The following is a 53,430-nucleotide window of genomic DNA, read 5'->3' as shown; positions in this document are numbered from 1 at the left end:
GGGAAGAAGTGATTAACACAAAGAGTGTAATCGGCCTTCTCCAAATCGCCGGCGAGTCACAAAGATAAATGTCACTTCGTCGGATTCCCGGCCGGCGATTGCGAACAATCACGCACCGGCTGTTGCATCGCGCAACCCCGCCTGCTTAACTCTGGCTCAAGCGTGACCAATGAGTCACGCACAACGTCCAAGAACGCTTCATCGCGGCAGCTGTTCCTCACGCCGCCCCTTCCCTGCCTGGTCAAGAGCCCTCATTCCGCACTGGAAACGGTGTCGGAACGCTGTCTGTTGGCGTTGTATCCAATTGAAAATTAAGAAAATATTAACTTTCGCCGTTTGACACGAAGCTGTCACGTCAAGGCGCTTTCCTCTGCCTGGGTACTTTCTTCGCATCCGATCGTGGATGCGTTCCTATGACCTGCGTCTGGAGGAAAACGACATGAGGCCGGAAACCGCCGTCGTCGAGATTCAGCAACATCGGGTACACACGGAGTTCCACGCCAACAAGGAAGCGCGCCAGACCATCATCCTGGTCAACGGCTCGCTGGCGACCACTGCCTCCTTCGCGCAAACGGTGAAATACCTGCAACCGCACTTCAACGTGGTCTGCTACGACCAGCCGTACTCCGGCCGTTCCAAGCCCCACAACGACTGCCGCGAACCGATCACCAAGGAATACGAGGCAGCCCTGCTGCTGGGGTTGATCGAGCACTACCACGCCGACATCGTGATGTCCTTCTCCTGGGGCGGCGTCGCCACCCTGCTGGCCCTGGCCCAGCGCCCGGCTCGCATCAAGAAGGCGGTCATCAACTCGTTCTCGCCGCTGCTCAACGCGTCGATGCTCGACTACCTGCACCGCGGTCTGGACTACCTCTCCGCGTGCGACCGCCCCAACGTCGGCAACCTGGTCAACGAAACCATCGGCCGCTACCTGCCGCATCTGTTCAAGCGCTACAACTTCCGCCACGTCAGCAGCCTCGACGAGCACGAATACCGGCAGATGCACTTCCACATCTGCCAGGTGCTCCAGCTCAGCGCGGAAAGCTACATGGAGAATTTCTCATCCATCGACATCCCGCTGCTGTTCCTCAACGGCGAACTGGACATCTACACCAGCCCGGCCGACGCGCGCCTGTTCCAGCAACTGATCCGCGATTGCGAATTCCGCACCATCCGCAACGTCGGTCACTTCATCGACGTGGAACACAAGCAGGGCTGGCAGGAAACCCGGGACCATCTCCTCGCCTTCCTCCAACCCCAGCGCAAGCCCATGCTCGCCCCGGCCTACCTGCCCACCTCCCAGGGCGTACCGATTGCCGCCATGGTGGGCTGATGCAGCCAGCGCACGACACCGGGGGCCGGACACCACCCACCGCCCCCGGTTTTTTATTGCACCGGGCACGGCACGAAAGCAGCGTCTCCGGCACAGCTCGCTACCCAAGGCTTCACTAAGCCCCCGCCTTCTGGTAAAAAGGCACCCCCAAGCGGGCGTCGTATAATGGCATTACCTGAGCTTCCCAAGCTCATGACGAGGGTTCGATTCCCTTCGCCCGCTCCAATACTCCCTTTCTCCGCTTGATCTCCAGGCAGTGAAAGCCAGAAAAACCGGCCTCTAGAGCCGGTTTTTTTGTGCCTATAAAACTCCAACACGCACCACCACACCCCTTGTATGCCTGTATGCCCGGTTGTATGCTCAATGAAAGCGCGAACTTTGGCATACACAAATGAAGCGATCAGACATCAAGCGGCGCCCCCTGGCAGACACGGTGTTGGCCACCCTGGAGCCAGAGGCTACGACCTATCGTGAAGCTGATGGAGCAGGCCTGTACTTCCGCGTGAAGCCCAATGGCACCAAGTCGTGGGAACTGCGGTACAAGAAGCAGGACGGCAAATGGTCGTGGCATGGCCTGGGCGGATATCCCGAGCTGACCGGCGCAAAGGCACGCGAGAAGGCCGCTGACACCCGCAAACTGATGTCGTCTGGAGTCGATCCGGTTGAGCACAAGGCGGCTACTCGCCTGGCAGACTCTATAGCTGCTGCCAATACCTTCCGAGCTGCTGCTGAGCAGTGGTATCAGCGTAAGGTGACTGACGGCTTGGCCGAGAGCACCCTGCGCCTCATGCGCGGATACCTGGACAATGACGTGCTCCCGGCTCTGGGTGATAAGCCCATCACCGAGGTGACGCGCAAGGACTGTGCAGACCTGCAGGCCAGCATCGAAGCACGCAACGCGCCGAACACCCGCGACAAGGTGCGTGTGGCCCTGCGCCAGATCTTCAGCCAAGCAATCGCCCGCGGCCTGTGCGAGAACAACCCGGCAAGCGAGCTGCTGGCCATCTCCAGCAAGACGCCGAAGGCTAAGCAATACCCTCACCTCCTGGAGCCTGAGCTGCCCGCATTCCTCAACAGCCTCAAGGCCACCACCAGCCGTCTACCGGCCAGAACCGCGACCTGGATGTGCCTTCGCACCGCCAGTCGGCCGGGCATGGTTCGTTGGGCTGAGTGGTCGGAGATCGACTTTGACGCCGGCTTGTGGACGATCTCTGCAGCCAAGATGAAGTCCCGCCGTGACCATGTGGTGCCCCTCTCCCGCCAGATGCTGGATGACCTGCGAGAGCTTCATCGCATGACTGGGCGTGGCCGCTATCTTTTCCCTGGCATCGGCCCCAAGAAGCCAGTGATCAGCGAGAACACGATTAACCTCACCTTGAACAAGATCGGCTACCACCGAAAGCTTGTAGGTCATGGCAGCCGCCATACTGCGAGTACCCTGCTGCGCGAGCACGGCTGGAACAAGGAGCACGTGGAGGCTCAACTAGCTCACAAGGAAGCTGGCGTATCTGGCATCTACAACCAGGCCCAATACCTTCCCCAACGCCGCGCGATGATGCAATGGTACGCAGACTATCTGGACCAACTGGCCCAGGGCATGACGCCTGCTCAGCGAGCTGAGTTTGACCGGCAGGTGAACGTCACTGAGTCGAATGTCGTTGAGCTGGTGCGGCAAGCATGATCGAGCCCGAATTCCTGACAGCCACTGAACTGGCGGAGCGCTGGAAACCGCAGACTCCTCGGCAGATCATCGAGCACGGCGCCGGTTTTAAGCTGCCCCTCTACTTTTTCTTCAGTGGGCTAGCCATCGACTCAGGTGACGATTGGCATAGGGATAGGGGATCCCACGGCAACTTGCAGCAGCAGTCCACGTTGCGAGATGTGATCGCCAACGCTGAGAGGCAGATCCGGCGAAACGCTTCAGGCGTCGCTGATAAATTTGATGCTCTCACTTCAGATGAGGTGATTGCGCTGCGAAATCGCATCAACGGCTGGCGAGCGGAACTCCAGGAACTGGACCAAAAACTACAGGTCCGGGAGTTCGAACGTAGGGGCTTCGAATACAGGGGTATCCTGCGACTGCTCCCCGACACGATGATCAAGCTGATGGCTTCAGCAGAGGTGTCACATCCGCATTTTGCTTATCACCCTCTGTATCCCCTTTCACAGGTGCAGAGTAAGGATGGATTGGTTCTGGAAGGCAGGCTAATGGCCCTTGAGCCTGCCCCTGGAATGCCTTGGAAAGCGAAACTAACCAGAGATGACGTACTGGTGCGGTTCAGTGATGTAAAAGCAGCAGAGAGCCCCGCAGATGCTGCAAATACGCCAAGACCAATGCAGCGCCAGGAAGCTCAAGGGATAGCCATAATCGAAGCGCTGAAGGGCTTGGGATATGACCCTAAATCACTCCCCCCATTCCAACCTGGCAAGCGCGGGGCGAAGGCTCACGTATGGGATCTGTTGATAAAGAAAAAGGACATATTCCGCTCTAAAGGGGTATTCGATAAGGCATGGGATCGCCTCAAGGCTGGTGAAGAGCTGGCTTACCAACCCTCCTCCCCGTAGTTGGGGTATACCGGGCAGGTTGCGGGGGAGGACACCTCCCTTTCGATGATGGCACCACACCCAAGAGGAGGTGCCACAATATGCCCAACTTTGCCCCACCCAGCCGTCAACTGGTTCGCCAAAAAGCGCTGCTCGAAATGCTTGATCTACCCAAGACCAGCTTCGAGCGTCTGCGCAAAACCGACCCCAACTTTCCCAAACCGATCAAATCCGGCAAGGCGCGCCAAGCATCAGCGTTCTATGTCTTCGAAGAAATCCAAGCGTGGATCAACTCGAAGATCAAAGAGAGGGACGCTGCGTGAAAAGTGTCCTTCCCCTCCTTGCATCTGCTGATACTCGGATGTATCGTCAACGTGTCGCGGTAAATCCCGTGACCGACCTTGGCCGGTCGACTAGCAAAAGGCGCACAGGCGCCCACCATACGATTGCAGGCGCTTTTTTTGTGCCCGCAATTCGCAGTTATGGCGGTTGTGCGTGGGACACCTTCGGGTGTGCCGGGTTCTCCTTTTGCCCCGGTCGGCCAACCCGCGTACAGCTGCCACCTTACTCGCTTGGCCGCGAACAGTGGCAGCTCCCCAGCAAAAGGAGCTCCACCATGCGTACCCGCAGTCCGTCCAATCATGCTGCAGCCTGGAAGGCACGAGCCTTCGCAGCGCTCCACAGCAACTCCTCCCTTTCCGTTCGTGTTGCCCGCTACAACGCCGCTATGGCCCGCGCCCGCGCTCTCGAAGCGCAAGGCGGTGCCCAATGAACGTGTCCCGCGAGTTCCTTCAGATCAATCAGGAAGCCGGTCAGGCTATCTGGGGCATCGCCTCAATCCTTGAGAAAGATGCGATGGCGGTGGACGCCGGAGCTGGTCGCATCATTGACCAGACTGAATATGGCTGCCTCCTTTCTGCCCTCAAACTTCTGGGGTCGCGCCTGGCGGAGGACAGTGACAGAGCACTCTCCAAAGAGCAGCGCCTGACATTGGTCATTGATACTCGGGAGGTGGTCCATGTCTAAGCGTCGCTCCGCCACCCGCCAGCAAAAGCTCAACATCGATCACCTGGCCGACCTGCTTAAGGCCCGCGTGCGTGTCATCGATGGTGAATCCTGGGTTCCCGTGCGTGACCTGAAGGAGGTTATCAATCAAATCGTCGGGGGTGCGAAATGAGAGCCTTCCGCGAAAAACGTGGCTGTGCCGTCGACTACTTCTACGTCATGGACGAACTACGTCCCGTATTCCCGATGGGCCTCTGCGGGCCTTTCGCGAAACTGCGTGAAGCAAAGAAGGCAGCTGCAAAACTGAGAGCGAAGAAGCCCTGGTGCAACCTGACAGTTCGCGAAGGGACGTTCTTCGGGTCAGTCAATGCAGGCTCGCTCATCCGCGCGCGCCAACAAGCCAGAGCTGATCTGAAAGCCATGCTCTCCACCGGCTCCCATTCGGGCAAGTCCCCAGGCAAGGAGTAACAACCATGACCACAAAAAACGGCGCCATTGCGCCGGACGGGATCGGCTTGCCTGAAAAAAGCCTGACGGTCAGCGAAGTGTTGGATTTCTGCCTTGAGCAGATCCGCAGAACAACCAACGTGAACGACTGGGAGATGGAGTGCTACATGGCCCTTGGCCGGATGGATGCAATGGTCCTGGTGGGCGTGGTTCCTTACGAACTTGGCAAGGACATCGCCGCGCTGATTTTTGACAAGGCCTCTGATCACCTCCTGTACATCAAGGAGGCTGAGCATGGTCGCAATTGAATCCGCCTTCCTCGAAGCCATGCGTTCCGGACTCGGCCAAGTCGAGATCAATCCTGTCGCCGACGGTGTTCTCCGTCGCTTCCATGTCCCTGGTGATCGATCCGGCTCCGTGAATGGCTGGTATGTCCTCCATGCTGACGGCATCGCTTCCGGCGCCTTCGGAACGTGGAAGGCTGGGGACCATCACACCTGGTGTAGCCGAAAGCCTGCTGATCCGCTGGAGGCGCAACTGATCGCGCAGAGAATCGAGCTTTCCAGGGCTCAGCGCGAGGCTGATACGGCCCGTCGCCAACAGGCCGCGGCAGAGTACGCCAAACGCATGTGGCGTGATGCCAGCCGAGCAGATCCATCCCACCCCTACCTGACCTTAAAGGCGGTTCGGCCGCACTCCCTACGCCAGTCCGGCGACACGCTGTTGGTGCCTCTGTACCTCAACGGCGAACTGGTGAATCTGCAACGAATCGGCCCTGACGGGTCCAAGCGGTTCCTCTCTGGCGGCCAGGTGAAAGGTTGTTATTCGCCCCTTGGAAACATCTCTCCAGGTCGCCGGCTGTACATCGCTGAAGGCTGGGCTACTGCTGCAACCCTCCATGAGCATGCCTGTGGAGCAGTGGCTGCAGCGATGAACGCCAATAACCTGCGACCCGTGGCGATCTCCCTTCGCGCGAAATACGGCGACCTGGTGGAGATGGTTGTTGCCGGCGATGACGACCGACAGACAGCCGGAAATCCTGGAAGAACAGCTGCTATCGAAGCCGCCAAGGCAACGAAGTCTCTCGTCACGTTCCCTGACTGGCCAGAGGGCTCCCCAATCCACCTGACCGACTTCAACGACCTCGCCAACTGGAGGGCTTCACATGAGTGCTGATCCCGTTTCGATCATGAAGCCACCAGCCTCTCCGCTGTGGCGGGCAAATCTCACGCCGGCATCTGCAATCACTCCGGTAGCCATCCGTTGGCTCTGGCCTGGCTGGATCGCCAAGGGGAAGTTGACCGTTCTGGCCGGCGCTGGTGGGAGTGGTAAAACCACGCTGGCTATCGGCTTGATCGGCACTCTTACCAGCGGAGGTCGCTGGCCGGACGGTGAGATCTGTACCACTCCGGCAAACGCCCTGATCTGGTCATCTGAGGACGATCCTTCCGACACTCTGGTCCCCCGACTAATGGCTGCGGGCGCAAACCTGGATCGAGTCCACATCATCCAGGGGCGTATCAACGAACTGGGAGATCTAGAGCCATTCGACCCAGCTATGGACTTTGACCTGCTCCGTGACGCCGTGGATGCGATCGGTGGAGCATCAATGCTGCTGCTAGACCCCGTAGTCAACGTCGTGAAGGGCGACATGCATAAGGCCAATGACGTGCGCAGGGCTTTGCAGACGGTTGTCGATTTTGCCGAGTCTCAGGGAGCTGCTGTGGTTGGCATCAGCCACTTCAGCAAGGGAAGCGGCGGATCTTCTCCAGCTGATCGCGTGATTGGTAGCCAGGCCTTCGGGGCGCTCGCCAGAACGGTCCTGGTAGCCGCCAAGCAGGAGGATTCGGATGTCCGAGTACTGGCCCGCGCCAAGTCGAACATCAGCGACGACCAAGGTGGCGTCAGCTACACGATTGACCCCTGCACTGTAGGCGATGGGATCGAAACCACACGAGTGGTGTGGGGTGATCGGATTGAGGGCAGCGCTCGGGACATCCTTGCTGAAGTCGAGGGCAGCGGAGAAGACGACCACAAGTCCGAATTCGAAGAAGCCTGCGACTTTCTTCGTGACCTCCTCTCGCATGGCCCGGTACCGGCCAAACAGGTCAAATCAGAGGCAAGCGAGGCAGGAGTTTCCTGGGCAACTGTTCGCAGGGCGAAGAAGGAAATCGGCGTCGCAGCGATCAAGGAAGGCGGGCGCCTTGGCGATGAAAAGCAGCAGTGGCTCTGGTCTTTAAATGCAGAAGGTGCTCATAAAAAACAGAAGGTGCTCACTGAAAAGGATGAGCACCTTCTGGAAAACGTGAGCACCTTCTGCAAGAAGACCACTCCGGACTTCGATGATAAGGACATGGAGGGCTTCTAAAAATGGCCGCGATTGACTACCTCGTCCAGAAGGGGTTCGCGGCCAAGATCCAGGGGAAACGCATCGTCGTTTCCCCTGCTAGCCGGCTAACCGATGACGTCCGAGCCTATATCAAAGCCCATCGCCTCGAACTGATCGCCGAGCTTGCCGCAAACGACGGAATCGAGCGCCGCTGTCACTGGCAGATCATCAGGGCTGGAAAGCCTCTGTGCGTAATGATCGGAGAACCGATGACTCGGGAGGAAGCCTTGTCTGCAGCGCGCTACAGGTGGCCTGACGTCGACCTAGCCCCTGACTAAATACTGTACAAATATACATATATTGATTAAAATTTAAACATATTCATCTGCGACGTTATTACGTTGCGAGGGGTGAGAAATGAGGAAGCCACGTTGCAGAAATAACAGGCCTACAAGTAGCGATTTACGAGATGCATGGCGGCGCCTAAGGCAAGCATCCGAGGAGGGGAACGTGCAAGCAACCGCCCTGCTCGTCGCACTAGCGGAGAACAAACCCTTAATTCATCTCGATGACTTCAGCGCCTTGGAGGTAAGCCAATGAGCACTGGACAGAACATGAGCACCGGCCAGGCAATCCTTAGCATTGCTGGCGCGGTTGCTGGCGCCGTGGTTACAGGCGGAAGCCCTTACGGCGCGTACATTGGCGCCCAGATCAGCGCAGAGATTTCTGGCTTCAATGATCCGGTTCCATACGAGCAGAAACACAGCTCGGTCGCCAAGCGTCTTGGTAAGGAGGTCGGCAAGGTATGAGCATCCTTAACGCATTCGTAGAGCCGGATCTCGGCTTGGTCGGCGTCGACACCGAGGCCGTGCTGCCTGACGGAACGATTGCCGAGGCCAGCAAGATGATGGTTCTCAACCACATTAACGCGGTGATCGCCTTCCGCGGCACTGACTACGTCCTGGCTTCAGCAAGTCCTTCCTTGGTGACGTTCACCGGCTCATTGGAACAGCTGGTAGAGGGACTACCAAGCCTCCTCAGAGCATCTGTCGACTACTGTCGGGAGCATTATCAGGCCCAAGAGGAAAGTTTGGGCTTGGATCTCGCCGTGGTCGGTTACTCAGAGGATGAAGGACAGATCGTTGGTTACCTTTTCCGCAGGGAAATCGGCAGCGAAGACATTCACATCGGTCAAATCCACACCCGTTACCGCTCGCCACATCAGCCTTCGTGGGAGCCATTCCTGGAGGGGATTCCTGCAGATCGTCCCGGCATGATTGCTCTTGCCCAGCACCAGAGTCGTCTCTCACGCGAGTACAAGCCTAACCTTGCTGCTGGCGGCCGGTTCTTCATCGCAGAAGTGCGCCGGGACAGCATCAAGATTTCTAAGGCATTCCAGTTCCCACCGCGCAATCCCAATAGCGAGGTGGCTTCCTGATGGATATCAACTCCCTCGCGCTTTCCGTTGATTCGTCCGAGGTTCGGACTGCGGCTGATGACCTCGACAAGCTCACGGATGCTGGCTCTCGTACCGAGGCTGCAGCTAGCAAGGCAGGGTCTGCGTGGACCACGGCCTCGACCAAGATGGGACAGGCAAGCGACCCCGCTGCGCGTCTCGCAAAATCGTTCACCCAGGGCAGCCAGGCTATCCGCGACCAGCAGAAGGAACTCGCTGCGCTTCTTGGCAAGATCGACCCGGTTGTTGCTGCCTATGGGCGTCTTGATGACATGGAGAAGGAACTTGCCAGGCACAAGAACATCCTGGATCCGGGTGACTTCGCGGTCTACTCCCAAAAGATTCAAGGGATGCGCGACGCACTGAGTACTGCTGACGACCAGCTTGTCCGTACCGGGAACACCGCCAAGCAAACTGCAGCTGCCTTGCGCCTCCTTCCTGCCCAGTTCACCGACATCGCTGTCAGCCTCGCATCCGGTCAATCGCCCTTCACCGTGTTGCTCCAGCAGGGCGGCCAAATAAAAGACTCGTTTGGTGGGATCGGCCCAGCCTTTTCGGCTGTCGGTCGGTACGCCTTGGCACTTGTGAACCCACTCACAGTCGCTGGTGCAGCAGCTGCCGGGCTCGCATATGCGTTCTACGACTCCGAGAAGTCCGCATCAGCTTTCAACAAGGCGCTGTACGCAGGGACCGGAACCCTTGGCGTATCTGCCTCAGAAATGCAGAAGCTGGCTACTCAAGCCGGCTATCTGACAGGCAATCTGGGAAGTGCGGAAGACGCTGTGATCGCCCTCGGCTCTGCAGGGAACATTAGCCGAACGCAATTGGAAAACCTTGGAGAGGCTGCTGCCGCAATTTCGCAGTACACCGGCAAGGGCGCTGCTGAGGTGGCAAAGGATCTTGCCAGCATCGGCGACAACGCCACGGACGCCGCCGCAAAGCTCAGCGATAAATACGGCCTGATCAGTGCTGCGCAGTTTGATGTGATCCGAGCCCTTGATGATCAGGGCGAGCACCAAGAAGCGCTGGACCGTCTGAGCGAATCGCTCAACCAGAACGCCCAGGAAAGGTTCAAGCAATACCGGGCGTCTCTGACCGATCTAGAACGCGGGTGGGACGATGTGGGCAATGCGATCAGCACCGCCTACAGCAAAGTTAAGCGAGAGCTTTTCCCTGGCCTTGATGACCAGATCGCGCAGCTGGAGCGCATCCAACAGACACGAAAAGAAGGCGGATTCTTGGGTGGACTCTCCAGCTTGTTTGGTTTCGGAGACAACACAGACGAGGCAATCGCATCCCAGTTGCAGGGCTTCTACAAGCTTCGGGATGCTCGAAACGAAAACGCGTCTGCTCAGGGTGAACTGACCGAGGCTGAACAGAAGTACATCAGCATTTCCAAAAGCCTGGATGACCAACTCGCCAACGCATCTCCTGCCAGCAGGCGTACCGAGGCAATCAAGAAGCTCAAGGATCAGTTCCTGGATCTTATGGAGGCTGCCGCTCGTACGGGTAGATCCAGCCCTCTGCTCGCCGGCGTTGAATACGACGGAAAGAACTTCTCTGGCGGCGCTTACGACACCTTGCTTGCAGGTATAGAGACGCGGATCAAAGACCCTCGGACGCCACGCGCAAAGGCTTATCAGGACGATGCTGCGACGAAGATGTTGCAATCCCTGCGGGATCAGCAGGCTACCCTTCAAGGGCAGCTTGATACCACTGAAAAACTGACCTCATCGCAAAAGCAGCAGCTCCAGTTCGAACAGCTGATTACCGATCTAAAGGAGAAGAAGGTACTCACAGCTGACCAGAAGTCTCTGCTGGCAAGCCAAGAGGCCATCAAGGCACAGCTCGCTAAGAACGTGGCCCTGGACTCAGAAATCCAGAAGCGGCAAGACCTGCAGAAGCTATCCGCATTCCAAGCAACCATCGATGCGAAGGTAGCCGCGCAGCAAAACGCGTTCGACCTGCAGCTAGCTGGAATTGGCCAGGGCTCCCGCACTCGCCAGAGGATGCAGGAGCAACTGCGCCTGCAGCAGGACTTTACCCGGGAGCAGGCAAGGCTCCAAGAACAGTTCAACCGTGGCGACATCAGCAAGAGCCTGTACGAGCAAGAGAGCAAGGCTCAACAAGACGCCTACGAAAAGCAGCTTGCGCAGCAGCAGGCACAGTTCGACAAGCTGGATGCCGCTCGTGAGGACTGGGTTAACGGTGCCAGCGATGCTTGGGCCGACTATCTGGACTCAGCCAAGGACGCAGCCGGCCAGACCTACGAACTTTTCACCGATGCCTTCCGCGGCACGGAAGATGCCCTTGTCGAGTTCGTGCGCACCGGGAAGCTGAGCTTCAGTGACCTGGCGGACTCGATCATCTCCAACCTCATTCGCATCCAGGTGCGTCAAGCCATCGCCTATGCAGCGGGTGGAAGTGACGGAACAGGCGGATTGATGGGGTGGCTGGGCCTGGCATCGTCCACCAGCTCCCTGTTCTCCAAGGGATATGCATCGGCGAGCCTGGACACGCTGATTAGCTCCAGCGGGCTCTTTGCCAAAGGCGGCGCATTCATGGACGGAATGCAGATGTTCGCGAATGGCGGTGCCTTTACCAACAGCATCGTCAGCAGCCCAACTGCTTTTGGCATGGGTAACGGTCGGATGGGCTTGATGGGCGAGGCCGGGCCCGAGGCAATCATGCCGCTCGTGCGCACCCCTGATGGCGCACTGGGCGTCCGCTCCGCTGGTGGTCAGACAGACGCTTCCGGGAAATACGTCGTCAATCACACCAGCAATTTCTACCTCTCGGGTGACACCCCGGTGTCGCGCAAATCTACGGCGACCATCGGCCGCGAAGTTACATCAGCGCTTACCCGCGCGACACGGTACAGCTGATGGCCAACCACAACAGCCGCACCGTCGGCAGGCAGTTCCTTGGTGGCCTGCAGGGGTCGTTCAGCGCTCAGATCGGCGCCTGGGCTGCCAAGAGCAAGGAAGACATGGAAGAGCTCTTCCAGGAGGTAGTTGTGCGCCTCGCTGACGAGCTCATCCAACGCTCCCCGGTAGGGAATCCAGATATCTGGGCAGTCAATTCGACAGCTACCCAGTACAACAAGGCCGTCATCGAGCACAACCAGGCACTTCGCAGTAACCCGGCAAATCTGACCAAGAACCGCCGGCTGAAGCCTGGCCTGAAGGTCAATGACTCGATGGATGTCTATCGGCCGGCTGGGTATGTCGGTGGGCACTTCCGCAGGAATTGGCAGTTCGGGATCGATTCCCCACCAACAGGTGAAATCGAAGGAGTTGATCCGAGCGGAATGGACACCCTTTCCGCGGTAAGGCTCGGGGCCAAAGGCCTGGAGATTGGGCAGACAGCCTACCTCGTCAACAACACCCCGTACTCAATCCCCTTGGAGTACGGACATTCGAAGCAGGCGCCCCACGGAATCGTGCGCATCACTGTGCTTTTGTTCGACCGCATCGTCCTTGAAGAAGCAGCACAAATTGCAAACCGGTAAGCCCGGATCAGGAGTAACGAATGAACTTTGACCAATCTGTAAAAACCGAGCACGGCGTCCGCCACGACATCGGAGAGCATCAAGTGTTTCTTCCCGAGGTTTCCGAGGCCGACCTTGGTGGCGACTTGGTATCTCGCTTCGCCGTGAGCAAGACCTTCATCAACGAATTGAAAGCCTTCACCGACTCGGTGATGAAAGACCCTCTGCTCTCTGAAGCTGGGAAAGAAGCGAAGTTGAAAGACTTCAGGCTGCGCGCTCTCGATACGCTGGCAATCCAGCTGGAGGGCGTAGAGAAATTCTCCGAAGGCATTCAGCGAGCCGAGGAAGAGCTTTACCGCGTGCCGGAACTACACCCGCAGAACGCAGCCGAGGCAATCATTGATCGGGAGATTCGCGACTACTTCCGTGGGCTCAGCGCGAATGAAAAAACCAAGATTCTGAACGAGATGAAGGCCAGCCCGAAATATGAGCGCATGGAGATTGCTCTCCTACGAGCGCCCTATATCGGCGTGGATTGGCAGACCAAGGACGTGCGCGAAAGCTGGAATGAGCGTCGCCGGCAAGCTGACCCCGCCGCGGCTCACGCGATCCAGGTCTTTAAGGACCAACTGGAGTGGGGCCAGAAAGCAATGAGCTTCATCGCCGGTATTGGCGTGAAATCCTGCGGCCTCAAAGACGAAACGATCAAGGTTCTGGTTAGAGCAGGACGGGATAAGGCAGCCAAGGCGTTCGGCTTCACCCAAGAGCAAATCGAGCACACGCGCCGGATCATCAAGATCGAAGACCAGCGCGGCCGATAGGAGTCCTTATGGCTTCAAAAGCTGTACGCAATCGTCCTACAGGAACTCGGAAAAAGCCCCCTCGTGGGGCTGCCGAGAAACTCCTGCAAATGGCCTCAGAGGGTTGGAACAAGAAGGGCTTGGCCTACGGGCTCGGTACCACCGTAGAAACCCTGAATTGCTGGCTAGATCTTTACCCGGAATTGCAGCAAGCCGTCGATCACGGGCGCGAACGTGAGCACAAAGCACTGTTCTCAAGCCTTTATGACTCGGCCACCAAGGGGGGCAACGTCACGGCCGCAATTTTCCTGCTGAAGGCGCGTCATGGCTATCGCGAGGGTGATCAGTCCGAAATCGCCAACCGAGTCAGCGTGACATTCGAGATGCCAGGGGCGATGTCCCTGGAGGACTTCACGAAGGACGTAACCCCTCGGCGGAAGGAGCTTCAGCATGAGCGCGATTGAGTTCAACACCTTCCAGCAACGCATGATGCTTGTTCCCGAAGAGCTCGATGTTTTCTGCGGTGGTGGACGGGGTGGCGGCAAATCCTATGGCCTAGCGCTGCTCTGCCTCCGTCACACGGAGCAATACAAGGAGAAGGCGCGCATCCTGTACCTGCGCCGTACCTACAAGGGCCTGGCTGACTTCGAACTGATCTGCAGAGAGCTGTTCGGTATGGTCTACGGCACCGCAGCACGCTACAACGCTGCCGAGCACATCTGGAGGATGCCCAACGGCGGATACATCGAGCTTGGCCAATTGGAGACGATGGCCGACTACACGAAGTATCAGGGTCGTTCCTTCACGCTGCTGATCATCGATGAGGCGGGCCAGTATCCGAGTCCTGATCTGCTCGATCTGATGCGCTCGAACCTTCGTGGTCCGAAGGATATGCCGATCCGCATGGTGATCGCTGCAAACCCTGGTGGGCCCGGTCACTACTGGCTAGCCAAGCGTTACGTCTTCAAGTCGGCGCCTTGGGTTCCATTCCTTGAGGAGAAGAGCAAGCGGCAGTGGATCTATGCCCCGTCGACCTTCGACAGCAACACCTTTATCGATACGGAGCAATACCGAGAGCAACTGGAATCGGCCTGCCCTGATGACCCTGAGCTGCTGCGGGCCTGGATGACTGGTGACTGGGCAGTAAACCGCGGTGCCTACTTCGCCTCTGTGCTGGACGAAGGGCGCAATGCTGTAGCCGTGTGGGATCACATTCCAAGCGGTTGGCAGACCTATCTCGCTCACGACTTCGGAAGCAGCGCCCCGAGCGCCACCTACGTGATCGCCAAATCACCTGGCGGAATTGGTCCGGATGGCGTGTTCTACCCGAGGGATAGCCTGGTGGCGGTCGATGAGCTTGCCACCTGCAAGAAGGACAATCCCAACGCCGGCCTTGGATGGACTGTCCCGGTGCTGGCAGAAGAGATCCTTGCCATGTGCAAGCATTGGAAGATGCGCCCGCAGGGCGTCGCAGATGATGCGATCTTTGCAAAAACCGGTCACGGTTCAGGCTCGATTGCTGATGAGTTCACGCGTTGTGGTGTTTACTTCGCCCCGGCCAAGAAGGCTGACCGAATCACCGGATGGAACATCATGCGCCGGCTGCTCGCTGATGCAGGTAAGCCAGATGTGCCAGGCCTGTACATCAGCCGCGGTTGCACCTACTTGTGGGAGACCCTCCCTACTCTCGCACGGGATCAGAAGCGGGTTGAGGATGTTGATAGCTCCGGGCCTGACCACGGCGCCGATGCGGTGCGCTATGGGTGCTTGAGACAAGTGCGGTCAGCCACGGTTACTACTCTTAGGATCTAACCCCATGCATGGGGTGCATGTACGCTAGCTAAGCCCTGCAGTCGGCCAATTTGGCCCACTGGAACCTAAATCCAGCGCCTGTAGTGGCAGATTGATGATGACTTTCTGTCGGATAGACGGGCGGATACGACGCTTAATGCGCCAGAATAAGTCGTGTATGCCGCCTTAGCGATGAATTGTGTAAGGTCTGGTTTACAGCTGGACAGAAAGCCAGTTGATGGCAATAGCACCATGTATTAGGTTGTTAACAAGCCTTAATCGGAAACACAACAGATGGACAAGCACAAGCGCCATGGTGCGAGCCAGCACGAGAAGGGCGAAGCCAGCTTCAACCTCGCCAGGTTGCGCAAATCTATCAATGGCGGTCACCGGGTCGTTCCTACAGGCCTGGCCACGGAAGAGCTGATCGAATGGATCTCTGGACCGACTGCCAAAGATGGCTCTGACCGTTGAATTAAGCGACTTCTTTAGCGCCAACTTCTCGCAATTCCCGCACGACGACAAAGTCAAAATCGCCCTGTTCATTAAGCATTGCCAGGCTAATGGCCTAAATGGCCTACCTGGCAAGCTTAAGCCGTCTACTGACGTCCCTGGGACCGATCCTGACTACTACACGAAGGTGCAGTACGCCCGAGATAACTACCTGTGGCACTACCACATCGGCATCCCGGACTACGAAAAGCTTAACCCCTTCTCGAAGGTGTTAACTTCACGTTACGTCCTTCATTTCCAGCGCTTCCCGGGCAACAAGGTCATCAGAATCGTCGACCTCGATGATCACCGCCCGATGACTCTCCCCAAGCGCGAGTACATGATCAAGACCTGATCCCCGGAATTCCTGGCATGTAAAAGCCAGCAAGGCCCGCGTCCGATCGCACTGTTGCAGTCCCGGAGAGGGGTCTAACCTGATCTCTGGTCACTTGAGTATCCAAGTGTTTGATTCTTTGGGGCGCCATGACTTTTTCCTTGTGGACATCGAATCGACCACTCGCCTGGCCGCTAGCGCTGACTCCCACAATTGCAGAACCCACTCCTCATAGGCGTCTACGTTGTAGTACCAGCTACGATTGAACCTCACCATCAAGTGCTCTGGTATGACCTTCTTGCACCTGCGAGAAGCCAAGGCCTTCTTGGTGATCCCAAGATATTCTGCCATTTGCCACTCAGGCAGCATTGGGGGCTGATGTGGCCTGTCCTCCAGAATCTCTGCGATCTCGCCGACCGTTTTCGTCAAGGCGCTCAACTGCTCGTGGAGCTTCCTTACCTGGATTGCCAAGGGTTCTCGCGCAGACATGATGAGTCCTCAATGAAGATTCCGTGCAGGTTTAGCACGCAAACTCGTTCAGCTCGACCGGTAAAAAGGGCTGATCGAATATCGATCAATCGAGGCGTCTAAGTGGCCCAGCAGCGCGCATCGTGTATGCCTACGTGTATGCCTATTCGCAAAACAAGCTGGAAAGCCTATACAGCTTGAACTGTTCGATTCCCTTCGCCCGCTCCAGAATCCCTTGCAAAAGCCCCCGGCAGCGTTCGTTGCCGGGGGCTTTTGCTTTTCAGTGCGCCACCCACATCAGGGCATGGAAAATCAAGCTATCTCCTTTTTCTACGGCAGCTGTGCTCCCACCCACAACAACTTGGCAGCCACACACAATCGGTATTCCTTTGCAGGGCTCCTCCACACAGCCAGAATCGATCGCGACCCAACAGGCGAATTGCTGGTCACCCATCCGCTTGCTCTGAGCCAACCACACATCCACCGCGGTCGATCACAATTGCCAACGGAGTGGTCTCATGAAGACTTTGATCTGTGCAGTTGCCTTGCTTGCCAGTACTGCCGCGCATGCTGATAAAACCCTGCGCTTCTACAACTGGAAGGACTACATCGATCCCGCTGTAATCGAGGAGTTTCAGAAGGAGTCCGGCATCACTGTAGAGACGCACTCCTTCACGACGACGGATGAACTGGTGCAGACAATGGCGAGCGGTGCGGCCTATGACGTCGTCGTACCGTCGCACTTCATGCTGCGCCAATTGCTGGCTGAGAATCGCCTGGCCCGGATCGATAACAAGCGCCTGAGCTACTACCCAAGCCTCGATCCATGGGTGACTTCCGCTCTCGCGGGCATCTCTGATGCCAACAGCTATACGGTTCCCTACTTGTGGGGATCAATTGGTTTGCTGATCAACCCCAAACTGGCCGAGGTGAACTATGGAGGCCCCGCGCCAGATAGCTGGAGCCTGCTGTTCGACGAACAGCAGGCCGCCAAGCTGGCGAAGTGTGGGCTGGGGATGCTCGATGCGGCCGAAGAGACTTCATCACTGCTACTCAACTACCGGGGCCACAGCCTGGCGACCAGCACGGCGCGTCAGATCGAGCGCAACCTGCGCTCGCTTCAACCTGTAGCGAAGCAGCTTCGATCGTTCGACAACTGGCGATTCATCGACGAGATGGTCGCCAACCGCCTTTGCGTCTCCATGAGCTGGAGTGGCCACGCGATCCTCGCCAAGGAGAAGAATCCGGAGCTTCGGTACGTTATTCCGGTCGAAGGCGCTGCGATCTATATCGACACCCTCGCGATCCCCGCCAACGCGCCGCACCCGGAGCTGGCGTATCAGTTCATTGATTTCCTGCTGCAGCCAGATAACGCGATTCGGAACGCCCGGGCAACGCGTTTCTACGCCCCCCTCCCCAGTTCCTCTCCGCAGATGCAGGCACTCTCGAAATCGTCCCCCGATCAGCTGCTGAGCACCGAGCAACGCCGCCGGAGCTATCTCCTGGAAAACCTGGAACCCAATCAGCGGGCATCGCTCAATCAAGCTTGGCAGCAGTTCAGGGCCAGCCGGAATTGAAGCAAAAAAGCCACGCGATGACTGGCTTTCTCGAATAACGGCCCAGTCGCGTAACCGTTCTCCCGCCCTTTGAACGATAAGTCGCGAAACTGTGCCAGGAGTTGTCCACCAAGGCGACTGGGCCCCTTTCTGGAAGTGGCTCGGCATGTCCTCCGGCCAGCGCCAAAGTCAGCGTCAGAATAGAAAAATAAGCCCGCCCCCTCGCAACGACGGTCTCCGTGGGCCGGGAGGCAGCCAACCGGCCCCACCGACGCCCTTACAACTGAACAATTGTTCAGCTATAAGATGACCGACCGTTCGGTTGAGTACGACCAAGTGCGCCACGCCCGTCATCACGCTCGACCTGATCAGACGCTCTGGATTAATCGAGTCGGAGAGCCCATGCGCCATCCCCTTTTCCAAACCCGCATCACCGAGCTGCTCGGCATTCGCCATCCCATCCTTTGCGGGGGCATGGGCCCCAGCGTTTCGGATGCGCGCTATGTGGCGGCCGTCGTCAACGCTGGCGGCATGGGGTTCATCGTTGCGGCCGGCTTTCCCGATCCGGAAGAGTTTCGCGCGCAATTGCGCCAATGCCGTGAGCTCACGTCCGGCAAGCGTTTTGGCGTGAATCTCTATCTTTCGGGCCAGGCCAAGGCGGTGGCTCTATTGCAGGAACAGGTGAGGATTCTCGCCGAAGAAGAAGTGCTCTGTGTCGAGACCTCTGGGGGGAGCCCCGAAGCAGTGCTTTCGTCGCTGCGGGAGGCAGGTATCAAAGTCCTGCACAAGGTTCCCGCTGTCCGTTACGCTCGATCCGCCGCGCGGCTTGGCGTGGATGCGGTGATAGTCGTGGGTAATGACTGCGGGGGCCATCCGGGCACCTATGGCATCAGCAGCATGGTTCAGGCAGCCCTTGCCCCAAGAGAGATTTCCGCTCCACTGGTCATCGGCGGCGGAATAGGAACCGGCAGCCAGTTGGCCGCGACACTCATGATGGGGGCGGATGCCATCCTGATGGGCTCGCGAATGCTGGTGTCCGAGGAGTTATGGATTCACCGCGACTACAAGGAACAACTGGTTCAGAGCGATGGAACGCAAAGCGTCGTCGTGAAGACCGGCCTGCGCCAGCATCACCGGGTTTTGAACAATGACAGCGCCAAGGCCGTTGCGGCATTGGACGCGGCGGGAGCGAGCGAATTCGAACGCTATCGCCCCCACGTAATGGGAGCGCTGACCACCCAGGCCTACCGGACGGGCGATAGCCGTCTTGGCATGCTCGACTACGGCCCATCGGTCGTGTTCGCCAACGCCGTGCAAACCGTGGAAGCCATCTTTGATGAGGTTCTGGACGATGCACAACGGGCCATGCGGCGCTTCGAAGGCCTCCGCTGCAACGCCCAGCTGTGAAGTGCCCGGTGTCCCTCGTTCAAGCGCGCAGATGGCAACTCAGGTCGCCCGTCATATCCAGCAGCGTGTAGTCCCTGAACGAGAAGCGCCATACGCCGTCGACACGCTCGAAGGCATCATGATACCGCCCACAGGCAATCGGCTGGAGCGGCAGGCTGTCGGTGCCCTGCAGGACAGTGAAGTACGATCTCGCCGTGGCGCGCCCCGAGGTCTCATCGACCTCGATGATCGGGTTGGTGACCAGGTGCTTCGTGCGCGGCGTTCCGCAGGGATGGATCTCTACCTGCTGGCGGAAGATGCGCAGGAGTTCGTCAGCCCCGACCCGCTCATCGCCGCTTTGCAGCTTGATTCGCGCATGCCGGAACAGCTCGGCCACGCCTTCCAGGTTTCCACCGTCCAGCAGCTCGGCGTATCGATACAGCAAGTTGGCGATCCGGGTTTCGCTGTTGCTCATGCAGGCACCCTCCTACAGGGGTTGGTGAGGCCACTGTAGGGGCATGACTGCTCCGCGGCTTCGTCCCGGTGGACTAAGGTCGCTCCGTTCCAGCAGCTCGCAGAAGAGCCAGCACGAGCGATGCGCGGTTGATCATTCCAGCCCGCGAAGTTGTCGCTTTTCATCAAGAGCCGCCTCCTACCCTCCCCTAGATTAGGCCCCGAGCAAGCCCCCGAACCGAACCCGGGGGCGGAGTCTGGAGGAGACCAGCCATGCAATCCGTCGAGCAGATCAAACGCAGCACCTCCATTGCAGAATGGGCCCAGCAGCGCCCGGAAGAGGCCTTCACCCTGCCCTCGCGCTACTTCTTCGACGAGCAGATCTTCGCCGCCGAACGCGACCGCATCTTCATGAGCGCCTGGCACCTCGCCGGGCACCGCAACGAGTTCGCCGAACCCGGGCAGTTCGTGGTTTGCGACATTTTCGACCAGAGCGTGGTGGTGGCCTGCGGCAACGACGGCCAGATCAACGCCTTCCACAATGTCTGCCAGCATCGCGGCAATCGCCTGCTCGACGTCCGCCGTGGCAACAACACGCGGGTCCTGCGCTGCGCCTACCACTCCTGGTGCTACGAGATGGACGGCAGCCTGCGCAGCGCGCCCCGCAGCGAGCGGCTGATCGCCTTCGACAAGCAGGACTTCAACATCCCAAAAATCCGCGTCGAGGAGCTCGGCGGCTTCGTCTACTTCAACTTCGACGCCGAGGCCCCGGCACTGGCCGAACTTTTCCCCGAGGCCGACGAGGAAATGCGCGCGGTCTTCCCCGACCTGGGCAAGATGCGCCTGATCGAGGAGCAGGACGTGATCGTTCCGGCCAACTGGAAAGTGATCATGGACAACTCCATCGAGGGCTATCACTTCAAGCTTTCCGGCCCCTGCCACATCGACCTGGCCAAGCTGATCGACTTCAAGGGCTACCGCCTGACCAAGCGCGACAACTGGTGGACCTACATCGCCCCGGCCAACCTGCAGGCCGAGGACGCCTACGGGGTGAAGCTCAGCGGCCCGCGCAACCCCGACGAGCGCTTCTTCAACATCGGCCTGTGGCCGAACAACACCTTCTACACCTTCCCGTTCTCCGAGTTCCTCGGCACCTTCATCATGATTCCGCTGGATGCCGAACGCTCGCTGCTGCGCTTCGGCTACTACAGCCCGCACGAAGAAGTCCCGGAGGTCTCGCACGCCTGCATGAAGTGGATGAACGAAGAACTCGGCCCGGAAGACATCGAGCTCAACATCAGCGTGCAGAAGGGCCTGCGCTCCCTCGGCTACGACCAGGGCCGCTACATGATCGACGCCGAACGCAGCAACGAGAGCGAACACCTGGTGCACCACTTCCACAAGCTGGTGTTCGACGGCATCAGCGGCCGCTGATCGCGCGCCAACCTGCCATGGGAGAGTCCTATGCTCGCGCATGAATACGACTACCTGATCATCGGCGCAGGCTCGGCCGGCTGTGTGCTGGCCAAGCGCCTGGGCGAGAACCCGGCGCTGCGCATCCTGGTGCTGGAGTCCGGCCCGGTGGACCGCAGCTGGACCATCGACATGCCCTCCGCCGTGGGCATCGTGGTGGGCGGCACGCGCTTCAACTGGAGCTACACCAGCGAGCCGGAACCGGGCCTGGACCACCGTCGCATCGGCACCCCGCGCGGGCGCACGCTGGGCGGTTCCTCTTCGATCAACGGCATGGTCTACATCCGTGGCCATGCCCGCGACTACGACGGCTGGGCCGAGCGCGGCTGCGAGGGCTGGAGTTATCGCGAAGTGCTGCCGTATTTCATCCGCGCGCAGAACCATCGCGACGGCGCCGACGCCTACCGGGGCGACGCCGGGCTGCTCCATGTCACCCCCGGCGATACCTCGCCGCCGCTGTGCCGGGCCCTCATCCAGGCCGGCCAGCAGGCCGGCTACGGCTACAGCCCCGACCTCAACGGTTATCGCCAGGAGGGCTTCGGCCCGGTGGACCGCACCACCCGCGACGGCAAGCGCTGGAGTACCGCACGCGGCTACCTGGCCGAGGCCCTGAAAGGCGGCAACGTCACCGTGGCGACCTCGGCATTGAGCCGGCGCATCCTCTTCGACGGCGACCAGGCCTATGGCGTCGAGTTCGAAATGGACGGCGAACTGCATCAGGTGCGCGCACGCAATGAAGTGCTGCTCAGCGCCGGTGCGATCAACTCGCCACAGTTGTTGATGCTCTCCGGCGTCGGGCCGGCCAAGGAACTGGAGCGCCTGGGCATCCCCGTGGTGCGTGACCTGCCGGGCGTCGGCCAACGCCTCAACGACCACCCGGACACCGTGGTGCAGTACCGCTGCAAGCGCCCGGTCTCCATCTACCCCTGGACCCGCGCCCCCGGCAAGTGGCTCATCGGCGCCCGCTGGTTCGCCAGTCACGATGGGCTCGCGGCAAGCAATCACTTCGAGGCCGGCGCGTTCATCCGTTCACGGGCCGGGGTCGAGTTTCCCGACCTGCAGCTGACCTTCATGCCACTGGCGGTGCAGCCGGGCAGCGTCGACCTGGTGCCGGAACACGCCTTCCAGGTACATATCGACCTGATGCGCCCGACCAGCCTGGGCAGCGTCAGCCTGGCCAGCGCCGATCCGCGCCAGGCGCCGCGCATCGCCTTCAACTACCTGACCACCGAGCGCGACCGCGCCGACATGCGCGCCGGCGCCCGCCTGGTGCGCGAAATCCTCGCCCAGCCGGCCATGGCCGCCTATGCCGGTGACGAGCTGGTGCCCGGCGCCGACCAGCAAAGCGACGCCCAGCTCGACGCCTGGGCCCGGCGCGTCACCGAGACGGGCTACCACGCCAGCGGCACCTGCAAGATGGGGCCCGCCTGCGACCCCGAGGCGGTGGTCGACCCGCAGCTGCGCGTGCACGGTCTGCGCGGGTTGCGCGTGGTCGATGCGTCGATCATGCCGGAGATCGTCAGCGGCAACACCAACGCGCCCACCGTGATGATCGCCGAGAAGGCCAGCGACCTGATCCGGGGTCACGGCCCACTGCCAGCCAGCGATGCGCCGGTATGGATTCACCCGCGCTGGCGCGAATGCCAGCGTTGAAGCGCACTTGCCAAAGCCGGCCCGCTCCGCTTGCATGGGCGCTGCGGGCCTTTCCATTCGAGCGAGGCGGCGGCCAATGCAGCCGGCGCCCATTTCCGTGCCAGGTGCCACCATGAAACGAACCGAACCCCTCAGCCTGGATTGGCAGGACCCCAGCCAACCGCCGCTGCGCATCGGCATCCTGCTGCTGCCGTCGTTCTCCAACTTCGGCCTGGCCGCGCTGATCGAGCCGCTGTCGATTGCCAACTGGCTGGCCCAGCGCAGCCTGTTCCAGTGGACCCTGCTGTCGGTGGACGGCCAGCCGGTACCCGCCAGCAACGGCCTGCTCGCCAGCCCCCAGGCAAGCATCGGCGAACCCGGTGAATTCGACGCCTGCGTGGTGATCGCCAGCTTCGACGTGCACCGCCACGCGCGTAACCCCGCGCTCAAGGCCTGGATCAAGCGCCAGGCGGCCTTCGGCGCGGTACTGGTCGGCATCGAGACCGGCACCGAACTGCTGGCCGCCGCCGGTGTGCTCGACGGTCACCCCGCCGCGGTGCACTGGGACAACCTGCAAGGCTTCCAGGAGAGCTACCCGAAGGTGCAGGCCTGCGCCCAGCTCTACTGCCTGGCCCGCACCCGCCTGACCTGCGCGGGCGCCACCGCAGTGCTGGACATGCTCCTCAGCTGGCTGGACAGCCTGGCCGGCGGCAACCTGGCGCGCGAAGTGGCCATGCACATGCTCATCGAGCAGGTGCGCGAGCCGCAGGTGCAGCAGGCCGAAGGCTACCGCCGCAGCCTGCACGCCCAGGCCGGCAAGATGAGCCGCGCCATCGAGTTGATGGAGCAGCATCTGGAGGAACCCTTGAGCTGCGAGGTCATCGCCGAGCGGGTCTCGCTGTCACGCCGGCAGCTGGAGCGACAGTTCATGCAGCACACCGGCCTGACCCCGCTCCAGTACTACCTCAGCCTGCGCCTGGCGCGCGCCCACAACCTGCTGCAACAGACCCGCATGAGCGTGGCCCAGGTCGCTGCCAGCGCGGGCTTCGGCTCGCTCGAACACTTTTCCCGCGCCTACCGGGCCAAGTTCGGCTGCCCGCCGAGCAACGACCGCTCGCAGAGCCTGAACGCGCCGGTCATGCGCCAGCCATTGGCCCACGACCCTTCGCTGCTGCCGCACTAGCGGCGCCTGCAACGCGTCAGCGGGTCGCGGGCACCCCGTCAGGCGCGGTAGTCGGGCTCTTCCTCATCGAGGATCGCCTGCAACGCGGCGAAATGGCGGACAGCGAAGTCCGGGTAGTCCAACCACTGGCGGCAGGTCTTGCGCGCCACCTCGTCGCTGGCGATGCGCAGCGGACGGCCGCTGGAAAGCGCGGTGAGATAGATCTCGCAGGCCCGCTCGAAGTAGTAGAGGTCATCGAATGCCTGCGCCACGCTGGGCGCCGCCACCAGCACGCCGTGGTTGCCCATCAGCAGGATCGGCTTGTCGCCGAGCTGGCGGCTGACCCGCTCGGCCTCGTCCCCCAGGCCCATGCCGTCGAAGCCCTCGTCGATCGCCACGCGCTCGAAGAAGCGCATGGAGTTCTGCTCGATCGGCGGCAGGCGCGAATCGGCCAGGCAGGCCAGCGCGGTGGCGTACTTCGAGTGCACATGGAGGATGCAGCGCGCATGCCGGTGGCGACGGTGCAAGGCGCCATGCAGGGCCCAGGCTGTGATGTCGGGGGCGTCCGGGCGGTTCAGCACGGAAGGGTCGTCGGCGTCGAGCAGCAGCAGGTCGCTGGCGCGCACCCGCGAGAAGTGCCGGCCATAGGGGTTGATCAGGAAGCGCCGGCCATCCTCGGACACCGCCAGGCTGAAGTGGTTGGCGATCGCCTCGTGCATCCCCAGTCGGGCAGTCCAGCGGAAGGCGCAGGCAAGCTCGGCGCGGGCCTGGGCATGAGCATCAAGAACGGCAACGGATTCAGTGGGCATGGCAGCTCCTCGGAGGCGCGGGTGCGTCGGGGTCGTCTCCGAGTCTAGGGAAGGCATCACCGGCGACTTGATGCGATGCGACCTTACTTGCCGCAAATGGACGAGGCGCCGCCAATTTCCCAGCCCTAGAGTTGCCGCGAAGTCCAGATCGCGCGGACGCCAACCACCAGCCCCTGAATTCACACCACAGTGCTCGGAGCCCGAGTCATGCCTGAATACCACTTGATCGACCGTCTCGAAATCGAAGGCCTCTACGTCCGCTATTGCGACCTCGTCGACAGCAAGCGCTTCGATGAATTGGGCGACGTCTTCATGGACGAAGCCACCGGCGACTACACCCAGGCCCTGGGCCCCGGCGTGGTCAGTCCGAATCTCGCGAGCCTGATCGCGTCCATGCATCTGAACCTCGGGGAAGGCTCCAACTGTGGCGCCACGCACCACAACGTCGGCAACTTCACCATCGATATCGACGGCAACTCCGCCACCAGCAAAGTCCATTACTACGCCGTCCATCGCGGCATCAATGACTGTGCCGGGGCGCTCTATTCGATGTGGGGGCAGTACGAGGACAGGCTGGAAAAGACTGCGGCCGGCTGGCGGGTAAAGGCCAGGGTCTACAAGTGCTTCCTCTCCGAAGGGCCGGCTGCGGTGGTGAGTGCTTCGGCGCGTTGAAATCCCTTGCGCCCGAATTCATCTGCGATAGATGAATTCGGGCGCAACTGGAGAAGGCCAGCAGCAGTTGTCCCTTTGCCGAAGAGCCACCCTCCTCCGATCACACCCCATATTCATCATGCCGCCGCCACCAGAGGCCCTGCTCGTTACGCCCAAGCGGCGCCCGGTCCAGCCAGGTGTACATGCTCCACAGGGCATCCAGTCCACGCGCATAGGTGGAGTAGCTGTGGTAGATGGCGCCGTCCTCGCGGATGAAGGTGCTCAGGCCGGGGCGGTCGCGGGCGAAGGTGGGCACGTCGGTGCCGCAGCGGGCGGCGAAGCGGGTCATGGTTTCGGGGATACGGGAGATGTCGAGAGCCGGCTCGCTTCGCCCGTAGTTGTAGTCGATCGCGCCGACGCGCTGCTGTTCCTGGGTGAAGGCGACGTTGAAGTCGAAGTTGAAGTCGCTGTCCTTCGATGAGGCCCAGGGGAAGCGCCAGCCCATGCGCCGCTGGTAGGCCTGCAGTTTTTCCAGTGGCGCGCGGGAAACGGCGCAGAGCGTCACGTCATGGTTGGCCAGGTGGACGACGATGCCGTCGAAGCCGTCGGCGATAGCCGAGCAGGACGGGCAGCCGGCGCTGTAGTCCGGGCCGAACATGAAGTGGTAGACCAAGAGTTGCGAGCGCCCCTGGAACAGTTCGGCAAGGGTGGCAGGGCCATCCGCCGTGTCGAAGCGGTAGGCCTTGTCGACCTTGACCCAGGGCAGCGCCTGGCGTCGGCGGGCGAGTTCGTCGCTCTGGCGGGTCAGGGCCTTTTCGGCGTCGAGCAGCTCCAGGCGGGCCGCCAGCCATTGTTCGCGGGTGGCGAGGGGGTGCGTTGCCATGGGGAAATCCTCCGGTCGCCGGTGGCGACAAATCGGTCGATGGGCGAGGGATAGGCTAGGCTCGGGGCCTGGCATGGCGGGAGTGACAAATGTGGCGGGAATGACACGCGTGGCAAGACTGCGATGGACTCCCTGGTAGCGGCTGCCGCGCGGTCGCTGGCGGCGGGCGACCCGCTGGCGGCGCTGAACCGCATCGCCCTGCGCGAGGATCCGCCGGCGCTGGCGTTGCGCGGCATCGCCATGGCGCAGTTGGGCGACCTGGGCCGTGCCCGCTTGCTGCTGCGCCGGGCGGCTCGCGCCTTCGGGCCACGGGAGGCGATGTCGCGCGCCCGCTGTATCGTCGCCGAGGCGGAAGTGGCGCTCGCCAGCCGAGATCTCGGTTGGCCGCCTAAAGCGCTGGCCGCCGCTCGGGCGACGCTGGAGACGCACGGCGACCGGCTGAATGCCGCCCATGCCAGCTACCTGGAAATCCGCCGCCTGCTACTGATCGGCCGGGTCGACGACGCCGAGCGGCAGTTGGCGGAGCTCGACCCCGCCCCCCTGCCCCCGGCCCTGGGCACGACCCACGCGCTGATCAGCGCCGGCATCGCCTTGCGCCGGGTGCAGAGTGCGGCGGCGCGGGAGGCCCTTTCCCAGGCGCTGTACCAAGCCCAGCGCGCCGGCATTCCCGCGCTGCTGGCGGAGGTCGAGCGGGCCATGGCGCTGCTCGATGCGCCCGCCGCCCGGTTGATCGATGGCAGCCACACGCGACCGCTGCGGCTCGATGAAGTGGAGCAACTGCGGGCCTCCGATGCGCTGCTGGTGGATGCCTGCCGCTATGCGGTGTGCCGGGGCGGGATGGCGATCTCGCTGGCGCGCCGTCCGGTGCTGTTCTGCCTGGCCCAGGCGCTGGCCGAAAGCTGGCCCGCCGATGTGCCGCGCAACACGCTGATCGCCCGTGCCTTCCGCACCCACACGCCGGACGAAACCCACCGCGCCCGCCTGCGGGTGGAGATCGGCCGCCTGCGCAAGGCGCTCGCTGCGCTGGCCGAGGTGAAGGCAACGCCACGTGGCTTCACTCTCGCGCCGCTGGCCACGCGGGAGGTCTGCGTGCTGGCCCGGCCGCTGGAGGAGCGCCACGCGGGAGTGCTGGCGTGCCTGGCGGATGGCGAGGCGTGGTCGAGTTCGGCGCTGGCCCTGGCGCTGGGCGCCAGCCAGCGCACCGTGCAGCGCGCGCTCGACGCCCTGGCGGAGGCCGGCAAGGTGCAGTCCTTCGGCCAGGGACGCGCGCGGCGCTGGACCGCCCCCACGGTGCCGGGTTTCGCGACGACCTTGTTACTCCCCACGCCCTGGTCGGGGAACTAGGCTGGAGTCTCAATCACTTCAGACGAGGACTGCCCCATGAAACGCTCAACTGCCGAGATCCTCGGCGAATTCGGTCCCTTCCCCGGGGTCGACGCGGTCCACGGCGTCACCTTCGACGGCGAGCGCGTGTGGTTCGCCGTCGGTGAGAAGCTGATCGCCCTCGACCCGGACAACGGTAAAACCGTCCGTACGCTGAACGTCCCCGGCGATGCCGGGACGGCCTTCGATGGCCAGCACCTGTATCAGATCGCCGATGCGCGCATCCAGAAGATCGATCTGGCGACCGGCGAGGTGCTGGCCAGCATCCCCGCCCCCGGCAATGGCGCCGATTCGGGCCTGGCCTGGGCCGAAGGCACACTCTGGGTCGGGCAGTACCGCGAGCGGAAGATCCACCAGATCGACCCGGACAGCGGGAAAGTGCTGCGCACGCTGGAGTCCAACCGCTTCGTCACCGGGGTTTCCTGGGTCGACGGCGAACTCTGGCACGGCACCTGGGAGAACGAGCGCAGCGACATCCGGCGCATCGACCCCGGCACCGGCGAAGTGCTGGAGAGCGTGGAGATGCCGGATGGCATCGGCGTCTCCGGGCTGGAATCCGACGGCGGCGAGCGCTTCTTCTGCGGCGGTGGCAGCAGCGGCAAGCTGCGCGCCGTGCGGAGACCCGCCCGGCGCACGGCTTGAGCGACGGTCAGCGCAGCCGCAGCAGCCGATCCAGCGACCAGCCGCCCGCTCCGCGGGCGATCAGCAGCAGCAACAGGCCGGCCCATGACAGGTGAGTGGGCCAGGCGTCCGGATAGACGAAGACTTCGATCACCGTGGTCATCCCCAATAGCGCCAGCGCCGACAGGCGGGTGAACAGGCCGAGCACCAGCAGGATCGGGAACAGGTGTTCGGCGTAGGTCGCCAGGTGCGCCGCGAGGTAGGGCGAGATCAGCGGCAACGCGTACTCGGTCTGGAACAGGTCGTAGGTGCTCGGGGTGATGGTCAGCAGGCCCTCGACCTTGGTCCGCCCGGACATGAAGAACACCGAAGCGATCCCCAGCCGCGCCACCAGGCACAGGAAGGATTCGCCAAGGCAGCGCTGCAGGCAGTCGGCCAACTGGTTCCACAGCCGGCGGGGCGACGCGGGAGAGGGATGGGCGATGTCCATGGCGGGCTCCTTCAATCGAGGCAAAGGGGACGGAAGACATTGGCGCGCAGCAGGCGGCCGAGCAGGTCGGTGAAGTCGAGATCGGGCTGAGCCTCCAGCGCCAGCGTCGAGACCTGGTCGAGGACATGGCCGGCGGCGCAGGCATCGAGGAAGGCACAGCCGCCTTTCTCCAGCGGCAGCCCGACAACGCCCTCGGAGCCGGCCACCAGCAGTGCACCCTCGCCGATCCACGGCAGTTCCTCCGGCCAGTCCAGGCCTTCGCGGCTGCAGTGCCAGAGGCTGTACACCGGCTGTGTCTCGAACCAGCGCCAGCGCACCGCGCGGCGTGGTTGCAGGCAGAGCCCGCCGAGATCGCTGGCGGTCATGCCCAGCAGCGACGTCAGCTCCAGGCTCGGCTCGGTGGGCGCGCAGAAAACCTCCAGCCAGTCGCGATCCAGCCGCGCCACATCGGCCAGGTACGGCAACTCGCGAGCGCTTTCCAGATCCGCGAGAAAGGCCGGGAACGCCGCCCCGTAGCGCGCCATCCGCGCATCGGTCGGTGGCGAGCGCCAGGCGTATTCGGCGGCAGCGGCGCGCATCCACGGCGTGCCGACCAGCCGCTCGACGCTGGGGTAGTTGTCGCAGAGGGCGTCCACGCAACCCTTGAGTACGGTGTTGCGGTAGACGGCGAAGGCCGCCTGTGAGGTCAGCGCATCCAGTTCGGGGGCCGGGCGCTGGTAGAGGGCGTCGATGAAGGCGTCCTGGAACTGGCCGAGGGTGCGTTTCATGGGCAGCCTCCTGCGAGATTCAGCGTGGCCTGGGCGATCTCGCGCTCGGCCAGCAGTTCGCCGAACGCGGGGATATGGTCATCCCGCTCGATCAGCGTCGGCCGTGGCCCGATGCGCTGGACCAGGCGTTGGTAGAGCGCCCAGACCGGCTCGGCGATGGCAGCGTCGTGGGAGTCGATCAACAACGTGCCGCCTTCGTCGTGGCTGTACCCGGCAAGATGAATCTCGGCGATGGCCTCGGCGGGCACCCGGTACAGGTAGGCGGCGGCACTGTAGTCGAGGTTGTGGGCGCTGACATGGACGTTGTTGACGTCCAGCAGCAGCGCGCAACCCGTGCGCCGCACCAGTTCGGCGAGGAAGTCGATCTCGTCCCAGTCGTGGCCGTCCAAGCGCAGGTAATGGCTCGGGTTCTCGATGGCGATGCGTCGACCGAGGGCGTCCTGGGTGCGCTGGATATTGTCGGCGATGCGCGCCAGCGCCTCGTCAGTACGTGGGAAGGGCAACAGGTCAGGGTGATACTTGCCGCGCCAGGCGGACCAGGCCAGGTGCTCGGAGACCAGCGCCGGCTCGACGCGGTCCACCAGCACGCGCAGGCGTTGCAGGTGCTCCGTATCCGGCGGGGCGTCCGCCGCCAGGGACAGCGAGACGCCGTGCAGCGAGAGCGGGTGGCGCTCGGCCATCCGCTCAAGCCAGGTGCGGCGAGGGCCGCCGACCATGTAGTTCTCCGGATGGACCTCGAACCACAGGCCGTCGGCGTCGCACGTCCAGGCTTCGCCGTAATGCTCGGCCTTCAGCCCCAGACCGGCGCCCATTCGGTTGCACACGGACATGGTCGGCGCCTCCCTGTCAGGACTTCATCGGGGTCAGCGAGCCCATGCCGTGGGGCGTCTTGATGGTGGTGCAGGTGCCGGCCGGGACGTTCTTCCAGTGCATGCCGTCGTAGTCCTTCTTGGCGCTGCCCGCGCAGGTGGTGCCGGCGCCGGCCTTGCAGTCGTTCTTGCCGGCCATGGCCACGCCGTAGCACTTCTCCATGGCCGCGCCGCTGCCGGCCGGGGTCTTCGTGTCGTCCGCGAGGGCAACGCCAGCCAGGGAGGCGAGAGCAAGGGCGGCGGTGGCGAGGGTGAGGCTTTTCATGATGTCGTCTCCACGAGGGTTGGAAGGGCTCGGCGAACTGCCGGGCTCGTGGAGTAATTCGTGTGCTGCGCGGCGGTGGTTACAGGCACCTGGAAATTTTTTTTGAAATTTTTTCATCACCCCCGCTAACGTTATGAAGTGCTGATGTTTTTCATGCCCAGGGACTGCCCGCCACTGACAGCGGAGCGATCCGGAAAAGAAAATTTGCTCACGGATGTAACCCAGGCGGCCGATGCAACGAACTACCCGAGAGGACGCATTGAGCGCGCGTGAAGCGCAGTTGCAGGCCCTGCTGCTGCGCGGCATGGCGGGTGACGCGGCGGCCTATCGTGAATTTCTCGCGCACCTGGCGATCCATGTGCGCGGCTTTTTGCGACGGCGCCTGGAGCGACGCCCCAGCGAGATCGAGGACCTGCTGCAGGAAGTCCTGCTGGCGGTCCACAACGCCCGCCACACCTACCGCGCCGACCAGCCGCTGACCGCCTGGGTGCAGGCCATCGCCCGCTACAAGCTGGCCGACCACTTCCGCACCTTCGCCCGGCGCGATGCGCTGCATGACCCGCTGGACGACGACGGTGACCTGTTCGCCGAGGGCGACGAGGAGCCCGCGCAGGCCAGCCGCGACCTGGGCAAGCTGCTCCAGCACCTGCCCGAGCGCCAGCGTTTGCCGATCGTCCATGTGAAGCTGGAGGGACTGTCGGTGGAAGAGACCGCGCGTCTCACCGGGCTGTCCAGTTCGGCGGTCAAGGTCGGTATCCACCGGGGCCTGAAGGCGCTGGCCGGCATGATTCGAGGTAAGCGTAACGATGAACACCAATGAACTGATCGACCTGCTCGCCAGCGGCGAAGGCCCCGTGGAGCGCCACGCCCTGGCGCGCCGCCTGGGCCTTGCGCTGCTCGGCGGCGGCCTCGGCGCGCTGCTGCTGATGGCGGCGCTGTACGGGGTTCGCGCCGACCTCGCCGAGGTGGCACGCACCCCGCTGTTCTGGGCGAAGGTCGCGCTGCCCGGCAGCCTCGCCCTGCTCGCCCTCTGGCTCAACCAGCGCCTGGCCCGGCCGGGCGTGCGCGGCGGCGCCGCCTGGACGCTGCTCGTCCTGCCCCTGCTGCTGGTCTGGCTGGGCGCGGCCGTCACCCTCGTCGGCGCGCCGCCGGAAGCCCGCGCCGACCTGATCCTCGGCCGCACCTGGCGCACCTGCCCGCTGAACATCACCCTGCTTTCGCTGCCGACGTTCGCCACCGTGTTCTGGGCCCTGCGCGGCCTCGCCCCTACCCGCCTGCGCCAGGCCGGCGCCGCCGGCGGCCTGCTGGCTGGGGCTACCGCCACCCTCGCCTACTGCCTGCACTGCCCGGAAATGGGCGTGCCGTTCTGGGGCGTCTGGTACCTGCTGGGGATGCTCGTGCCCACTGTGGCGGGGGCGTTGCTGGGGCCGAGGTTGTTGCGGTGGTGAGGACGTCCGCTGCGTCCTTTTGATCCTTCAGAATGAAGTGAGGCCTCGTCAGACCGAGCCTACAACAGCACCAGCCCGTGACACCTCGCGTTGTCATCTTTCAGATGCGTAGTCCGTTGCCCCGCTGTATTCTCATGGATACAGTCGCGGCATGACTTACCAGATCAAGCAAACCGACATCTTCGGTCGCTGGCTCGCGGGACTGCGCGACATCCAGGGCAAGGTGACGATCCTGCGACGCCTGGAGCGGATCAAGAGCGGCAATCTCGGCGACGCCAGGTCCGTCGGCATTGGCGTCTCGGAACTGCGCCTGGATACCGGCCCCGGCTATCGCGTGTATTTCACGCGCCGCGGCAATGTGGTGGTCGTGCTGCTGTGCGGTGGCGACAAGTCATCTCAGCAGCGCGATATCAAGCTGGCGCAGCAGCTGGCGGGAGAGATTGAATGACCCTCGAACTACGCGAATTCGACGCCAGCGCTTACCTCGACAATGAGGAAGTGATCGCTGAATACCTGTCCCAGGTGCTGGCCGATGGTGATTCGGACGAATTGCTGGTGGCCATCGGCAATATCGCCAAGGCGCGTGGTATGACCAAGATTGCCAATGACTCGGGGCTGGGGCGGGAAAGCCTGTACAAGGTCTTCGAACCTGGCGCCAAGCCGCGCTTCGAGACTGTGATGAAAGTCATGCGCGCACTGGGTGTGGAGCTTCAAGCCAGACCACTGGGGGCTGGGAAATCATAGTGAAGCTGGCCTTCCAGCTGATGAAAAAGAGGGGCAGAACCAATATCTGCCCCTCTTCGTTTCAGGCGCCGGCAGCTCCATCCCGCTCCTTCAACAACGCCTTGATCACCTCTTCCTGTTCCCCATACCCACCCTCTCCGATCGCCAGGTGGCGAATCCGCCCCTTGGCATCGATGAAGTAGTGCGCCGGCCAGTACTGGTTACCGAAGGCGTTCCAGATGCGGTACTGGTTGTCCAGCGCCACCGGGTAGTGGATGTCGTGGCGTTTCACCGCGTCGCGGACGTTGGCCGGGATGCGCTCGTAGGGGTATTCCGGGGTGTGCACGCCGATCACCACCAGGCCCTGGTCCGCGTACTGCTTCGCCCAGGCGTTCACGTACGGCAGGCTGTGCTGGCAGTTGATGCAGTCGTAGGTCCAGAAGTCGATCAGTACCACCTTGCCGCGCAGGCCCTGCGTCTTCAGTTCGGGGCTGTTGATCCACTCCACCGCGCCCGCGAGCTCCGGGGCGGCGCCGAGGTCCGGCAGGCGTTCGGCGCCCTGGGCGGTATCGCCGGGCATGAGCTTGGCGAGCAGCGCGGGCACGCTGTCGATGACCTTGCGTTCCAGGCCGTTCACCAGGGTAGACGAGCTACCGGAAGCGAGCTGCGCGCTGACGCCGCTGGCGATGCCGACCACCGCCAGCAGGGCGAGCACACCGGTGGCGCGACGCAGGCCCTCGATGACGGCCATGCGCGGGCGCAGGTGCTGCATCAGCCGGCGGCCGGCGAAAAGGACGATACCGAGCACAGTGGCGCTGCCCAGGCCATAGGCGAACAGCAGCAGACTGGTCTGCGCGCTGGGGCCCTGGAGCATGGCGCCGGAAAGGATCAGGCCGAGCACCGGCCCCGCGCACGGCGCCCACAGCAGGCCGGCGGCAAAACCCAGCACCCACGCGGAAATCGCTGGCGGCAAGCGGCGCGCTTCGCCGTGCAGACGGTCGCCGATCCAGGCCCAGGGTTTGCCCAGCCAATCGCTGAAGCGCGACCAGAGCAGCGCCAATGCGGAAACGCCGAGCAACACCAGGGCGACATAGCGCCCCCATTCGCTGGCGGCGATCACCCAGTTGCTGGAGACCGTGGCCAGGCTCGCCAGCACGGCGAAACCGCTGGCCAGCCCGAGCAGCGTGACCCAGGGCGACCACGCCGGGCCGCCGGCGCGTTGCAGCAGCAGCGGCAGGACGGGAAGGATGCAGGGACTGAGCAGCGTCAGCGCCCCGCCGAGAAAGGCGATGAGCAACATGAGCACCTCGATGGGCCAGCGGCCCTGAGTTTGCGAGCAGGCATGAGAAGAAACGCCCCGGCCGTCCATGGCCGGAGCCAAGGGGAAATCAGCCGCCTTCGTTGCAGTTCGTGGCGAACTTGCGGTACCCCAGGCTGTGCGCCTGGCCGTGGGAATCCAGGTAATCCATGCGGGCGTTGACGATGCCGCAGTCGAACGGAGAGCCGCTGTCTTCGTGGATGGCGATGACCTGCTTTACGTCGAGTTTCTGGCCATAGTGATACTGCTCGACCGGCGTGGAATCGGCGGCCTGGGCGCCAAGGCTGGCGAAGGCGGCGATAGCTGCCAGCAGGCAGGCGCTGCCGAGGTGGAGGGCTTTCATGATGAACTCCTGTCCTGTGATGGGTTTGCCGGCGGGAGGCGGTTTGCCTTGCCGTTGGTGCCCATTTCAGTGGCCGGAGGTATCGGGCTTGTGTCGCGTGCGGCGCGGGATTGCCGCGCCAGGTATCGACGGCGGCGCGAGATACAGTGGAATACAAAGCGCGCGGGGCAAGCGCGGAGCGGCGCTATACACTTCGCTCAACCCACTACGAACGAGGAACCGGCATGGACCATGTCGATCACGTACTCATCGTCGATGACGACCGCGAGATCCGCGAGCTGGTCGGCAACTACCTGAAGAAAAACGGCCTGCGCGTGAGCCTGGCCGCGGACGGACGGCAGATGCGCGCCTTCCTCGACGGCAACACCGTGGATCTGATCGTGCTGGACATCATGATGCCCGGCGACGACGGCCTGAAGCTGTGCCGCGAGCTGCGCGTAGGCAAGCACAAGTCAACCCCGGTGCTGATGCTCACCGCACGCAACGACGAGACCGACCGCATCATCGGCCTGGAAATGGGTGCCGACGACTACCTCACCAAGCCCTTCTCCGCCCGCGAGCTGCTGGCGCGGATCAACGCCGTGCTGCGCCGCACCCGCATGCTGCCGCCGAACCTGCAGGTCAGCGAGGCCAGCCGGCTGATCGGCTTCGGCCGCTGGAAGCTGGACACCACCGCGCGCCATCTGCTCGACGAGGACGGCACGCTGGTCGCCCTGAGCGGCGCCGAGTACCGCCTGCTGCGCGTGTTCGTCGACCACCCGCAACGCGTGCTCAGCCGCGAACAACTGCTGAACCTGACGCAAGGCCGCGAGGCGGACATCTTCGACCGCTCCATCGACCTGCTGGTGAGCCGCCTGCGCCAGCGCCTTTTGGATGACGCCCGCGAGCCGGCCTACATCAAGACGGTGCGCAGCGAAGGCTACGTCTTCGCCCTGGCCGTCGAACTGCTCGAGCCCAACGCATGAAATCCGTCCTGCACTGGCCACGTACGCTGGCCGCGCGCCTGGCGCTGATCTTCCTCGCCGGGCTGGTGTTCGCCTACAGCCTGTCGTTCTGCTCGCAGTTCTACGAGCGCTACCAGAGCGCCCGCAACATGATGCTGGGCAACCTGGAAACCGACGTCAGCACCGCCGTCGCCCTGCTCGACCGCCTGCCCAGGGATGAACGCGAGGCGTGGCTACACATGGTGCAGCGGCCCAATTACCGCTACCTGCTGAACGAGGGCCAGCCGGGAGAACCGATGAACATGGCAGAGGCGCCGATGGCCGCCCTGTCCATCGCCGAAGTGGTCGGGCCGCGCTACCCACTACGCTTCGAGAACATCCCCGGCTCCATCCCGCATTTCCAGGTACACCTGACACTCAAGGACGGCAGCCCGCTGACCATCGACGTGACGCCCAAGGGCGTGCCTGTGGCGCAGTGGTTGCCCTGGGTGCTGATCGTGCAACTGGCACTGCTGCTCTTCTGCACCTGGCTCGCGGTACGCCTGGCCATCCGCCCGCTGACCCGGCTGGCCCAGGCGGTGGATCACCTCGACCCGGACGCCCCGGCGCCGGAGCTGGATGAACGCGGCCCGAGCGAAGTCGCCTATGCCGCCCGCGCCTTCAACGCACTGCAGGGTCGCATCGGATCGTATCTCAAGGAACGCATGCAGCTGCTCGCCGCCATCTCCCATGACCTGCAGACCCCCATCACGCGGATGAAACTGCGCGTCGAGCAGATGGACGACTCCCCCGAGCGCGAGCGCCTGTGGAGCGACCTGGAGGAAATGCAGCACCTGGTCCGCGAAGGCGTGGCCTATGCGCGCAGCATGGACGGCGCCAGCGAAGCGGCAGTGAAGGTCAACCTCGATGCCTTTCTCGACAGCCTCGTCCTCGACTATCAGGACAGCGGCCAGGCCGTGGAGCTGCAAGGCAACAGCAACGCCGTGCTGGAAACCCGCCCGCACGCGCTGCGCCGAGTGCTGACCAACCTGGTGGACAACGCGCTGAAGTTCGGCGGCTCCGCCCTGGTGGAAGTCGAGCGCGACGCCCGGGGCGTTGTGTGTGTTCGTGTACTGGACGAAGGCCCGGGCATCCCCGAAGAGGAACTGGAAGAAGTGGTGAAACCCTTCTACCGCGTGGAAAGCTCGCGCAACCGCAGTACCGGCGGCACCGGCCTGGGGCTGGCGATCGCCCAGCAGCTGAGCCAGGCGCTGGGCGGCACCCTGAGCCTGTCCAACCGCGCCAGCGGCGGGCTGTGCGCTCAGTTGGAGTTGCGCCCCTCCGCCTGACACCTTGCTCGTGAAAGGACTGTACAAAGGGATACATGACGGGCTTTAACGGACACATCCGAGATAAAGCCCGTTGGCAGCATGGCTCCACGAATCGCGGCGGCATCCCGCACGCCGCGTTCCCCAAGGAGCCTGCCATGACCCGTCCCGCCGAATCCGCCAGCCTGCATGGCTGGCGCCTGTTCTCCCTGCTGTCCGCTCTGGTGCTGATCGTCACCGCGCTGGCCCTTTGGGCCCAGCCGCAATGGGTGGACGCCCTGCGCAGCGCAATCCGCACCACCGCGCGGACGTCCTTCGCGCTGTTCCTCGCCGCCTTCCTCGCCTCGTCCCTGACGGTTCTCGTACCCAGCGCCTTCACCCGTGGCCTGCTGCGCGAGCGGCGTTTCCTGGGGCTGGCTTTCGCATTCTCCCACGCCGTGCACGCGGTGCTGATCCTCCTCTACGTGAAGTTCTTCCCCGAGACCTTCTGGCACGGCCGCAGTGTCGCCGCGAACATCCCTGGCTCCATCGGCTACCTGTTCATCGTCCTGCTGACCCTCACCTCTTTCCCCGCCGCCGTGAAGCTGCTCGGCGCCCGCGCCTGGAAGGCCCTGCACAGCAGCGGCACCTGGGTGATCGCCGCCGTCTTCGTCCTGTCGTTCTACAAGCGCCTGCCGTTGGGCTCCTGGTACCCGCTGGGCTTCGCGCTGATCAGCTCGGCGGTCGCCCTCAAGCTCACGGCAAAGCTGGCCGTGCGCCTGCGCCGTGAAACCCGCCCCGCTGCCGCGCTGAGCGCTGCCCGCTGAATCCGCCTTCTTCCGCGACCGGGCGATGACGCCCGGCCTGTACGACCTTCTTACCCACTGTTTTGCCCATGAGGTGCGCCATGACCCTGCTGACCCTGAACCCGATCAAAGCCGTCTTCGACCAACTCGACCGCCTCGCTGCCTGGGGCTGGGACATTCCCCTGCGGCTGTTCCTGGCCTGGGAGTTCTTCGAGTCGGGCCTGGAGAAATGGCACGGCGACAACTGGTTCGAACAGATCCACGCCAACTTCCCCTTCCCCTTCAACCACTTCTCCGTCGGCTTCGACTGGCAGGTGTCGATGTGGGCCGAGTTGATCGCGCCCGTGCTGTTGCTGCTGGGCCTCGCCACGCGCTTCGCGTCGGCTTCGCTGATCGTCGTGACCATCGTCGCCATCGCCGCCGTGCACTGGCCGGCGCAGTGGTCGAGCCTGGCGGAGCTGGCCCAGGGGTACACCATCACCGACCATGGGTTTGGCAACTACAAGCTGCCGCTGATCTACCTGGTGGCGCTGCTGCCGCTGATGCTCAAGGGCTCGGGTGCTCTGAGCGTGGATGGGCTGGTGCGGCGGTTCCTGGGGACTTCGCGCGTCAGCTGATCGATCTCCACGCCCGACTGTTCGGCAGAAACGCCCTCTCCGATGGAGAGGGCGTTCTTATTTGTCTGCGGGAAAGCTCTGCAGGCATGCAGGAGCAGACTTCGTTCGCGACTCGCGGGCGCCGTCCGCTTCTACAGGATGCGGAATGGAACAGAAGGCTTTCTATCGATTCCTCTACGGGTATCGCTCCCCCATCCTGCGCGCTACAGGCCCCCTGGAGCGCACGGCAGATAATCCGCAATGCGGCTGGAACTCCCGTAGGAGCGACGGGGGCGCCCAGCCCTTGTCCGCGAAGTCCCGCCGCCATTCCTGCATTGAGCGATGAACTCCCCGGAGGGAGCGGGCGTAATACGGAAGTGTTGACCTGTTGACGGGGATTCCGCCGCGATGGATTTCGCGGACAAGGTCCGCTCCTACGAAAGCAGCCCCTGCTCTCTGGCTCTGGCCTCTAAAGACTTCCAGAGAAATTTCCGTGCACTCCGAAGTGCCCATTTCAGGACCGTAGGGCGGATAACCGTTCACGGTTATCCGCTGTCAATTCATCACCGGTGTCCTCGCTACAAATGGGAAATGCATGGCGGATAACGCCTGGGGCGTTATTCGCCCTACATCCGGAATTCATACCCCATGCTCGGTCGGTCGCAATCGCGCAGTGCGCAGGATGGGTGGAGCTTGCGATACCCATGCTGTGATCGCGTGGGATCGATGGGTATCGCTCCGCTCCACCCATCCTACGGGACCGATCCAAACGCCTGACGGTGGGCAAGACTGTAGGAGCGAGCTTGCTCGCGAACAGATTTCCCGGCGGAGGCGGCGCTGGACATCCCTCTTGGTCCTGCAAAACAAAAAGCCCGCACACCAGTGAAGATGCGCGGGCTGGGTTGTGGATAAGAACGCGATCAGGGGATGACGAACCCCACCTCGATATTCCCGCGAGTCGCCTTGGAGTAGGGGCAGATCTGGTGCGCCTCGGCCACCAGCTTCTCCTTGTCCTCCGCCGACAAACCCGGCAGGTGCACGGTGAGCTTGGCGGCCAGGGCGAAGCCGCCGTCGGCGGTGTTGCCCAGGGAGACTTCCGCGTCCACCGCCACGTCGCCGGGCAGGCGAATATTCAGCTTCTGGCCGGAGCGACGCAGGGCGCCGATGAAGCAGGCAGACCAGCCGATGGCGAACAGCTGCTCGGGGTTGGTGCCGGGACGGCCGGAGCCGGGCGGGCTCAGCGGCAGGTCCAGCGCGCCGTCGGTGCTCTGGCCGCGCCCGTCGCGGCCGCCGGTGGTGTGGGTCTGGGCGGTGTAGATCACGGTTGCCAGGGTATCAGTCATGGTGCTTCTCCTTCAGGGGCGAGCCAATGGTAGACGACGTGAAGTGGTGCAGTTGGGGCGGGTGCCAATCACCACGCCTTGCTCTTTGAGGCTGCGCAACAGGGCAATGCCCTGCCCTTCGATGGCAGCCAGTTCGATGCCGGCGATTTCCGCCAGCGCCTTGAGGTGTTCACGGCCGGTGAGCTGCCACTGTTGCAGCGACACCAGCAGGGCATGGGCCAGGGGCGCAAGGCGCGAAAAATGCACCTTCAGGTCTGCCCCTCTGCGGGCCAGCAGCAACGCGGGTTCGGCCGGCGCTGCCGGCGGGAGGTTGTCCGGGCCGATATGGCTGACCGGCCAGGCATAGGCCAGCGGCACGGCGAGACTGGAGAGCAGCGGCACGCCGTCGAGCAGGTCGCCGTCCGGATCATGGGCCGGCTCGGCTTTATCGCTGAGCAGCAGCGCGGTCTCGATCCATTCGTAGTGGGCCAGTTCGGCCACCCAGCCGGGCTGGTCGGCGCGGCTTTCCAGGTACTCGACGAACTCGCCGGCCACTTCGGTGAACAGCGGCGTGTGGCAGCGGTAACGGGCATAGAAGTCTTCGGTGAGCGACTGCCATTGCTTGGTGCCAAGGCTCGCACTCAGCACCGGGAAGTTGCCGGCCAGCAGCGATTGCAGGTTGCCGAAGAACAGTTGCCGGTACACCGCCAGGCGCCGCGCCTCGATGCCGGGCGGCGGCTCGTTGGCCTGCGGGTCGCGGATGAAGCGGGTCATGCGCAGCTGCTGCTCGCGCAGGGTCTCAGCCATGACGCACCTCCAGCGGCCGGGCGGCCATCTGCAGCTCACGGATGCAGTTCACTTCGCCAAGCAGTTCGGCCAGCGGCGGCAGGTTGAAGTCGCGCTCCAGCAGCGTCGGTACCGTGCCCAGGTGCTGGTAGGCGCTGGCCAGCAGGCCCCAGACGTCGTCCTTCACGGCGGCGCCGTGGGTGTCGATCTTCAGGTCCGGCGCCTCGTCGTAGTGACCGGCTACGTGCAGGCAGACGACACGCTCGGCCGGCACGTGGGCGAGGAAACCGGCGGCGTCATAGCCGTGGTTGTGGGCGTTGACGTAGAGGTTGTTGACGTCCAGCAGCAGGTCGCAGTCGGCTTCGGCGAGCACGGCGCGGAGGAAGTCGATTTCGCTCAGCGCCTGGTAGGGCGCGGCGTAGTACGAAATGTTTTCCACGGCGATACGGCGGCCGAGGGCGTCCTGCACTTCACGGATGCGTCCGGCGATGTGGCGCACGGCTTCGTCGGTGAAGGGCATGGGAATCAGGTCATACAGGTGGCCGTCGTCGGAGCAGTAGCTCAGGTGTTCGCTGAACAGCGGCACCTGGTGCTGGTCGAGGAATTCGCGGACGCGGCGCAGGAAGCCGTGGTCCAGCGGCTCGGGGCCGCCCAGGGACAGCGACAGGCCATGGCAGGACAGCGGGAAGCGTTCGGCCAGGCGGGCAAGGCCTTCACCGTAGGAGCCGCCGACGCCGATCCAGTTGTCCGGGGCGACTTCGAGGAAGTCCACCGCGCCGTCGGCCATGGTCAGCAGTTCGGGCAGCAGCGCGCGACGCAGACCGAGGCCGGCACCGTGCAGGGAAACGGGAAGAGTCATGGCGGTCTCCTTCGGAGGGAAGTGCCCTCCCCGGCCAGCGGCGCGGGGAGGTTGTCGGCGCGGATCAGTTCTTGGCCTGGCTCAGCTTGCTGTACAGGTCGGACGGGAACGGCTTGCCGTTGGAGTCGAACTGGTTCTTGCGGAACTGGTAGGTTTCGCCTTCGGAAAGGAAGCCGTCGTGGTTGGCGTCGATGGCGTCGAATTCGGCGTTGGCCTTGGGCGCCACGGCCAACAGTTCGGCGCGGGAGACGCGGCCGTCGTGGTCGGCATCGGTACGGGCGAAGGAGGCATCGCCGCACTTGCCTTCACCGCACTTGCCTTCGGTGCCGGTAGCCTTGGTTTGGCTGGCCTTGGCCTGGGCGCCGCTGGCGCCACATTTGCCCTCGCCACACTTGCCCTCCCCGGCTTTTTCCGCCGAAGCGAGTTGGTAGCCCTGGGGCAGCGCTTCGACAGCGAAGGCGGAGGACGCCAGGTTCAGGCCACCGGCCAGGGCGACAGCGAGCAGGCCGAGTTGGGTTTTCGAGATACGAGTCATTGTGCTTCTCCAGATGCTGTGGCGCGTTCCGCGCCGGGTAATGCCGCAAGGGCGAATCCCTGGAACGAGGCGCTGGAAGGGTTTCCCCTGCCGTCGCATTGTTTCGTTCGGGTAGGGCTATTTCGCCGTAGCGATGTATCGCCGGCGTATCTGGAGCGGGAGTCTTTTGTATGTCTGTATCCCGTCAGGGGGTGCGGATACAAAGGAATACATTTGCGGGGGGAGTTCGGTATTGAGGGTGTTCGCGGGCAAGCTCGCTCCCGCGATAAAGAAGGCGCAGTGCGAACCTGCAGGAGCGGACCTTGTCCGCGAAATCGTCCCGGCGCGTCAGCCACACTGGCCGGGGAAAAAGAAAAGGGCCGCGTCAGCGGCCCTCTCGCGGGCATGGCCCACGCTTGCAGCGATGCAGGCGGGATCAGCCCGCGCGCTTGGCAGCGATGGCGGTGACCTCGACCTTCATGCCCTCGACCGCCAGCTCGGAGATACCGACGGCGGCGCGCACCGGATAGGGCTTGCCGAAGAAGCTGCAGTACACCTCGTTGAAGGCGGCGCGGTCAGCCATGCTGGTCAGGTAGATGGTCAGGTGCAGGACGTGGTCCAGGCCGCTGCCGGCCTTTTCCAGCGCGACCTTCAGGCTGCGCAGGGTGGCTTCGCTCTGGGCCTTGATGTCGCCCAGCTCGAGGCTGCCGTCTTCCAGGGTGGGGATCTGCGTGGAGACCAGCAGGCCACCGAAACCGGCCACGTCGGAGGAAATGGATTCGGGGTCCGCGTCGGGAATGAAGAAGGGGCTGTCATTCTGCGCCATGGGAAACTCTCTGCTATCAGGGGCTATGAGCGGCGCCGTTCGGCCCGCCCGGGACGCGCAGCTTAGCCTCATCCCGTCTCCCACCGCCACGCCGACTGATGTTTCCCGCAACATCGCCATTCCCCTCGCTTTGTCATCCGTCAATACATCCATCGTATGAGCGAGTGATATTTCCCTCGAACTTCACAGAGGGATTATTACAATTCAGGACATAGACCTTTTCATATTCCGTTATTTAAAGCGGGCACTCTTTCGGCATTATTACGCTGGCTTTTTCCTGCCTGGAGCGGGCAGGAGAAAGTTGATCGCAACAATGTCAACGCAACTTCCTGCGACTTCCGCCGTGGTTGATCCATGACCGGATTCATTGTGCCTGCCTATAAAAATTCCGGCCCTCACGCGATTCAACGGGCCGGGTCTCCAAGACTCTAGGGGCAATATCCATGAAGCATCTCAAACGCAGCGCTATCGTGCTCGCCGTTTCCGCCGCCGCCAGCCAGTTCGCCGGCGCCGAACCCTTCGTCACCGACCAGGCCGATGCCAAGGGCTTCGTCGACGACGCCAAGTTCGACGTCCTGCTGCGCAACTACTATTACGACCACGACGGCAAGAACGGCTCCGGCGATAACCGTGACTGGACCCAGGGCATCCTCGCCAACTTCTCCTCCGGCTACACCCAGGGCACCGTCGGCTTCGGCGTGGACGCCTTCGGCTATCTGGGCCTCAAGCTCGACGCGGGCGGCGGCCGGACCGGCACCGGCAACCTGCCGGTGGACAATCATGGCGACCCCGAGGATGACTACGGCAAGGCGGGCGCCGCGCTGAAGATGCGTATCTCCAAGACCGAGCTGAAATTCGGCGACATGCAGCCGGTCGCGCCGGTCTTCGCCGCCGGCGGCAGCCGCCTGATTCCGCAGACCGCCTCGGGCTTCAACCTGCTGAGCAGCGAAATCGCAGGTCTTGACCTGGAAGCCGGGCACTTCACCGCCGGCACCAGCCCGATCACCACCAGCCACGACGGCGGCCTGTACGCGACCTACGCGAACGTCGAAGCCGACAGCGTGGACTATGTCGGCGGCAAGTACGCCATCACCGACAACCTGAACGCCTCGCTGTACGGCTCGGAATTCGAGGACATCTGGCGCCAGTACTACGCCAACGTGAACTACCTGCAGCCGCTGGGCAACGACCAGTCGCTGGGCCTGGACTTCAACATCTACCGCACCACCGATTACGGCCAGGCCAAGGCCGGCGAGATCAGCAACACCACCTGGTCGCTGGCCGCCGCCTACTCCTTCCTGCAGGCGCACACCGTCACCCTGGCCTTCCAGAAGGTCAACGGCGACACCCCGTTCGACTACGTCGGCTTCGGCGACAATGGCGCAGGCGCGGGCGGCGACTCGATCTTCCTCGCCAACTCCGTGCAGTTCTCCGACTTCAACGGTCCGGGCGAGCGCTCCTGGCAGGTGCGCTATGACCTGGCGATGGACACCTACGGTGTGCCGGGCCTGAGCTTCATGACCCGCTACATCAACGGCAGCAACATCGACGGCACCCATGCCGACCCGAACGGCCAGTATGTCGGCCTCTACGGCGAAGACGGCAAGCACCACGAGACTGACTTCGAAGCCAAGTACGTCGTACAGTCCGGCCCGGTGAAGGACATGTCGTTCCGCCTGCGCCAGGCGTTCCACCGTGCCAATGCCGACCAGGGCGAATCGGACAACAACGAACTTCGTCTGATCGTCGATTATCCGCTGTCGATCCTGTAATTCGACCGACAATCATCACGGGACAACTTTCGGACAATTCCGAGAGTTGTCCCGCTATTGATCCTGCATTATTGCACTGAGACAGAAAGTCTCTTCCCCGAAGCAGGGTTTATCCAAACCTTCGAACTTTCTAGAATTCCCGCCATCTCTCCCGCTTTCGATATCGCCATCGTCGATTATCGAAAGATGACTCCTGACGTTGATATTGTGATTGCTCCTTCAACGTCCTTCGAGCCGCTCCCCGGAGCGGCTTTTTTTTATGCCCGGCCATCACCGGCGCAATATAGGTTGAATCACACTCCAATAGCGGCGGTCAAAAGCAGTGACAGTCGCGGCCCCCCCAAATGCCCGCACTGCTGAAGGAGGCCACCTCATATGAGCGCGATGACTCTCGAAGGCTGGTGCAAGACCAGCGCCGACCAGAAACCCATTCCACTGGAGGACATCCACTTCTTCGTCAGCGACGCCGATCACCTGCGTCTGGAACAGGCCGAGGACTACCTGCAGAACAGCGGCAAGCGTGACGTCATGGTGGATGCCGACCTGGACAACCTCGACCTGAAGATGCCCGAAGGCTTTGGTCCGCTTTCCGATTGCCAATACCGCGTCTACCTGAGCCACAGTGACCAGCGCGGGCATTTCCACCTGGTGGGCCACCGGGCCAGCGATGGCAGCCTGATCTACACCAATGCCGTCCTGATCGACCAACTCCTGAGCTGAGCCCCCGGACCTGCTCGGCACGCAAGCGACCGGACCGCCACCGGCCGCCGTTTCACTCGTCGCCCCTGCCTCACGGGGAGATTGTGGGGTACGCCTGCGCCGTGATTTCATAGAGCCATCTGTCGGCCGCAAGACGGCGTCGTCCGCGCCGCCAGACGGGAACGCCCCCATTCTCCGGTGAGGAAGCAGTCATCCCATGCGGACTTCCACTGATCCTGAAGTACAGGAATACGGGCGATTCGACAGTCTCCTGCGCCTGACCCGCTACCGCTTCGGCGCGGTCGCCGCATTGCTGGCCGATGCCCATGGCCGCCTGCTCGGCTTCGATGGCCTGACGCACGAGGCGGCGCAGTCCTTTGCCACCCTGCTCTGCCTGAATGCCGCCTCGGCGCCCCTGCGCAGCCGCGAGGGCGACCTGCACCCGTTGGGTACCGCAGTCCTGCACACCGCCGATGGCACCACCCTGGGCTGGCTGTGCGTGCTGGACGACCAGCCGCGCACGCTGGACGCCGCGACGCGATGCGCACTGGACGATGCCGCGAGCATCGCCCAGGAACTGCTCGACCGCACAGACGAAAGCTGCCTGGCGCTGGCCATTGCCGGCAGCGGCACGGGGGTGTGGGACCGCCATGTCCCCACCGGCGAGATTCACTACTCCTCCGGCTGGAAGGCCCTGCTGGGCTATGCCGACAACGAGATCAGCAATCGCATCGACGATGCTTACCTGCGCGTGCATCCCGACGACCTCGGCTATGTCCAGGCGACCATCAGCGCACACTTCGAAGGCCGTACGCCGGCCTATGAAGTGGAGCACCGGCTGCGCCACAAGGCGGGCCACTACATCTGGGTCTGCAGCCGCGGCAAGGTCGTCGAGCGCGACGACGCCGGCCGCCCCCTGCGCATGATCGGCACCACCACCGACATCACCGCGCTGCGGGGCGTCTCGGAGCAGCTGCGACAGAACGTCGAGCTGCTCACCGACCTGACCGACGAAATTCCCGGCATGGTCTTCCAGTTCCGCCACCTGCCCGACGGCACCGGCACCTTCCCCTACGTCAGCGCCGGCGTCAGGGAAATCTTCGGCATGGGTCCCGAGCAGGTCAGCGGCAATTCGGCGATCCTGCGCACCCTGGTACACCCCGATGACCTGCCCGCCCTCCTCGCTTCGCTGGATGCCTCCGCGGCAACGCTGCGGCCATGGCGCTATGAGTTCCGCGTACTGCTGCCCGGGCGCGGCATGCTCTGGCGCCAGGGCAACGCTCAGCCCAAGCGCCTGGCCGATGGCAGCGTGATCTGGCATGGACTGTTCACCGACATCACCGAGCGCAAGCGCATCGAAGCCGAATTGCAGGTGCTGGCGACGACCGACTTCCTCACCCAGTTGCCCAACCGGCGCCACTTCATGCAGTTGATCGAGGCCGAACTGGGCCGTGTGCAGCGCGGACTCGTGCGCAGCGCGGCGATCCTGATGTGCGACCTGGACCACTTCAAATCCATCAATGATCGCTGGGGCCATGGCGTGGGCGACGAAGCGCTGCGCCATTTCGCCCGCATCCTCGGCCGCGCGATCCGCCGCATCGACTTCGCCGGACGCATGGGGGGCGAAGAATTCGCCGTGGTGCTGGGCGATGCGGATGTCGGCAGCGCCGAGGCCTTCGCCAAGCGCCTGCAGCAGCAACTGGACGACCAGCCGGTGCTGCTGGGCTGCGAGCGCATTCCGCTGAGCATCAGCATCGGCATCACGACCTTGCAGGGCAGCGATCTGTCCGCCGAGGCCGCCCTTTCGCGCAGCGATCGCGCGCTCTATTGCGCCAAGCAGAACGGACGCAACCGCATCGAGTGCGACTGAGCGGCAAGCCGCAAGGCAGAGCGCGCCGCTGGGGGCGTGCGGCGACCCGCCATGAAAAAATGTTCAGAATTTTTCACCATTATTGACATGCGTTTTAAATAATGGACTTTTTGCTTCGAATTGATATTTATAAAAATCATTTAAAAAACAATCAGTTAACAGGATTATTCGACAGAATTTCGGCTATTATTTTTGACGCCACTCGCCGAAATCGTTTGACATATTTAACGGCTCTGGCAGGCTGGTAGGCAGGTTTCGACCGGGAAATTTCGCCTTCTGTGCGTTCCCGGCAGTGCTCGGAACCTCAGGTAGCCCAGCTCAGAGCAGTGCGCCTGCACAAAAACGATGGGCTGCAGCCCGTCCAAAGGTGACATATGTCCAACAGCAACATTGGCAACAAGAAACAGACCCTCCGCAAACCCGTCGTCCTGATGTCCATGGGCAGCCAAGAGCGCAAAGGCCACGACTATCAGGTAATGACCCACAAATACATCGTGCCCCTGGTCGAACAGTCCGATTGCGTGCCGGTCCTGGTACCGACCTGCTGCGGCATCGAAGACCTCGAGCAGTACCTGGACATGGCCGACGGCGTGTACCTCACCGGTGCCGGCAGCAACATCGATCCGACGCTCTATGGCCAGGAAAACGAAACCCCCGGCAAGGGCCAGGACAAGGACCGCGACAACTTCGACATTCCGCTGATCAAGGCTGCCATTGCCCGTGGCCTACCGATCTTCGGCATCTGCCGCGGCATGCAGGAAATCAACGTGGCCCTGGGCGGCGATATCTACCAGAAGGTCTACGCCGAGCCCGGCTTCAACGACCATCGCGAGAATCCCGAAGACCCGGTCGACGTGCAGTACAGCCAGGTCCATGGCGTTCGCCCGACTCCGGGCAGCTGGCTGCAGCAGCTGCTGGGCGACGAGATCCGCGTGAACTCGCTGCACGGCCAGGGCCTGAAGAACCTGGGCAAGGGCATCGAAGCCATCGCCCATGCCGAAGACGGCCTGGTCGAGGCGATCCACGCCCCGAGCCTGTCGTCCTTCCTCTTCGCGGTGCAGTGGCACCCGGAGTGGCAAGCCGCGCAGAACCCCGACTCGGTGAAGATCTTCAAGGCCTTCGGCGACGCCTGCCGCCAGCAGGTCAAGAAGAAGCAGGCCCGCGCCCTCGCCGCCTGAGCTTCACTCGCGTCATGAAAAAGCCCGGCCTTGTGCCGGGCTTTTTCTTTGGCCCCCTCGTCATTCGCGCTGCGAATGGCGCACCCTGCACGCCCTTGAGGGCGCCTCGGGCTATCTTTGACGACCCGCGATTTCGCTTTCCGACAAAGGTGCAGCCATGAGCAACGACCTCTTCTCCCTGGCCGGCAAGACCGTGCTGATCACTGGCGCCTCCAGTGGCATCGGCGCCCACCTGGCGCGCGTCGCCGCCCGTGCCGGTGCGCAGGTGGTACTGGCGGCGCGGCGCACCGAGCGGCTGGCGCAACTGGCCGAGGCCATTCGCCAGGATGGCGGCGAAGCGTACCCGGTAGCGTTGGACGTGACCGACCGCACCAGCGTGGAAGCGGCCTTCGACAGTGCCGAAGCGCAGTTCGGGGTGGTCGACGTGGTGCTCAACAATGCCGGCATCGGCAACGGCAAGCGGGCGCTGGAGATCAGCGAGGACGATTGGCGCGCCATGCTCTCCACCAACCTCGATGGCGTCTGGCGCGTGGCCCAGTGCGCGGCGCAGCGCCTGGCCAAGGCCCAGCGCGGCGGCAGCATCGTCAACATCGCTTCCATCCTCGGCCTGCGCGTGGGTGGCGGCTACAGCCACTACTGCGCGGCCAAGGCCGGAGTGGTGCAGTTGAGCAAATCCCTGGCGCTGGAGCTGGCGCGCTACCAGGTGCGGGTCAACGCCATCGCGCCGGGCTACTTCAAGACGGAAATGAACGACACCTACTTCGACAGCGAGAAGGGCCAGGCCTATATCCGTGACATCGTGCCCATGCGCCGCCTGGGCCAGCTCCGCGAACTGGAAGGCCCCTTCCTGCTGCTGGCCAGCGACGCCGGCGCCTTCATGACCGGTGCCGTGCTGGCGGTGGATGGCGGGCACCTGGTGAGCAGCCTGTAACCCTTCGCCTGCCCGCCAGTCCCCAGCAAAGGCGGTCACTCGGCCAGTTCGCGCAGGCGCTGCTCCAGGAAGCGCCGCTCCGGCTCCTGGCGCACCAGCTCCAGGGCCCGGGTATAGGACGCGCGGGCCTCGTCGCGGCGGTCCAGGCGTCGGCACAGGTCGGCGCGGGCCGCGTGGGCCAGGTGGTAGTCCTGCAGCTCGCCACCGGCAAGAATGGCGTCCACCTGTTCGAGCCCCGCTTCCGGGCCGTCGCGCATGGCTAGCGCCACTGCGCGGTTGAGTTCGATCACCGGCGACGGCTGGATGCCCAGCAGGGCGTCGTACAGGCCGACGATCTCCGCCCAGTCGGTGCTGGCGAAATCGGGCGCCACCGCATGCACGGCGGAAATCGCCGCCTGCAGGGTATAGGGGCCGACCCGGCGGGTGGCCAGCGCCGCCACGATCAGTTGCCGGCCCTCGTCGATCAGTTCGCGGTTCCAGCAGCGGCGCTGCTGCTGTTCGAGCAGCACCATCTGCCCGTCCGGGCCGGTGCGCGCTTCGCGCCGCGATTCGTGCAGCAGCATCAGCGCCAGCAGCCCCATCACTTCCGCTTCCGGTAGCAGTTCGAGCAACTGGCGGCCCAGGCGGATGGCTTCCGCCGACAGGTCGGTGCGGGTCAGCGAATCGCCCGCAGAGGCCGAATAGCCTTCGTTGAACACCAGGTAGATCACCCGCAGCACGCTGGCCAGGCGCTCGGGCAACTCGGCGGCTTCCGGCACCTGGTAGGGGATCTGCGCATCGCGGATCTTCGCCTTGGCGCGGACGATGCGCTGGGCAATGGTGGACGGCGTGGCCAGATAGGCGCGGGCGATCTCCTCGGTCTTCAGGTCGCAGACCTCGCGCAGGGTCAGCGGTACCTGGGCGTCCGCCGGCAGCGCGGGGTGGCAGCAGGTGAAGATCAGGCGCAGGCGGTCGTCCTCGACGCTCTCGTCGGCCTGCTCCTCCACCGATTGCGTGTCGATCTCCAGTTGCTCGGCGATCTGCAGCAGCGAGGCGTCGAAGCGCGACCGGCGGCGCAGGCCGTCGATGGCCTTGAAGCGTCCGGCGGAGACCAGCCAGGCGCGCGGATTGGCCGGCACGCCATCGCGCCGCCACTGCTCCACGGCGGCGACGAAGGCTTCGTGCAGCGCCTCCTCGGCCAGATCGAAGTCCCCCAGCAGGCGGATCAGCGTGGCCAGCACGCGGCGCGACTCGCGGCGATAGACATCGTCCACCACATCGCGCAGGGCCTGGGGGGCGTAGTCATGCATGGCGGCCGGCGGTCCTTGGGGTGAGAAGGGTCTGCCTATCCTGCACGGGTTTTCGACGGTATGGGAAGCGGCCGGACGGGTGTGCACGGGAGAGGGTTGCAGGGTATTTCGTTGTGGCCGGCGAGGCGCCGCAGTCGGCCGACTGCCTTTCGCAGCAGCGAGCTTGCTCGCGAACCGCTTGAAGCCGGGTTTCAGGCGGGGTTCGCGAGCAAGCTCGCTACAAATGGGCACCGACGCCTCGGCTCCTGAAACGCTCAGGGCTTGGCGTCGAACAACAACTGCCCGGTCGCCGGATCGAACGGTATCGAGAAGTGCTCATGGGCGATCTTCCACTGCCCCTGCTCACGGCGCAGGCCGAGGGTGGCGCGCGCCCAGGCGGAGTTGTGCACGCCGTCCTTGTCGGTCCCGCCGCAATAGCAAAGGTAGTGGCCAAAGGCGATGTCACCTGCGGCCTCGAAACTCAGCTGGTGCATGTCGAAGCTGTGCTCGGTGCACATCTGCAGGCACTCGGCCCAGTGCCTGGTGTAGGCCTCCACGCCCCTGAACTGCAACTGTTTCACCGCATCGAAGGCGAGGATGTCGCGGCTGTAGTGGCCGGCGATGGCCTGTGCATCGCATGCGTGCACGGCGCTCAGCCAGCTTGCCAGCAGCGCATGCAGCTCGGCGTTGGCCTGGGTGTTTTCGGCAGCGCTCATGGTGTTGTCCTCCTCTCCGGGCCGGGTCAGGACGCACAGCAGCCGTGCGGCGTGGCGGGCTCGTCGTACTCGTCGTGGAAGCGCGTCCAGTTCATGCCCTTGCCTTCGTAGTCGGGCATGCCGCCCCAGCCCTCGCCACGCCCCAGCGGCGTGAGGTCGAGCAGGTGGTAGGTGAACAGCGGCGCTTCCAGCCCACGGCCGTAGGTCGAGTAGCTGTGGAACACCTGGTCGCCGTCGCGCAGGAACACGCTCATGCCCGGCTGCTCGCCCTGCACGTGGTAGCCCTGCCCCAGGCGTTCGAGCTCCGCCTTGTCACGATAGTTGTATTCCACCGGCGCGACCTGCTCGTCGATGGTGACGTGGAAGTCGTAGTTGAAATCGCTGCCGAACGAGGAATACCAGGGCAGGGTCCAGCCCATGCGCTCGCGGAACGGCGCGATCTCCTGCAGCGGCGCACGGGAGACCATGGCCAGGGTGGTGCCGCGCGCATGCAGATGTTCCAGCCGTCCCAGGTTGTCGATCAGGAAGGAGCAGCCCTCGCACCCCAGGGCTTTGTCGCGGTGGAACATGAAGTGGTAGACGATCAGTTGCGGGCGCCCTTCGAACAGGTCCACCAGCCGCGAAGTACCGCGAGGGCCTTCGAAGCGGTAATCCTTGTCGATGCGCACCACCGGCAACGCCCGGCGCACGGCGCTGAGCGCATCGCGGGCATGGGTGGCGGCCTTCTCCTGCTCCAGCAAGCGCTTGCGCGCCTGCAGCCATTCATCACGGGAGACCACACGGGGAAAAGCCTGGTTGGCGAGATTCATGCTGCACGCTCCTGGGACCGGCCCGGTTGCGGGTTGGGGCGTACGCGGCGTTGGCCACGCAGCCGGGTGATGGCGAACGCGCTGGCGCCGCCGGCACAGAGGACGCCGGACACCGCCAGCGTCAGGGTGGTAAGGCACAAGGGGCACATGGCGGACCTCCTCGACGGTTGCCCTGCTGGAAGACTCAGTCCTGCTCGCTGAGCCGCTTGAGGTTGGCCAGGCCCGCCTCGAAGTCCTTGCCGACCATGCTGTCCATGCTGAAGAACAGGTGCATGATCTTCGCCACGAAGGGCGTGGGGCCGAACATCGCCCAGGTCACGTCGGTGCCACCGTCACGCGGCAGCAGGGTGAACTCGGCGGTATTGCTGGCCTTGAACGGTTTGAGGAACTCCAGCGCGATGCTCACCCGCGTCGCCGGGGTACTCTCGATGATCTCCATGCGCCCCGCGCCGGCCTTGCTGTTGCCGGCCCAGGCGTACACCGCGCCGAGCCCCTTGTCCGCACCCGAGAAGTTGCGCTGCATGGACGGGTCGAGCTTCTCGAAGGGCGACCATTGCGGCCAGCGGTGGAAGTCCTCGATGTAGGCGTAGACCTTCTCCGGCGGCGCCTGGATGCGCACCGTGCGCTCCACACGGAAGCTGTCGGGACGACTCGCCGCCAGGACCAGCACCACGACCACGGCCAGAACCACGACCACTGCAATCCACTTCAACATGACATCCTCCTGATGGTGTCGATGGGCTCTTGCCCGGCAAAGTAACGGTCCCAGTCGCGGACCGGTCGAACCTCGACGCAGCCCAGCCGCCCCGACGGCAAGCGGCTGGCGATCTGCAACGCCTCGTTGAGATCGCGCGCCTCCAGCAGCACGAAGCCGCCCAGGTGTTCCTTGGTCTCGGCGAACGGCCCGTCGGTGATCACCAGGTCTCCACCGGCATGGCGCAGCGTGGTAGCGCTGGCCACCGGTTCCAGCGCCTGCGCCGCCAGCAACTGGCCGTTCTCGCGCAGCCGCGCCTCGTTGCAGCGGCATTCGTCGATCACCTGGCGGAACACCGGCCCCGGCAACTGGGCGATGCGGCTGTCGTCCACGTAGATCAGGCAGAGGTATTTCATGCTCGACTCCCGCTATGGCGACTGCGTTCTATCTCTAGTCGAAGCGCGGCAATGGAAATCGACAGCAGCAGGAAAATTTTTTCGCCAGGGATTCAAACGCTGAGCTCGAAGCTCATGCATGGTCGGGAGGAGCTCTGGAGTCGTCCGTTTCCGTAGGAGTGGACCTTGTCCGCGAAGGCTGACCACATGCACTTATGCTGCAGGATGAACACCCGTAGGGCGAATAACGCGCAGCGTTATCCGCCTTTGTAGGGGAACGCCGGAGCATCCGTGCATCCTGCGAAGAGCGCCAGTTTCCAGGCCGCACGCCAGCGACCCTCAGCGATCCAGCAGCCCGCTCGCCCGCTGCACCCGCCTTTCCGTCGCCTGCTCCAGCACCTGCCAGCCGCGTCCGGCGCTGGCCAGGGTGAACCAGCG

Annotated in this window: 62 protein-coding genes and 1 tRNA gene (1 of these 63 only partly in view); 42 read left to right on the top strand and 21 right to left on the bottom strand. The window is 63.2% G+C overall.

Going from position 1 to position 53,430, the window contains the following annotated elements:
- Nucleotides 1–439 precede the first annotated feature (439 nt).
- The 23 genes from ACAW63_RS11000 (at nt 440) to ACAW63_RS10890 (ending at nt 19,452) form a co-directional block, all read left to right on the top strand.
- A complete protein-coding gene (locus tag ACAW63_RS11000; RefSeq protein WP_371233634.1) occupies nt 440–1,333 on the top strand; it encodes an alpha/beta fold hydrolase in 894 nt (297 codons plus the stop codon).
- Nucleotides 1,334–1,484: 151 nt separating this feature from the next.
- A tRNA-Gly gene (locus tag ACAW63_RS10995) sits at nt 1,485–1,558 on the top strand.
- Nucleotides 1,559–1,724: 166 nt separating this feature from the next.
- Complete coding sequence (locus ACAW63_RS10990; RefSeq protein WP_371233632.1) at nt 1,725–3,014, top strand: tyrosine-type recombinase/integrase; 1,290 nt, start codon at nt 1,725–1,727, stop codon at nt 3,012–3,014.
- The gene (locus tag ACAW63_RS10985; protein ID WP_371233631.1) at nt 3,011–3,898 is read left to right on the top strand and encodes a hypothetical protein; all 888 of its coding nucleotides are present in this window, start codon (nt 3,011–3,013) and stop codon (nt 3,896–3,898) included. Before ACAW63_RS10990 ends, ACAW63_RS10985 begins: the two co-directional genes overlap by 4 nt.
- Nucleotides 3,899–3,978: 80 nt before the next feature.
- On the top strand, nt 3,979–4,200 hold the full coding sequence (locus ACAW63_RS10980) for a helix-turn-helix transcriptional regulator (RefSeq protein WP_371233629.1): 222 nt from the start codon (nt 3,979–3,981) through the stop codon (nt 4,198–4,200).
- 445 nt (nt 4,201–4,645) lie between these two features.
- Nucleotides 4,646–4,903 (top strand): hypothetical protein, encoded by a 258-nt coding sequence (locus tag ACAW63_RS10975; protein WP_371233627.1) that lies wholly within the window; start codon nt 4,646–4,648, stop codon nt 4,901–4,903.
- On the top strand, nt 4,896–5,054 hold the full coding sequence (locus tag ACAW63_RS10970; protein WP_371233626.1) for a hypothetical protein: 159 nt from the start codon (nt 4,896–4,898) through the stop codon (nt 5,052–5,054). Before ACAW63_RS10975 ends, ACAW63_RS10970 begins: the two co-directional genes overlap by 8 nt.
- Entirely contained in the window at nt 5,051–5,350 is a 300-nt protein-coding gene (locus tag ACAW63_RS10965) for a hypothetical protein (RefSeq protein WP_371233624.1), read from the top strand. Before ACAW63_RS10970 ends, ACAW63_RS10965 begins: the two co-directional genes overlap by 4 nt.
- 5 nt (nt 5,351–5,355) lie before the next feature.
- On the top strand, nt 5,356–5,637 hold the full coding sequence (locus ACAW63_RS10960) for a hypothetical protein (protein WP_371233623.1): 282 nt from the start codon (nt 5,356–5,358) through the stop codon (nt 5,635–5,637).
- Nucleotides 5,624–6,505 carry a toprim domain-containing protein gene (locus tag ACAW63_RS10955; protein WP_371233622.1) on the top strand — a complete coding sequence of 294 codons (882 nt, stop codon included), beginning with the start codon at nt 5,624–5,626 and terminating at the stop codon, nt 6,503–6,505. Before ACAW63_RS10960 ends, ACAW63_RS10955 begins: the two co-directional genes overlap by 14 nt.
- Entirely contained in the window at nt 6,495–7,697 is a 1,203-nt protein-coding gene (locus tag ACAW63_RS10950; RefSeq protein WP_371233621.1) for an AAA family ATPase, read from the top strand. The genes ACAW63_RS10955 and ACAW63_RS10950 overlap by 11 nt, the downstream gene beginning before the upstream one ends.
- A 2-nt stretch (nt 7,698–7,699) precedes the next feature.
- Nucleotides 7,700–7,996: a hypothetical protein gene (locus ACAW63_RS10945; RefSeq protein WP_371233620.1), complete on the top strand. Its 297-nt coding sequence runs from the start codon at nt 7,700–7,702 to the stop codon at nt 7,994–7,996.
- Between the two features lie 276 nt (nt 7,997–8,272).
- Complete coding sequence (locus tag ACAW63_RS10940; protein WP_371233619.1) at nt 8,273–8,467, top strand: hypothetical protein; 195 nt, start codon at nt 8,273–8,275, stop codon at nt 8,465–8,467.
- Nucleotides 8,464–9,096, top strand: coding sequence for a hypothetical protein (locus ACAW63_RS10935; protein WP_371233618.1), 633 nt, complete (start codon nt 8,464–8,466; stop codon nt 9,094–9,096). Before ACAW63_RS10940 ends, ACAW63_RS10935 begins: the two co-directional genes overlap by 4 nt.
- Nucleotides 9,096–11,999, top strand: a complete 2,904-nt coding sequence (locus tag ACAW63_RS10930) for a phage tail tape measure protein (protein ID WP_371233616.1) — start codon at nt 9,096–9,098, stop codon at nt 11,997–11,999. Before ACAW63_RS10935 ends, ACAW63_RS10930 begins: the two co-directional genes overlap by 1 nt.
- The gene (locus ACAW63_RS10925) at nt 11,999–12,625 is read left to right on the top strand and encodes a hypothetical protein (RefSeq protein ID WP_371233615.1); all 627 of its coding nucleotides are present in this window, start codon (nt 11,999–12,001) and stop codon (nt 12,623–12,625) included. The genes ACAW63_RS10930 and ACAW63_RS10925 overlap by 1 nt, the downstream gene beginning before the upstream one ends.
- Before the next feature lie 20 nt (nt 12,626–12,645).
- The gene (locus tag ACAW63_RS10920) at nt 12,646–13,425 is read left to right on the top strand and encodes a hypothetical protein (protein WP_371233613.1); all 780 of its coding nucleotides are present in this window, start codon (nt 12,646–12,648) and stop codon (nt 13,423–13,425) included.
- Nucleotides 13,426–13,433: 8 nt separating this feature from the next.
- On the top strand, nt 13,434–13,868 hold the full coding sequence (locus ACAW63_RS10915) for a hypothetical protein (RefSeq protein ID WP_371233611.1): 435 nt from the start codon (nt 13,434–13,436) through the stop codon (nt 13,866–13,868).
- Nucleotides 13,855–15,216 (top strand): phage terminase large subunit, encoded by a 1,362-nt coding sequence (locus ACAW63_RS10910; RefSeq protein WP_371233609.1) that lies wholly within the window; start codon nt 13,855–13,857, stop codon nt 15,214–15,216. The genes ACAW63_RS10915 and ACAW63_RS10910 overlap by 14 nt, the downstream gene beginning before the upstream one ends.
- A gap of 273 nt (nt 15,217–15,489) precedes the next feature.
- A complete protein-coding gene (locus tag ACAW63_RS10905) occupies nt 15,490–15,669 on the top strand; it encodes a hypothetical protein (protein ID WP_169890487.1) in 180 nt (59 codons plus the stop codon).
- Complete coding sequence (locus tag ACAW63_RS10900; RefSeq protein ID WP_371233608.1) at nt 15,653–16,042, top strand: hypothetical protein; 390 nt, start codon at nt 15,653–15,655, stop codon at nt 16,040–16,042. Before ACAW63_RS10905 ends, ACAW63_RS10900 begins: the two co-directional genes overlap by 17 nt.
- 965 nt (nt 16,043–17,007) lie before the next feature.
- Entirely contained in the window at nt 17,008–18,066 is a 1,059-nt protein-coding gene (locus tag ACAW63_RS10895; RefSeq protein ID WP_371233607.1) for an extracellular solute-binding protein, read from the top strand.
- A 381-nt stretch (nt 18,067–18,447) separates the two neighbouring features.
- A complete protein-coding gene (locus ACAW63_RS10890; protein WP_371233606.1) occupies nt 18,448–19,452 on the top strand; it encodes an NAD(P)H-dependent flavin oxidoreductase in 1,005 nt (334 codons plus the stop codon).
- 19 nt (nt 19,453–19,471) lie between these two features.
- Here the strand turns inward: ACAW63_RS10890 and ACAW63_RS10885 are convergent, their stop codons facing one another.
- Nucleotides 19,472–19,906, bottom strand: a complete 435-nt coding sequence (locus ACAW63_RS10885) for a nuclear transport factor 2 family protein (RefSeq protein WP_371233604.1) — start codon at nt 19,904–19,906, stop codon at nt 19,472–19,474.
- A 251-nt stretch (nt 19,907–20,157) separates the two neighbouring features.
- On the opposite strand from ACAW63_RS10885, the gene ACAW63_RS10880 reads away from it, so the two are divergent.
- The 3 genes from ACAW63_RS10880 (at nt 20,158) to ACAW63_RS10870 (ending at nt 24,172) form a co-directional block, all read left to right on the top strand.
- Complete coding sequence (locus tag ACAW63_RS10880) at nt 20,158–21,318, top strand: aromatic ring-hydroxylating dioxygenase subunit alpha (protein WP_371233603.1); 1,161 nt, start codon at nt 20,158–20,160, stop codon at nt 21,316–21,318.
- A 30-nt stretch (nt 21,319–21,348) separates the two neighbouring features.
- Nucleotides 21,349–23,010, top strand: a complete 1,662-nt coding sequence (locus ACAW63_RS10875) for a choline dehydrogenase (protein WP_371233601.1) — start codon at nt 21,349–21,351, stop codon at nt 23,008–23,010.
- A 112-nt stretch (nt 23,011–23,122) separates the two neighbouring features.
- Nucleotides 23,123–24,172, top strand: a complete 1,050-nt coding sequence (locus ACAW63_RS10870) for a GlxA family transcriptional regulator (protein WP_371233600.1) — start codon at nt 23,123–23,125, stop codon at nt 24,170–24,172.
- 38 nt (nt 24,173–24,210) lie between these two features.
- Here ACAW63_RS10870 and ACAW63_RS10865 read toward each other — a convergent pair whose 3' ends face one another.
- Nucleotides 24,211–24,960, bottom strand: coding sequence for a class II aldolase and adducin N-terminal domain-containing protein (locus ACAW63_RS10865; RefSeq protein WP_371233598.1), 750 nt, complete (start codon nt 24,958–24,960; stop codon nt 24,211–24,213).
- Between the two features lie 207 nt (nt 24,961–25,167).
- Here ACAW63_RS10865 and ACAW63_RS10860 point away from each other — a divergent pair, with 207 nt between their 5' ends.
- Nucleotides 25,168–25,632, top strand: a complete 465-nt coding sequence (locus ACAW63_RS10860) for a nuclear transport factor 2 family protein (protein WP_371233596.1) — start codon at nt 25,168–25,170, stop codon at nt 25,630–25,632.
- A 100-nt stretch (nt 25,633–25,732) separates the two neighbouring features.
- On the opposite strand, the gene ACAW63_RS10855 is transcribed toward ACAW63_RS10860, so the two are convergent.
- Nucleotides 25,733–26,494 carry a DUF899 domain-containing protein gene (locus ACAW63_RS10855; RefSeq protein ID WP_371233594.1) on the bottom strand — a complete coding sequence of 254 codons (762 nt, stop codon included), beginning with the start codon at nt 26,492–26,494 and terminating at the stop codon, nt 25,733–25,735.
- Between the two features lie 123 nt (nt 26,495–26,617).
- On the opposite strand from ACAW63_RS10855, the gene ACAW63_RS10850 reads away from it, so the two are divergent.
- Both ACAW63_RS10850 and ACAW63_RS10845 read left to right on the top strand, forming a co-directional pair.
- The gene (locus ACAW63_RS10850) at nt 26,618–27,838 is read left to right on the top strand and encodes a helix-turn-helix domain-containing protein (protein ID WP_371233593.1); all 1,221 of its coding nucleotides are present in this window, start codon (nt 26,618–26,620) and stop codon (nt 27,836–27,838) included.
- Between the two features lie 36 nt (nt 27,839–27,874).
- Nucleotides 27,875–28,519 (top strand): glutaminyl-peptide cyclotransferase, encoded by a 645-nt coding sequence (locus ACAW63_RS10845; RefSeq protein ID WP_371233591.1) that lies wholly within the window; start codon nt 27,875–27,877, stop codon nt 28,517–28,519.
- A 7-nt stretch (nt 28,520–28,526) separates the two neighbouring features.
- Here ACAW63_RS10845 and ACAW63_RS10840 read toward each other — a convergent pair whose 3' ends face one another.
- The 4 genes from ACAW63_RS10840 to ACAW63_RS10825 are packed head-to-tail and all read right to left on the bottom strand — an operon-like array spanning nt 28,527 to nt 30,889.
- Entirely contained in the window at nt 28,527–28,988 is a 462-nt protein-coding gene (locus tag ACAW63_RS10840) for a DoxX family protein (RefSeq protein ID WP_343574530.1), read from the bottom strand.
- A gap of 11 nt (nt 28,989–28,999) precedes the next feature.
- Nucleotides 29,000–29,755: a DNA-binding domain-containing protein gene (locus ACAW63_RS10835; RefSeq protein WP_371233589.1), complete on the bottom strand. Its 756-nt coding sequence runs from the start codon at nt 29,753–29,755 to the stop codon at nt 29,000–29,002.
- Nucleotides 29,752–30,585, bottom strand: a complete 834-nt coding sequence (locus ACAW63_RS10830) for a DUF692 domain-containing protein (protein WP_371233588.1) — start codon at nt 30,583–30,585, stop codon at nt 29,752–29,754. The genes ACAW63_RS10835 and ACAW63_RS10830 overlap by 4 nt, the downstream gene beginning before the upstream one ends.
- 16 nt (nt 30,586–30,601) lie before the next feature.
- A complete protein-coding gene (locus tag ACAW63_RS10825) occupies nt 30,602–30,889 on the bottom strand; it encodes a DUF2282 domain-containing protein (RefSeq protein WP_275610481.1) in 288 nt (95 codons plus the stop codon).
- Nucleotides 30,890–31,121: 232 nt separating this feature from the next.
- Here ACAW63_RS10825 and ACAW63_RS10820 point away from each other — a divergent pair, with 232 nt between their 5' ends.
- The 4 genes from ACAW63_RS10820 to ACAW63_RS10805 all read left to right on the top strand — a co-directional run bounded on the left by ACAW63_RS10820 (nt 31,122) and on the right by ACAW63_RS10805 (nt 33,081).
- Complete coding sequence (locus ACAW63_RS10820) at nt 31,122–31,709, top strand: sigma-70 family RNA polymerase sigma factor (protein WP_371233586.1); 588 nt, start codon at nt 31,122–31,124, stop codon at nt 31,707–31,709.
- On the top strand, nt 31,696–32,337 hold the full coding sequence (locus ACAW63_RS10815; protein ID WP_371233584.1) for a DUF1109 domain-containing protein: 642 nt from the start codon (nt 31,696–31,698) through the stop codon (nt 32,335–32,337). Before ACAW63_RS10820 ends, ACAW63_RS10815 begins: the two co-directional genes overlap by 14 nt.
- A 151-nt stretch (nt 32,338–32,488) precedes the next feature.
- Complete coding sequence (locus ACAW63_RS10810) at nt 32,489–32,785, top strand: type II toxin-antitoxin system RelE/ParE family toxin (protein WP_371233583.1); 297 nt, start codon at nt 32,489–32,491, stop codon at nt 32,783–32,785.
- Nucleotides 32,782–33,081 carry an addiction module antidote protein gene (locus ACAW63_RS10805; protein WP_371233580.1) on the top strand — a complete coding sequence of 100 codons (300 nt, stop codon included), beginning with the start codon at nt 32,782–32,784 and terminating at the stop codon, nt 33,079–33,081. The genes ACAW63_RS10810 and ACAW63_RS10805 overlap by 4 nt, the downstream gene beginning before the upstream one ends.
- Before the next feature lie 61 nt (nt 33,082–33,142).
- Here the strand turns inward: ACAW63_RS10805 and ACAW63_RS10800 are convergent, their stop codons facing one another.
- Together ACAW63_RS10800 and ACAW63_RS10795 are read right to left on the bottom strand one after the other, a co-directional pair.
- Nucleotides 33,143–34,360, bottom strand: a complete 1,218-nt coding sequence (locus ACAW63_RS10800) for a cytochrome c biogenesis protein DipZ (RefSeq protein ID WP_371233578.1) — start codon at nt 34,358–34,360, stop codon at nt 33,143–33,145.
- Between the two features lie 88 nt (nt 34,361–34,448).
- Nucleotides 34,449–34,721 carry a DUF2790 domain-containing protein gene (locus ACAW63_RS10795; RefSeq protein ID WP_343574547.1) on the bottom strand — a complete coding sequence of 91 codons (273 nt, stop codon included), beginning with the start codon at nt 34,719–34,721 and terminating at the stop codon, nt 34,449–34,451.
- Between the two features lie 224 nt (nt 34,722–34,945).
- Here ACAW63_RS10795 and ACAW63_RS10790 point away from each other — a divergent pair, with 224 nt between their 5' ends.
- The 4 genes from ACAW63_RS10790 (at nt 34,946) to ACAW63_RS10775 (ending at nt 38,374) form a co-directional block, all read left to right on the top strand.
- On the top strand, nt 34,946–35,686 hold the full coding sequence (locus ACAW63_RS10790; protein WP_275610474.1) for a response regulator: 741 nt from the start codon (nt 34,946–34,948) through the stop codon (nt 35,684–35,686).
- Entirely contained in the window at nt 35,683–36,993 is a 1,311-nt protein-coding gene (locus ACAW63_RS10785) for an ATP-binding protein (RefSeq protein ID WP_371233575.1), read from the top strand. Before ACAW63_RS10790 ends, ACAW63_RS10785 begins: the two co-directional genes overlap by 4 nt.
- A gap of 137 nt (nt 36,994–37,130) precedes the next feature.
- A complete protein-coding gene (locus ACAW63_RS10780; RefSeq protein ID WP_371233574.1) occupies nt 37,131–37,778 on the top strand; it encodes a hypothetical protein in 648 nt (215 codons plus the stop codon).
- Nucleotides 37,779–37,858: 80 nt separating this feature from the next.
- Nucleotides 37,859–38,374 (top strand): DoxX family protein, encoded by a 516-nt coding sequence (locus ACAW63_RS10775; RefSeq protein ID WP_371233572.1) that lies wholly within the window; start codon nt 37,859–37,861, stop codon nt 38,372–38,374.
- 899 nt (nt 38,375–39,273) lie between these two features.
- Here ACAW63_RS10775 and ACAW63_RS10770 read toward each other — a convergent pair.
- The 5 genes from ACAW63_RS10770 to ACAW63_RS10750 all read right to left on the bottom strand — a co-directional run bounded on the left by ACAW63_RS10770 (nt 39,274) and on the right by ACAW63_RS10750 (nt 42,660).
- On the bottom strand, nt 39,274–39,696 hold the full coding sequence (locus ACAW63_RS10770; RefSeq protein WP_371233570.1) for an organic hydroperoxide resistance protein: 423 nt from the start codon (nt 39,694–39,696) through the stop codon (nt 39,274–39,276).
- A gap of 12 nt (nt 39,697–39,708) precedes the next feature.
- Nucleotides 39,709–40,482, bottom strand: coding sequence for a DUF2063 domain-containing protein (locus ACAW63_RS10765; RefSeq protein ID WP_371233569.1), 774 nt, complete (start codon nt 40,480–40,482; stop codon nt 39,709–39,711).
- A complete protein-coding gene (locus ACAW63_RS10760; RefSeq protein ID WP_371233568.1) occupies nt 40,475–41,320 on the bottom strand; it encodes a DUF692 domain-containing protein in 846 nt (281 codons plus the stop codon). Before ACAW63_RS10760 ends, ACAW63_RS10765 begins: the two co-directional genes overlap by 8 nt.
- Nucleotides 41,321–41,384: 64 nt before the next feature.
- A complete protein-coding gene (locus ACAW63_RS10755) occupies nt 41,385–41,855 on the bottom strand; it encodes a hypothetical protein (RefSeq protein ID WP_371233566.1) in 471 nt (156 codons plus the stop codon).
- Nucleotides 41,856–42,270: 415 nt separating this feature from the next.
- Nucleotides 42,271–42,660, bottom strand: coding sequence for a RidA family protein (locus tag ACAW63_RS10750; RefSeq protein ID WP_275610465.1), 390 nt, complete (start codon nt 42,658–42,660; stop codon nt 42,271–42,273).
- Between the two features lie 443 nt (nt 42,661–43,103).
- Here ACAW63_RS10750 and ACAW63_RS10745 point away from each other — a divergent pair, with 443 nt between their 5' ends.
- From ACAW63_RS10745 to ACAW63_RS10725, 5 genes are all read left to right on the top strand, one after another.
- Nucleotides 43,104–44,432 (top strand): OprD family porin, encoded by a 1,329-nt coding sequence (locus ACAW63_RS10745; RefSeq protein ID WP_371233563.1) that lies wholly within the window; start codon nt 43,104–43,106, stop codon nt 44,430–44,432.
- A 375-nt stretch (nt 44,433–44,807) separates the two neighbouring features.
- Nucleotides 44,808–45,152 carry a hypothetical protein gene (locus tag ACAW63_RS10740; RefSeq protein WP_275610463.1) on the top strand — a complete coding sequence of 115 codons (345 nt, stop codon included), beginning with the start codon at nt 44,808–44,810 and terminating at the stop codon, nt 45,150–45,152.
- A 196-nt stretch (nt 45,153–45,348) separates the two neighbouring features.
- The gene (locus ACAW63_RS10735; RefSeq protein WP_371233561.1) at nt 45,349–47,001 is read left to right on the top strand and encodes a diguanylate cyclase; all 1,653 of its coding nucleotides are present in this window, start codon (nt 45,349–45,351) and stop codon (nt 46,999–47,001) included.
- Between the two features lie 374 nt (nt 47,002–47,375).
- On the top strand, nt 47,376–48,179 hold the full coding sequence (locus tag ACAW63_RS10730; RefSeq protein WP_371233560.1) for a gamma-glutamyl-gamma-aminobutyrate hydrolase family protein: 804 nt from the start codon (nt 47,376–47,378) through the stop codon (nt 48,177–48,179).
- Between the two features lie 157 nt (nt 48,180–48,336).
- On the top strand, nt 48,337–49,110 hold the full coding sequence (locus ACAW63_RS10725; protein ID WP_371233558.1) for an SDR family NAD(P)-dependent oxidoreductase: 774 nt from the start codon (nt 48,337–48,339) through the stop codon (nt 49,108–49,110).
- A gap of 35 nt (nt 49,111–49,145) precedes the next feature.
- Here the strand turns inward: ACAW63_RS10725 and ACAW63_RS10720 are convergent, their stop codons facing one another.
- The 7 genes from ACAW63_RS10720 to recD all read right to left on the bottom strand — a co-directional run.
- On the bottom strand, nt 49,146–50,399 hold the full coding sequence (locus ACAW63_RS10720) for an RNA polymerase sigma factor (RefSeq protein ID WP_371233556.1): 1,254 nt from the start codon (nt 50,397–50,399) through the stop codon (nt 49,146–49,148).
- A 254-nt stretch (nt 50,400–50,653) separates the two neighbouring features.
- The gene (locus tag ACAW63_RS10715; protein ID WP_371233554.1) at nt 50,654–51,094 is read right to left on the bottom strand and encodes a nuclear transport factor 2 family protein; all 441 of its coding nucleotides are present in this window, start codon (nt 51,092–51,094) and stop codon (nt 50,654–50,656) included.
- A gap of 26 nt (nt 51,095–51,120) precedes the next feature.
- On the bottom strand, nt 51,121–51,903 hold the full coding sequence (locus ACAW63_RS10710) for a DUF899 domain-containing protein (protein ID WP_371233553.1): 783 nt from the start codon (nt 51,901–51,903) through the stop codon (nt 51,121–51,123).
- A complete protein-coding gene (locus tag ACAW63_RS10705; protein ID WP_371233552.1) occupies nt 51,900–52,052 on the bottom strand; it encodes a hypothetical protein in 153 nt (50 codons plus the stop codon). The genes ACAW63_RS10710 and ACAW63_RS10705 overlap by 4 nt, the downstream gene beginning before the upstream one ends.
- Before the next feature lie 35 nt (nt 52,053–52,087).
- Nucleotides 52,088–52,618, bottom strand: a complete 531-nt coding sequence (locus ACAW63_RS10700; protein WP_371233551.1) for an SRPBCC family protein — start codon at nt 52,616–52,618, stop codon at nt 52,088–52,090.
- On the bottom strand, nt 52,612–53,013 hold the full coding sequence (locus ACAW63_RS10695) for a YciI family protein (RefSeq protein WP_371233549.1): 402 nt from the start codon (nt 53,011–53,013) through the stop codon (nt 52,612–52,614). Before ACAW63_RS10695 ends, ACAW63_RS10700 begins: the two co-directional genes overlap by 7 nt.
- A 318-nt stretch (nt 53,014–53,331) precedes the next feature.
- Nucleotides 53,332–53,430, bottom strand: partial view of an exodeoxyribonuclease V subunit alpha gene (recD, locus tag ACAW63_RS10690; protein WP_371233547.1) — the end only. Its footprint extends 1,938 nt past the window's final position; the window shows 99 of its 2,037 coding nt (coding positions 1,939–2,037); its start codon lies beyond the right edge, outside the window; its stop codon occupies nt 53,332–53,334.

The organism is Pseudomonas sp. QE6, assembly GCF_041379005.1.
Taxonomy (GTDB): Bacteria; Pseudomonadota; Gammaproteobacteria; order Pseudomonadales; family Pseudomonadaceae; genus Pseudomonas.
The sequence above is the reverse complement of the archived record's forward strand: the minus strand, read 5'-3'. Positions and strand labels throughout refer to the sequence as shown.

Bases quoted from the DNA above. Each gene is read 5' to 3' on its own strand.
- ACAW63_RS11000 (WP_371233634.1), top strand. From the start codon at position 440: ATGAGGCCGGAAACCGCCGTCGTCGAGATTCAGCAACATCGGGTACAC.
- ACAW63_RS10990 (WP_371233632.1), top strand. From the start codon at position 1,725: ATGAAGCGATCAGACATCAAGCGGCGCCCCCTGGCAGACACGGTGTTG.
- ACAW63_RS10985 (WP_371233631.1), top strand. From the start codon at position 3,011: ATGATCGAGCCCGAATTCCTGACAGCCACTGAACTGGCGGAGCGCTGG.
- ACAW63_RS10980 (WP_371233629.1), top strand. From the start codon at position 3,979: ATGCCCAACTTTGCCCCACCCAGCCGTCAACTGGTTCGCCAAAAAGCG.
- ACAW63_RS10975 (WP_371233627.1), top strand. From the start codon at position 4,646: ATGAACGTGTCCCGCGAGTTCCTTCAGATCAATCAGGAAGCCGGTCAG.
- ACAW63_RS10970 (WP_371233626.1), top strand. From the start codon at position 4,896: ATGTCTAAGCGTCGCTCCGCCACCCGCCAGCAAAAGCTCAACATCGAT.
- ACAW63_RS10965 (WP_371233624.1), top strand. From the start codon at position 5,051: ATGAGAGCCTTCCGCGAAAAACGTGGCTGTGCCGTCGACTACTTCTAC.
- ACAW63_RS10960 (WP_371233623.1), top strand. From the start codon at position 5,356: ATGACCACAAAAAACGGCGCCATTGCGCCGGACGGGATCGGCTTGCCT.
- ACAW63_RS10955 (WP_371233622.1), top strand. From the start codon at position 5,624: ATGGTCGCAATTGAATCCGCCTTCCTCGAAGCCATGCGTTCCGGACTC.
- ACAW63_RS10950 (WP_371233621.1), top strand. From the start codon at position 6,495: ATGAGTGCTGATCCCGTTTCGATCATGAAGCCACCAGCCTCTCCGCTG.
- ACAW63_RS10945 (WP_371233620.1), top strand. From the start codon at position 7,700: ATGGCCGCGATTGACTACCTCGTCCAGAAGGGGTTCGCGGCCAAGATC.
- ACAW63_RS10940 (WP_371233619.1), top strand. From the start codon at position 8,273: ATGAGCACCGGCCAGGCAATCCTTAGCATTGCTGGCGCGGTTGCTGGC.
- ACAW63_RS10935 (WP_371233618.1), top strand. From the start codon at position 8,464: ATGAGCATCCTTAACGCATTCGTAGAGCCGGATCTCGGCTTGGTCGGC.
- ACAW63_RS10930 (WP_371233616.1), top strand. From the start codon at position 9,096: ATGGATATCAACTCCCTCGCGCTTTCCGTTGATTCGTCCGAGGTTCGG.
- ACAW63_RS10925 (WP_371233615.1), top strand. From the start codon at position 11,999: ATGGCCAACCACAACAGCCGCACCGTCGGCAGGCAGTTCCTTGGTGGC.
- ACAW63_RS10920 (WP_371233613.1), top strand. From the start codon at position 12,646: ATGAACTTTGACCAATCTGTAAAAACCGAGCACGGCGTCCGCCACGAC.
- ACAW63_RS10915 (WP_371233611.1), top strand. From the start codon at position 13,434: ATGGCTTCAAAAGCTGTACGCAATCGTCCTACAGGAACTCGGAAAAAG.
- ACAW63_RS10910 (WP_371233609.1), top strand. From the start codon at position 13,855: ATGAGCGCGATTGAGTTCAACACCTTCCAGCAACGCATGATGCTTGTT.
- ACAW63_RS10905 (WP_169890487.1), top strand. From the start codon at position 15,490: ATGGACAAGCACAAGCGCCATGGTGCGAGCCAGCACGAGAAGGGCGAA.
- ACAW63_RS10900 (WP_371233608.1), top strand. From the start codon at position 15,653: ATGGCTCTGACCGTTGAATTAAGCGACTTCTTTAGCGCCAACTTCTCG.
- ACAW63_RS10895 (WP_371233607.1), top strand. From the start codon at position 17,008: ATGAAGACTTTGATCTGTGCAGTTGCCTTGCTTGCCAGTACTGCCGCG.
- ACAW63_RS10890 (WP_371233606.1), top strand. From the start codon at position 18,448: ATGCGCCATCCCCTTTTCCAAACCCGCATCACCGAGCTGCTCGGCATT.
- ACAW63_RS10885 (WP_371233604.1), bottom strand. From the start codon at position 19,906: ATGAGCAACAGCGAAACCCGGATCGCCAACTTGCTGTATCGATACGCC.
- ACAW63_RS10880 (WP_371233603.1), top strand. From the start codon at position 20,158: ATGCAATCCGTCGAGCAGATCAAACGCAGCACCTCCATTGCAGAATGG.
- ACAW63_RS10875 (WP_371233601.1), top strand. From the start codon at position 21,349: ATGCTCGCGCATGAATACGACTACCTGATCATCGGCGCAGGCTCGGCC.
- ACAW63_RS10870 (WP_371233600.1), top strand. From the start codon at position 23,123: ATGAAACGAACCGAACCCCTCAGCCTGGATTGGCAGGACCCCAGCCAA.
- ACAW63_RS10865 (WP_371233598.1), bottom strand. From the start codon at position 24,960: ATGCCCACTGAATCCGTTGCCGTTCTTGATGCTCATGCCCAGGCCCGC.
- ACAW63_RS10860 (WP_371233596.1), top strand. From the start codon at position 25,168: ATGCCTGAATACCACTTGATCGACCGTCTCGAAATCGAAGGCCTCTAC.
- ACAW63_RS10855 (WP_371233594.1), bottom strand. From the start codon at position 26,494: ATGGCAACGCACCCCCTCGCCACCCGCGAACAATGGCTGGCGGCCCGC.
- ACAW63_RS10850 (WP_371233593.1), top strand. From the start codon at position 26,618: ATGGACTCCCTGGTAGCGGCTGCCGCGCGGTCGCTGGCGGCGGGCGAC.
- ACAW63_RS10845 (WP_371233591.1), top strand. From the start codon at position 27,875: ATGAAACGCTCAACTGCCGAGATCCTCGGCGAATTCGGTCCCTTCCCC.
- ACAW63_RS10840 (WP_343574530.1), bottom strand. From the start codon at position 28,988: ATGGACATCGCCCATCCCTCTCCCGCGTCGCCCCGCCGGCTGTGGAAC.
- ACAW63_RS10835 (WP_371233589.1), bottom strand. From the start codon at position 29,755: ATGAAACGCACCCTCGGCCAGTTCCAGGACGCCTTCATCGACGCCCTC.
- ACAW63_RS10830 (WP_371233588.1), bottom strand. From the start codon at position 30,585: ATGTCCGTGTGCAACCGAATGGGCGCCGGTCTGGGGCTGAAGGCCGAG.
- ACAW63_RS10825 (WP_275610481.1), bottom strand. From the start codon at position 30,889: ATGAAAAGCCTCACCCTCGCCACCGCCGCCCTTGCTCTCGCCTCCCTG.
- ACAW63_RS10820 (WP_371233586.1), top strand. From the start codon at position 31,122: ATGCAACGAACTACCCGAGAGGACGCATTGAGCGCGCGTGAAGCGCAG.
- ACAW63_RS10815 (WP_371233584.1), top strand. From the start codon at position 31,696: ATGAACACCAATGAACTGATCGACCTGCTCGCCAGCGGCGAAGGCCCC.
- ACAW63_RS10810 (WP_371233583.1), top strand. From the start codon at position 32,489: ATGACTTACCAGATCAAGCAAACCGACATCTTCGGTCGCTGGCTCGCG.
- ACAW63_RS10805 (WP_371233580.1), top strand. From the start codon at position 32,782: ATGACCCTCGAACTACGCGAATTCGACGCCAGCGCTTACCTCGACAAT.
- ACAW63_RS10800 (WP_371233578.1), bottom strand. From the start codon at position 34,360: ATGTTGCTCATCGCCTTTCTCGGCGGGGCGCTGACGCTGCTCAGTCCC.
- ACAW63_RS10795 (WP_343574547.1), bottom strand. From the start codon at position 34,721: ATGAAAGCCCTCCACCTCGGCAGCGCCTGCCTGCTGGCAGCTATCGCC.
- ACAW63_RS10790 (WP_275610474.1), top strand. From the start codon at position 34,946: ATGGACCATGTCGATCACGTACTCATCGTCGATGACGACCGCGAGATC.
- ACAW63_RS10785 (WP_371233575.1), top strand. From the start codon at position 35,683: ATGAAATCCGTCCTGCACTGGCCACGTACGCTGGCCGCGCGCCTGGCG.
- ACAW63_RS10780 (WP_371233574.1), top strand. From the start codon at position 37,131: ATGACCCGTCCCGCCGAATCCGCCAGCCTGCATGGCTGGCGCCTGTTC.
- ACAW63_RS10775 (WP_371233572.1), top strand. From the start codon at position 37,859: ATGACCCTGCTGACCCTGAACCCGATCAAAGCCGTCTTCGACCAACTC.
- ACAW63_RS10770 (WP_371233570.1), bottom strand. From the start codon at position 39,696: ATGACTGATACCCTGGCAACCGTGATCTACACCGCCCAGACCCACACC.
- ACAW63_RS10765 (WP_371233569.1), bottom strand. From the start codon at position 40,482: ATGGCTGAGACCCTGCGCGAGCAGCAGCTGCGCATGACCCGCTTCATC.
- ACAW63_RS10760 (WP_371233568.1), bottom strand. From the start codon at position 41,320: ATGACTCTTCCCGTTTCCCTGCACGGTGCCGGCCTCGGTCTGCGTCGC.
- ACAW63_RS10755 (WP_371233566.1), bottom strand. From the start codon at position 41,855: ATGACTCGTATCTCGAAAACCCAACTCGGCCTGCTCGCTGTCGCCCTG.
- ACAW63_RS10750 (WP_275610465.1), bottom strand. From the start codon at position 42,660: ATGGCGCAGAATGACAGCCCCTTCTTCATTCCCGACGCGGACCCCGAA.
- ACAW63_RS10745 (WP_371233563.1), top strand. From the start codon at position 43,104: ATGAAGCATCTCAAACGCAGCGCTATCGTGCTCGCCGTTTCCGCCGCC.
- ACAW63_RS10740 (WP_275610463.1), top strand. From the start codon at position 44,808: ATGAGCGCGATGACTCTCGAAGGCTGGTGCAAGACCAGCGCCGACCAG.
- ACAW63_RS10735 (WP_371233561.1), top strand. From the start codon at position 45,349: ATGCGGACTTCCACTGATCCTGAAGTACAGGAATACGGGCGATTCGAC.
- ACAW63_RS10730 (WP_371233560.1), top strand. From the start codon at position 47,376: ATGTCCAACAGCAACATTGGCAACAAGAAACAGACCCTCCGCAAACCC.
- ACAW63_RS10725 (WP_371233558.1), top strand. From the start codon at position 48,337: ATGAGCAACGACCTCTTCTCCCTGGCCGGCAAGACCGTGCTGATCACT.
- ACAW63_RS10720 (WP_371233556.1), bottom strand. From the start codon at position 50,399: ATGCATGACTACGCCCCCCAGGCCCTGCGCGATGTGGTGGACGATGTC.
- ACAW63_RS10715 (WP_371233554.1), bottom strand. From the start codon at position 51,094: ATGAGCGCTGCCGAAAACACCCAGGCCAACGCCGAGCTGCATGCGCTG.
- ACAW63_RS10710 (WP_371233553.1), bottom strand. From the start codon at position 51,903: ATGAATCTCGCCAACCAGGCTTTTCCCCGTGTGGTCTCCCGTGATGAA.
- ACAW63_RS10705 (WP_371233552.1), bottom strand. From the start codon at position 52,052: ATGTGCCCCTTGTGCCTTACCACCCTGACGCTGGCGGTGTCCGGCGTC.
- ACAW63_RS10700 (WP_371233551.1), bottom strand. From the start codon at position 52,618: ATGTTGAAGTGGATTGCAGTGGTCGTGGTTCTGGCCGTGGTCGTGGTG.
- ACAW63_RS10695 (WP_371233549.1), bottom strand. From the start codon at position 53,013: ATGAAATACCTCTGCCTGATCTACGTGGACGACAGCCGCATCGCCCAG.